Source organism: Nostoc sp. (assembly GCF_036917675.1).
In the GTDB taxonomy this organism is placed as follows: Bacteria; Cyanobacteriota; Cyanobacteriia; order Cyanobacteriales; family Nostocaceae; genus Nostoc.
On sequence record NZ_JBALCT010000016.1, the window covers coordinates 288,358 to 346,028 of the forward strand.

40 protein-coding genes, 4 pseudogenes and 1 CRISPR repeat array (1 of these 45 running past the window's edge) are annotated in these 57,671 nt (G+C 41.5%); of the genes and pseudogenes, 17 read left to right on the forward strand and 27 right to left on the reverse strand.

The genetic code is table 11. The features are described 5' to 3' along the window. The first annotated feature begins 934 nt into the window (after nucleotides 1–934). Nucleotides 935–2,288: direct repeats of the CRISPR family, unit length 37 nt; unit sequence GTTTCCATCAACAAAATCCCCTCACGGGGACTGAAAC. A 144-nt stretch (nucleotides 2,289–2,432) separates the two neighbouring features. The 5 genes from V7K31_RS06380 (at nucleotide 2,433) to rnhA (ending at nucleotide 7,601) form a co-directional block, all read left to right on the forward strand. After that, complete coding sequence (locus tag V7K31_RS06380; RefSeq protein WP_335093248.1) at nucleotides 2,433–2,717, forward strand: hypothetical protein; 285 nt, start codon at nucleotides 2,433–2,435, stop codon at nucleotides 2,715–2,717. Nucleotides 2,718–2,888: 171 nt separating this feature from the next. Further along, the gene (locus V7K31_RS06385; RefSeq protein ID WP_335093249.1) at nucleotides 2,889–5,102 is read left to right on the forward strand and encodes a CHASE2 domain-containing protein; all 2,214 of its coding nucleotides are present in this window, start codon (nucleotides 2,889–2,891) and stop codon (nucleotides 5,100–5,102) included. A gap of 71 nt (nucleotides 5,103–5,173) precedes the next feature. Then, the gene (locus V7K31_RS06390) at nucleotides 5,174–5,347 is read left to right on the forward strand and encodes a hypothetical protein (RefSeq protein ID WP_335093250.1); all 174 of its coding nucleotides are present in this window, start codon (nucleotides 5,174–5,176) and stop codon (nucleotides 5,345–5,347) included. Between the two features lie 19 nt (nucleotides 5,348–5,366). Beyond that, the gene (locus V7K31_RS06395) at nucleotides 5,367–6,578 is read left to right on the forward strand and encodes an RNA-guided endonuclease InsQ/TnpB family protein (protein ID WP_335093251.1); all 1,212 of its coding nucleotides are present in this window, start codon (nucleotides 5,367–5,369) and stop codon (nucleotides 6,576–6,578) included. Between the two features lie 114 nt (nucleotides 6,579–6,692). Beyond that, a complete protein-coding gene (gene rnhA / locus V7K31_RS06400; protein ID WP_335093252.1) occupies nucleotides 6,693–7,601 on the forward strand; it encodes a ribonuclease HI in 909 nt (302 codons plus the stop codon). A 74-nt stretch (nucleotides 7,602–7,675) separates the two neighbouring features. Here the strand turns inward: rnhA and cruG are convergent, their stop codons facing one another. Then, nucleotides 7,676–8,875 carry a 2'-O-glycosyltransferase CruG gene (cruG, locus tag V7K31_RS06405; protein ID WP_335093253.1) on the reverse strand — a complete coding sequence of 400 codons (1,200 nt, stop codon included), beginning with the start codon at nucleotides 8,873–8,875 and terminating at the stop codon, nucleotides 7,676–7,678. Nucleotides 8,876–9,103: 228 nt separating this feature from the next. Beyond that, nucleotides 9,104–10,012 (reverse strand): gamma-carotene 1'-hydroxylase CruF, encoded by a 909-nt coding sequence (gene cruF / locus V7K31_RS06410; protein WP_335093254.1) that lies wholly within the window; start codon nucleotides 10,010–10,012, stop codon nucleotides 9,104–9,106. 725 nt (nucleotides 10,013–10,737) lie between these two features. Between cruF and V7K31_RS06415 the strand changes: the two genes are divergently transcribed. From V7K31_RS06415 to V7K31_RS06425, 3 genes are all read left to right on the forward strand, one after another. Next, nucleotides 10,738–11,823: a polyamine ABC transporter substrate-binding protein gene (locus tag V7K31_RS06415; RefSeq protein WP_335093256.1), complete on the forward strand. Its 1,086-nt coding sequence runs from the start codon at nucleotides 10,738–10,740 to the stop codon at nucleotides 11,821–11,823. 75 nt (nucleotides 11,824–11,898) lie between these two features. Beyond that, nucleotides 11,899–12,792: an ABC transporter permease gene (locus V7K31_RS06420; protein WP_335093458.1), complete on the forward strand. Its 894-nt coding sequence runs from the start codon at nucleotides 11,899–11,901 to the stop codon at nucleotides 12,790–12,792. 54 nt (nucleotides 12,793–12,846) lie between these two features. Beyond that, complete coding sequence (locus V7K31_RS06425) at nucleotides 12,847–13,572, forward strand: Uma2 family endonuclease (protein ID WP_335093257.1); 726 nt, start codon at nucleotides 12,847–12,849, stop codon at nucleotides 13,570–13,572. Nucleotides 13,573–13,767: 195 nt separating this feature from the next. Here the strand turns inward: V7K31_RS06425 and V7K31_RS06430 are convergent, their stop codons facing one another. The 7 genes from V7K31_RS06430 to V7K31_RS06460 form a co-directional block, all read right to left on the reverse strand. After that, nucleotides 13,768–17,466: a hybrid sensor histidine kinase/response regulator gene (locus V7K31_RS06430; protein ID WP_335093259.1), complete on the reverse strand. Its 3,699-nt coding sequence runs from the start codon at nucleotides 17,464–17,466 to the stop codon at nucleotides 13,768–13,770. Nucleotides 17,467–17,685: 219 nt separating this feature from the next. Continuing rightward, nucleotides 17,686–21,543 carry a GAF domain-containing protein gene (locus V7K31_RS06435; RefSeq protein ID WP_335093260.1) on the reverse strand — a complete coding sequence of 1,286 codons (3,858 nt, stop codon included), beginning with the start codon at nucleotides 21,541–21,543 and terminating at the stop codon, nucleotides 17,686–17,688. Nucleotides 21,544–21,669: 126 nt separating this feature from the next. Continuing rightward, a complete protein-coding gene (locus V7K31_RS06440; RefSeq protein WP_335093262.1) occupies nucleotides 21,670–22,143 on the reverse strand; it encodes a chemotaxis protein CheW in 474 nt (157 codons plus the stop codon). Nucleotides 22,144–22,251: 108 nt separating this feature from the next. Next, a complete protein-coding gene (locus tag V7K31_RS06445; protein WP_334828926.1) occupies nucleotides 22,252–22,617 on the reverse strand; it encodes a response regulator transcription factor in 366 nt (121 codons plus the stop codon). Nucleotides 22,618–23,120: 503 nt separating this feature from the next. After that, complete coding sequence (locus V7K31_RS06450) at nucleotides 23,121–24,335, reverse strand: response regulator (RefSeq protein WP_335093263.1); 1,215 nt, start codon at nucleotides 24,333–24,335, stop codon at nucleotides 23,121–23,123. 717 nt (nucleotides 24,336–25,052) lie between these two features. Beyond that, nucleotides 25,053–25,979 carry an N-acetylmuramic acid 6-phosphate etherase gene (gene murQ / locus V7K31_RS06455; RefSeq protein WP_334946005.1) on the reverse strand — a complete coding sequence of 309 codons (927 nt, stop codon included), beginning with the start codon at nucleotides 25,977–25,979 and terminating at the stop codon, nucleotides 25,053–25,055. 190 nt (nucleotides 25,980–26,169) lie between these two features. Then, complete coding sequence (locus tag V7K31_RS06460) at nucleotides 26,170–26,598, reverse strand: DUF3110 domain-containing protein (protein WP_335093266.1); 429 nt, start codon at nucleotides 26,596–26,598, stop codon at nucleotides 26,170–26,172. A 265-nt stretch (nucleotides 26,599–26,863) separates the two neighbouring features. Between V7K31_RS06460 and V7K31_RS06465 the strand changes: the two genes are divergently transcribed. Continuing rightward, complete coding sequence (locus V7K31_RS06465) at nucleotides 26,864–32,554, forward strand: translocation/assembly module TamB domain-containing protein (protein ID WP_335093268.1); 5,691 nt, start codon at nucleotides 26,864–26,866, stop codon at nucleotides 32,552–32,554. A 34-nt stretch (nucleotides 32,555–32,588) separates the two neighbouring features. On the opposite strand, the gene V7K31_RS06470 is transcribed toward V7K31_RS06465, so the two are convergent. The 3 genes from V7K31_RS06470 to V7K31_RS06480 all read right to left on the reverse strand — a co-directional run bounded on the left by V7K31_RS06470 (nucleotide 32,589) and on the right by V7K31_RS06480 (nucleotide 34,559). Further along, nucleotides 32,589–32,987 carry a DUF2887 domain-containing protein gene (locus V7K31_RS06470; protein ID WP_442941223.1) on the reverse strand — a complete coding sequence of 133 codons (399 nt, stop codon included), beginning with the start codon at nucleotides 32,985–32,987 and terminating at the stop codon, nucleotides 32,589–32,591. A gap of 175 nt (nucleotides 32,988–33,162) precedes the next feature. Then, nucleotides 33,163–33,552, reverse strand: a complete 390-nt coding sequence (locus V7K31_RS06475; RefSeq protein ID WP_335093270.1) for an Rpn family recombination-promoting nuclease/putative transposase — start codon at nucleotides 33,550–33,552, stop codon at nucleotides 33,163–33,165. 77 nt (nucleotides 33,553–33,629) lie between these two features. Then, nucleotides 33,630–34,559: a carbohydrate ABC transporter permease gene (locus V7K31_RS06480; RefSeq protein WP_335093272.1), complete on the reverse strand. Its 930-nt coding sequence runs from the start codon at nucleotides 34,557–34,559 to the stop codon at nucleotides 33,630–33,632. A 309-nt stretch (nucleotides 34,560–34,868) separates the two neighbouring features. Between V7K31_RS06480 and V7K31_RS06485 the strand changes: the two genes are divergently transcribed. From V7K31_RS06485 to V7K31_RS31805, 4 genes and pseudogenes are all read left to right on the forward strand, one after another. Next, entirely contained in the window at nucleotides 34,869–35,531 is a 663-nt protein-coding gene (locus V7K31_RS06485) for a GIY-YIG nuclease family protein (protein WP_335093273.1), read from the forward strand. A gap of 478 nt (nucleotides 35,532–36,009) precedes the next feature. Beyond that, nucleotides 36,010–36,771: pseudogene (locus V7K31_RS06490) on the forward strand (tubulin-like doman-containing protein). Nucleotides 36,772–37,313: 542 nt separating this feature from the next. Beyond that, entirely contained in the window at nucleotides 37,314–38,894 is a 1,581-nt protein-coding gene (locus V7K31_RS06495; RefSeq protein ID WP_335093274.1) for a group II intron reverse transcriptase/maturase, read from the forward strand. Nucleotides 38,895–38,947: 53 nt separating this feature from the next. Beyond that, nucleotides 38,948–39,148 carry a tubulin-like doman-containing protein gene (locus tag V7K31_RS31805; protein WP_442941224.1) on the forward strand — a complete coding sequence of 67 codons (201 nt, stop codon included), beginning with the start codon at nucleotides 38,948–38,950 and terminating at the stop codon, nucleotides 39,146–39,148. A gap of 171 nt (nucleotides 39,149–39,319) precedes the next feature. Here V7K31_RS31805 and V7K31_RS06500 read toward each other — a convergent pair whose 3' ends face one another. Continuing rightward, a complete protein-coding gene (locus V7K31_RS06500; RefSeq protein WP_335093275.1) occupies nucleotides 39,320–40,174 on the reverse strand; it encodes a phosphate/phosphite/phosphonate ABC transporter substrate-binding protein in 855 nt (284 codons plus the stop codon). Nucleotides 40,175–40,493: 319 nt separating this feature from the next. Between V7K31_RS06500 and V7K31_RS06505 the strand changes: the two genes are divergently transcribed. Next, nucleotides 40,494–40,754, forward strand: coding sequence for a hypothetical protein (locus tag V7K31_RS06505; protein WP_335093277.1), 261 nt, complete (start codon nucleotides 40,494–40,496; stop codon nucleotides 40,752–40,754). A gap of 93 nt (nucleotides 40,755–40,847) precedes the next feature. On the opposite strand, the gene V7K31_RS06510 is transcribed toward V7K31_RS06505, so the two are convergent. The 5 genes and pseudogenes from V7K31_RS06510 to V7K31_RS06530 form a co-directional block, all read right to left on the reverse strand. After that, entirely contained in the window at nucleotides 40,848–41,171 is a 324-nt protein-coding gene (locus tag V7K31_RS06510; protein WP_335093278.1) for a DUF4278 domain-containing protein, read from the reverse strand. Nucleotides 41,172–41,883: 712 nt separating this feature from the next. Beyond that, nucleotides 41,884–42,114 (reverse strand): CRISPR-associated protein Cas4, encoded by a 231-nt coding sequence (locus tag V7K31_RS06515; RefSeq protein ID WP_335093460.1) that lies wholly within the window; start codon nucleotides 42,112–42,114, stop codon nucleotides 41,884–41,886. Between the two features lie 105 nt (nucleotides 42,115–42,219). Beyond that, nucleotides 42,220–42,312 (reverse strand): annotated as a pseudogene (locus V7K31_RS06520) (CRISPR-associated protein Cas4); the annotation flags it as partial. Between the two features lie 31 nt (nucleotides 42,313–42,343). Beyond that, nucleotides 42,344–42,904 (reverse strand): annotated as a pseudogene (gene cas6 / locus V7K31_RS06525) (CRISPR-associated endoribonuclease Cas6); the annotation flags it as partial. Between the two features lie 117 nt (nucleotides 42,905–43,021). Then, nucleotides 43,022–43,240 (reverse strand): hypothetical protein, encoded by a 219-nt coding sequence (locus V7K31_RS06530; RefSeq protein WP_335093280.1) that lies wholly within the window; start codon nucleotides 43,238–43,240, stop codon nucleotides 43,022–43,024. Between the two features lie 444 nt (nucleotides 43,241–43,684). Here V7K31_RS06530 and V7K31_RS06535 point away from each other — a divergent pair, with 444 nt between their 5' ends. Further along, nucleotides 43,685–44,458 carry an SDR family oxidoreductase gene (locus V7K31_RS06535; RefSeq protein ID WP_335093282.1) on the forward strand — a complete coding sequence of 258 codons (774 nt, stop codon included), beginning with the start codon at nucleotides 43,685–43,687 and terminating at the stop codon, nucleotides 44,456–44,458. Between the two features lie 421 nt (nucleotides 44,459–44,879). Here V7K31_RS06535 and V7K31_RS06540 read toward each other — a convergent pair whose 3' ends face one another. The 3 genes from V7K31_RS06540 to V7K31_RS06550 form a co-directional block, all read right to left on the reverse strand. Then, nucleotides 44,880–47,582 carry a peptidase domain-containing ABC transporter gene (locus V7K31_RS06540; protein WP_335093284.1) on the reverse strand — a complete coding sequence of 901 codons (2,703 nt, stop codon included), beginning with the start codon at nucleotides 47,580–47,582 and terminating at the stop codon, nucleotides 44,880–44,882. Next, complete coding sequence (locus V7K31_RS06545) at nucleotides 47,531–48,313, reverse strand: peptidylprolyl isomerase (protein ID WP_335093285.1); 783 nt, start codon at nucleotides 48,311–48,313, stop codon at nucleotides 47,531–47,533. The genes V7K31_RS06540 and V7K31_RS06545 overlap by 52 nt, the downstream gene beginning before the upstream one ends. Before the next feature lie 519 nt (nucleotides 48,314–48,832). Then, the gene (locus V7K31_RS06550) at nucleotides 48,833–49,630 is read right to left on the reverse strand and encodes a TIGR00297 family protein (RefSeq protein ID WP_335093286.1); all 798 of its coding nucleotides are present in this window, start codon (nucleotides 49,628–49,630) and stop codon (nucleotides 48,833–48,835) included. A 621-nt stretch (nucleotides 49,631–50,251) separates the two neighbouring features. Here V7K31_RS06550 and V7K31_RS06555 point away from each other — a divergent pair. Beyond that, nucleotides 50,252–50,683: a VOC family protein gene (locus tag V7K31_RS06555; protein WP_335093287.1), complete on the forward strand. Its 432-nt coding sequence runs from the start codon at nucleotides 50,252–50,254 to the stop codon at nucleotides 50,681–50,683. 70 nt (nucleotides 50,684–50,753) lie between these two features. Here V7K31_RS06555 and V7K31_RS06560 read toward each other — a convergent pair whose 3' ends face one another. Continuing rightward, on the reverse strand, nucleotides 50,754–51,392 hold the full coding sequence (locus V7K31_RS06560; RefSeq protein ID WP_335093288.1) for an esterase/lipase family protein: 639 nt from the start codon (nucleotides 51,390–51,392) through the stop codon (nucleotides 50,754–50,756). A 402-nt stretch (nucleotides 51,393–51,794) separates the two neighbouring features. On the opposite strand from V7K31_RS06560, the gene V7K31_RS06565 reads away from it, so the two are divergent. Beyond that, entirely contained in the window at nucleotides 51,795–52,343 is a 549-nt protein-coding gene (locus tag V7K31_RS06565; RefSeq protein WP_335093289.1) for a hypothetical protein, read from the forward strand. A gap of 30 nt (nucleotides 52,344–52,373) precedes the next feature. Here the strand turns inward: V7K31_RS06565 and V7K31_RS06570 are convergent, their stop codons facing one another. The 5 genes and pseudogenes from V7K31_RS06570 to V7K31_RS31810 form a co-directional block, all read right to left on the reverse strand. Then, the gene (locus V7K31_RS06570) at nucleotides 52,374–54,692 is read right to left on the reverse strand and encodes an after-VIT domain-containing protein (protein WP_335093291.1); all 2,319 of its coding nucleotides are present in this window, start codon (nucleotides 54,690–54,692) and stop codon (nucleotides 52,374–52,376) included. 111 nt (nucleotides 54,693–54,803) lie between these two features. Continuing rightward, nucleotides 54,804–55,682, reverse strand: a pseudogene (locus V7K31_RS06575) (DUF4351 domain-containing protein). Between the two features lie 18 nt (nucleotides 55,683–55,700). After that, nucleotides 55,701–56,765 carry a tetratricopeptide repeat protein gene (locus V7K31_RS06580; RefSeq protein WP_335093293.1) on the reverse strand — a complete coding sequence of 355 codons (1,065 nt, stop codon included), beginning with the start codon at nucleotides 56,763–56,765 and terminating at the stop codon, nucleotides 55,701–55,703. Nucleotides 56,766–56,829: 64 nt separating this feature from the next. Then, nucleotides 56,830–57,579: a 16S rRNA (uracil(1498)-N(3))-methyltransferase gene (locus V7K31_RS06585; RefSeq protein ID WP_335093294.1), complete on the reverse strand. Its 750-nt coding sequence runs from the start codon at nucleotides 57,577–57,579 to the stop codon at nucleotides 56,830–56,832. 13 nt (nucleotides 57,580–57,592) lie between these two features. After that, nucleotides 57,593–57,671, reverse strand: the end of a protein-coding gene (locus V7K31_RS31810; RefSeq protein ID WP_442941226.1) for a hypothetical protein. 98 nt of this gene lie beyond the right edge of the window; only the last 79 of its 177 coding nucleotides appear in the window; its start codon lies off the right edge, out of view; it ends in the stop codon at nucleotides 57,593–57,595.

A 57,671-nucleotide genomic window follows, 5' to 3' on the forward strand; every position in this document is an offset into this window, starting at 1 on the left:
GTGAAATCCGGCTCTTAGGAATAAGAATTAAATAACATATAATTTATGTCCCTGGTTTACCTCACCCTCAATCCCTCTCCGATATATTGGAGAGGGAAGCTAGACAGGATGAAGTTTTGCATTTTATTTAATCCACGTTCCTTAGTACTTGCTTGGTGTTAATTTCTCCAGCATGGGCGTAAGTGCGATCGCCCCGATAATTCTGACTCCATCTATCTAGGCTTATAGGGGCAACCGCTTCGTGAGTTTGAACAGTTCATTAAGTTAGGAATAGATGGCTATTTTACTGACTTTGCTAATTTTGGCTACGTTGCCAAGCAACAAGCGATACATGGTCCGGTGAATCTCAAAGAATTAGAATATGGGAGCTTCCAAAAATCCACTAACCCACAGTAAGGTTTAAACCTCAACTATGGCAAATGACTGAGCGATCGCTCTTGCTCAAAAAACACCTCAAATAACTACCAAGATCGAAAAACTGGTTAAGCCTGAAGAGGATTCGATAGGATTGTATCTACTTGATGGCGGGGTAAGTAGGGAGGCACAATTAAATATAAGATAAAACCTCACCCTCAATCCCTCTCCAAAGCATCCCAGAGGGAAGCCGGAGGCAGGGTGAGGTTTTATATTTAATTTGACCCACTTAGTTAATCAAGGGAACAATTATATCCAGTTCGGAAATTACTGGACAAAAGCAAACAATAGTTTTATGATTAGTGTATCAGCTTGATGTTTGGCAAGTCGAAGCGGGGGCTAAAACCCTGGGGGATCTGCCAAAATCGCCAGAACCTTGACAAATCAATAACTACAGCGTTTCATAAATGCGGGAAGTTGCAAATTACTTGCAATAAGGCAGGCTGGAATTGACCAAAATTTCCGATCTGCCAAAACCCTTCCCAGAATGCTTGCTCTGTAACGGTTTCAGTATGGAGCGGTTTCCATCAACAAAATCCCCTCACGGGGACTGAAACTAGGGGTTAACGCCATCGTTTAAACTCATCAGACGGAGTTTCCATCAACAAAATCCCCTCACGGGGACTGAAACGCAAGAAAGAGTTAGAGAATTTCTTGATCAAATGATGTTTCCATCAACAAAATCCCCTCACGGGGACTGAAACATAGAAGCGCAAATTGCACAATGAGAACAAAACAGCAGTTTCCATCAACAAAATCCCCTCACGGGGACTGAAACTCGTATTAATCAATTCTAAAAGTGCTAATTGAGCGGTTTCCATCAACAAAATCCCCTCACGGGGACTGAAACACGACATTAGCGATTGACCAGCACCGGACATCAGCGGTTTCCATCAACAAAATCCCCTCACGGGGACTGAAACTTTAGCGAACGCAGTTCTACTTGCTCCGGCGATTGGGTTTCCATCAACAAAATCCCCTCACGGGGACTGAAACTTCACTCCGAAATCTTTATCAATTTGAAAATGAGACTGTTTCCATCAACAAAATCCCCTCACGGGGACTGAAACTTGAATACTGTAAAATAAATCCTCAATTATTACTTGAGTTTCCATCAACAAAATCCCCTCACGGGGACTGAAACATTACATTAGTTGCAGCTGTTGCTTGGACGTTGGGGTTTCCATCAACAAAATCCCCTCACGGGGACTGAAACTTATATTCTGCCAGTTCCTGCTATTCCAGTTAAGGTTTCCATCAACAAAATCCCCTCACGGGGACTGAAACGAATAGGTAATCTTTGATAGTGGTTACTTTAATCATGTTTCCATCAACAAAATCCCCTCACGGGGACTGAAACAAGGCTTTAGAGAAGGCATCAAGTAAGGCATTACGTTTCCATCAACAAAATCCCCTCACGGGGACTGAAACCCGAGATGGCATCGAAGCAAGTCGAAGTCTTAAAAATGTTTCCATCAACAAAATCCCCTCACGGGGACTGAAACATTAAATTCCCAAGTAATGGGACGAACTTCATACTGTGTTTCCATCAACAAAATCCCCTCACGGGGACTGAAACAATCCAATACTGGGTAAGCAAGCGAAGTTGCTTGTCGTTTCCATCAACAAAATCCCCTCACGGGGACTGAAACTTTGTCTTCAGGCAGAAGACTGAGACTTCTAAGGAGTTTCCATCAACAAAATCCCCTCACGGGGACTGAAACCATCATAGATTTAGGACAGCAAACGATCAGTCTATCTGTTTCCATCAACAAAATCCCCTCACGGGGACTGAAACAATTGAAACTACTATAATTTTCTTCAATTGGCACAGGAGGTTTCCATCAACAAAATCCCCTCACGGGGACTGAAACAGAAAAATATCCTTCTATTTTATTTTAAACGGCACGAGTTTCCATCAACAAAATCCCCTCACGGTTGTGATTATATAATACATCAACTATCATGCAAGCTATTTAAGCTAGTAATAGAGTTGTTTCAATCCGGGGTATGAGAATATGAAGGTTTGGCTTGCCTGCTTTTTGGTGCTGTTTGCCTTGGCGGAACTGTTTGACTGGTTGCAAGAATTTAATCTCCCATTACCTATCTATATTTTGGGTGGGGCTTTTTTAGCTGTTGCTTCTAACTATGATAAAATGTTTGGCTCCTATTTTGCTGATTCAAGCATTGAAGCATCACTCGAAAAACCTCAGTTAGATTCACTAACCCCATCTACTAATCCTATTTCTTTCCCAATTGCCAGTCCTGTTGAAGATGCTCAAATATCTCTTACAGATGATTAGCCGCATGGCGCGTAAGTTTGCTTTTAGAGTAGGAATACAGCAAAGTCTCGAACCAGCGAGTAAATTGCTACATTAATAGAAGCTCAGGTTAATTAGCTTTTAACCTAGAGTCGGAAAATTAACTTTTGCGCCTGCAACATCATACCCAATTCAGGCTAACGTCGCAACGCCGTGATTAGTGGACTATTAGAAAAACTTCGTGTCCCCTTTGTCAAGCTTCAGGATTATCGTAAAACTGACAAGAGCAAAAGCTGGCTGCAAATTATTTTGGTTACTAGTGTAGGAGTCACCGCCTTTATCTGGGGAGTTCGGGAACTCAAATGGTTGCAGCCTTGGGAGTTAAGAGTTTATGATCAGATGTTGCGATCGCGTCCAGCACAAGCACCCGATCGGCGGATTTTGTTAGTAAAAATCACTGACGACGATCTCAAACGAGAGAAATGGACTCTATCAGCTCGTAGAATCAATCAGCTGTTAAACAAAATAGAGTCTTATCAACCGCGAATTGTTGGTTTATATCTTTTCCAACCAGAAGACAACAATTTGGCAGCTAATGTCCAAAATCAAGATAACATCATCAGCACCTGTTTGTTCAGCAGCTTGGGTAGAGATGAAATTCCACCGCCACCTAATTTTCCTATAGATAATGTTGGCTTTAGCGATGTGGTTACTGACAATGAAAACGACCAAATTCTCCGCCGCAGTTTGTTATTTGCTAACTCTACAGACAATAAATGTACAGCATCATTTGCATTTGGTGCCCTAATTGCAATTAATTATCTGGAAAAACAAGGCATTGAATACGAGTTCACTAAGAAAGGAGATTTTCAATTAGGTAAAACCCTGTTCCCGCGTTTACAAACTAATTCTGGTAGTTATCGACATCTGGATGCAGATGGCTATCAAATATTATTAAATTACCGTCACCCCAACAGCCTCGCCGACCAAGTAACCCTCACACAAGTCCTCAGTGGCCAAGTCAACCCGAATTTAGTCAAAGACCGTCTTGTAATTATTGGCACTACAGCAGCTAATCTCCCTCCAGGTGGCTTTTATACGCCCTACAGCGCTTTACCAGATCAACCAGCCAGAATGCCTGCTCTGTTTATTCATGCACAGATAGCAAGTCAACTGATCAGTACAGTGTTGGATGGGCGATCGCTAATTTGGTACTGGCCTGACTGGGCGGAACTTATTTGGGTGTGGGGCTGGTCGCTCTTAGGTAGTATTTTAGCATGGCGGTGGCAAAATCCGTTGCTTTTGCTAGTGGTAGTAGGGACAACTTTACTTGGCTTAGTGGGAATCTGCGTTGCTTTGTTTTTGCAAGCCGGATGGGTGCCGTTAATCCCTTCTGCTCTTGCTTTGGTGATTAGTAGTATCTGTGTAATTGCTTATACTAGCTACCAAAATCAGTGGCAAACTCAGGTGATTATTCTGCAAGTTGAAAAACAACAAGAAGCGATCGCACAATTAAATGTACTCTTAGAAGACAAAACAGCAATTCCCGACTCCTATCTTGATTTTCTTCCCCCAATTGATTTCCCAGAAATAAAATCTGGTGATTTGCTTTTGAGTGGACGCTACAAAATTTCTAAAACTCTCGGTGCAGGTGGATTTGGGCGCACTTATTTAGCACATGATACTCAACGACCGGGCAATCCCATTTGTGTAGTTAAAAAGTTAATGCCAGCCCGTCAAGATACACGATTTTTGCAAGTTGCTCGCAGGTTGTTTAATAGTGAAGCTGAAATTTTAGAATCTTTGGGTAAACATGATCAGATTCCCGAACTACTTGCTTTTTTTGAAGATGACCAAGAATTCTATTTAATTCAACAATATATTGAGGGACATACCCTAAGTGAAGAATTACCACCTGTGCAGAATGTACAAAATGAATCATTTGTGATGGAGATGCTCAAACAGGTTTTAGAAGTTCTAGAATTTATTCACCAGCATCGAGTGATTCATCGTGATATCAAACCGACTAATATTATTAGATGCGCTCAAGATAATCGGCTAGTATTAATTGACTTTGGTGCTGTCAAATTGATGCAACCGCCGAGTAGTGAGCAAACAGAATTAGCCACAGTAGCCATCGGGACGCGGGGTTATGCACCTCCAGAACAATTTGCCGGTCATCCCCGCTTATGCAGTGACATTTACGCTTTAGGAATGATTGGCATTCAAGCCATAACTGGGATACCACCGCAAGAACTCTACCCAGATCCAGAAACGGGTAATGTGATGTGGCGGCAAACAGCGCCAGTCAGCGAAGAATTAGCGGCAATTTTAGATAAAATGGTTTGCTATCATTTTAGCGATCGCTATCAATCAGCCACCGCAGTTTTACAAGATTTAAAACGTATGTGTAGCCCTGGCGATTAGAAATGGTGGCACACAAGTGTTTCCAAATATAGACTTCAATGGTAGGATAATTATATAGTAAAAACAAAGCTATGAAATTATCAAACTATGCCAATTCCATCGGTGTAAGCTATAAAACTGCTTGGAGAATGTGGAAACCTGGAGAGCTTAATGCAAATCAATTGGCTAGCGGGACGGTAATTGTAGAACTTAACAGACCTTGGGACAAAGGTGTTGTGATTTATGCCAGAGTAAGCAGTAGTTGAAGTGTCTGAAAGAGGAATAATGCAGCTAGTTGAAAGACACGTAATTAAGAAAAACCATAAAAACTATCAAGAGATAGACAATTTGTGCTTTCTTTCCAAGAATCTTTACAACGTCGCTAATTATTTAATTAGGCAGTCGCTTTTCAATACAGGAGAATTATTAAACTACAATCAGGTACAGAAAATACTTCAAACTTCAGTTGACTATAAAGCAATACCAGCTAAAGTCAGTCAGCAGATTTTAATGATTCTAGATAAAACCTGGAAAAGTTTTAAAGCAGCATTATTTGCCTATCAGCAGAATCCGTCAAAGTTTTTGGGAAGACCCAAATTACCAAAGTATAAGCACAAGAGTGATGGCAGAAACTTGCTGATGTATACGGTGCAAGCATTATCTAAGCCAGGCTTAAAGTTAGGTGTTATCAAGCCAAGCCAAACTCAAATAGAAATACCGACCAAAGCCAAAAATATTGCTCAACTTAGAATAGTGCCTAAGCTTGATCATTACGTCGTGGAGGTGGTCTACAATCAGGAGATAGATGAGAAACTCTTTGTCAGCAGTAGAATAGCCAGTGTTGATTTAGGACTGAATAATTTAGCGGCTGTAGCTTTCAATCAATCCGGGATTAACCCGTTCTTGATAAATGGCAGACCGATAAAATCTATTAATCAGTTCTTTAACAAAAGGAAAGCTGAATTACAGTCTATCCTAAAAGAACAGACTTCTAAACAACTTCAAAGACTTTGCACAAAGCGTAACCTCAAGGTTGATGATTACCTGCATAAGGCTAGTAGATTCTTGATTAATAAACTAATTGAGTTAGAGATTGGTATAATAGTCATTGGCAAGAATGATGTGTGGAAGCAAGAGATTGCTATTGGAAGTCAGAATAACCAAAACTTTGTACAAGTCCCTCATGCTAGATTTATTCACCAATTAACTTACAAAGCTGAGTTAGTTGGAATGAAAGTAATCGTTAATGAAGAAAGCTACACTTCTAAGTCGAGCTTTCTAGATTTAGACAAGATTCCTAACTACAAGGAAAGTGTCAAACATACCTTTAGTGGCAGAAGAATTAAACGAGGTCTTTATAAATCATCGCTTGGTTTATTGATTAATGCAGATATCAATGGCTCGTTAAATATTCTTAGAAAAGCAATCCCTGAAGCTTTCGCCCAAGGGATAGAGGGGATTGTAGTTTCCCCAGTGAAGGTTAAACTTCCAAACTAGTAATCTGGACATTTGTCTATATTATTAGCAACTATAATAGCCTGGATATTCTTTAAAAAAATTCGCCGCTAATCACTCTTGCCTTAGCGTCCTTTGCGGTTCGATACTTTAACCATGTCCACTCAACCCACAATCCAAAGCATATACACCGATGGTGCTTGCACCGGGAACCCTGGCCCTGGCGGTTGGGGTGTTGTCGTCTACTTCAGCGATGGCTCAATGCACGAAATGGGCGATGCGTCCCCTCACACCACTAATAATAAAATGGAAATGCAAGCGGCGATCGCAGCCTTACAATTCCTGCAAACATCTCAACAAGCTCAACCCATTACCCTTCATACCGATAGCGAATACCTGATTAACTGCGTTACCAAGTGGGTGAAAGGCTGGAAAAAGAAAGGTTGGAAAAAGTCAGATGGTAAACCCGTCCAAAACCAAGACCTTTTAGAAACTCTCGACGAACTCAATACCCAACAGGTAAAATGGCAACACGTTAGGGGACATTCTGGTAACATAGGTAACGAACGTTGTGATGCGATCGCTCGCACCTATGCCACTGGCAAAATCCCTTCCCTACAACAATTATCTCCCACAGATTTTTACAACTCTTTACCTGATTCCAGCCAACTAAATGTAGCAAAAGTAGCTGATTCTGAAAAAAGCTCTCGAATAATTAACCAAACTACACAAGAAGTCAGTACTTCTGCACCAGAAATAACTGTTATGGAACTATCAACTGGGCTAGCTGCGGCTGCAATCGATGAAAAACCCTCAGAAATGAGGGTTTTGCAACTCCGCAGCTTGGTCGAAACTCTGCGTATCGCTGACGAAATTTCTGAAAAAGGCTACTTAATCACCAGTTCTGAGTTAGCAGACTTGATGGATGTCCACGCCAGTGCTGTCACCAGTCGCGGAGATCAATGGCGCTGGCGAAACTGGATAGTGTCACGGGTACGCCGTGAAGGAAATCAAATTCTTTGGGAACTGGAACGCGGGGATCAAATAGGAGGTGAAGAGGAATAACGAGTTAGGAGTTAGGAGCTATGAGTGGGGAGTTAGGAGTTGAAAATTCATAATTCATAACTCATAACTCATAACTAAGCACTATATTTGCGTCCCCGCCACTCGCGCGGGGTGCGGAACGCAGATAAGAAGATTCGCAGCACAGCTAGGGGATCAGCCAAAGGCGAAAGCCAGAATAACCAACTGCCTTTGGTGCTTTTGCGATCGTAGGAAGGTGCGATCGCTATTAGCATAGCAAAGCGAATTACCAGGAGAAATAAATTCAGTCCCAGCAGAAGAAGTAGGGGAGTGGGCGAGTGTGTGAGTGGGGGAGAAATAAACAAAAAAGTCAGGACAATTAAAAGGGGTAGACCTTGAACAGATGTGAGTAGCCATAAATCTCCCCACAACTGCGAACGAGAAGTTGCATCTTTGAGGTCGAGACTCCGCCCCCATTCCTTCCACGTCTCCATCGCCCCTTCATACATCCGAACCTTCAACACCTTTGCGCCATCTAAAAAGCCCACCTTATACCCTTGAGCAGCAATATTTCGTGCCAAAGTGACATCATCACAAAAAGAACTACTTGCACTGCTATAGCCACCCACAGCAGCTAAAACGGAGCGACGACACAAAAAACACTGCCCATTTGCCATCACCCGTTCTGGCTGCTCTGTATTGATCCCGGCTGGGTCAAATCGGTAAAGCAGAGTCATCAGCAAAGCCGGTTGTAGCCAGCACTCCCCAGGATATTTGAGGATGAACTGGGGCGAAAGGGAAACGAGGTCATAGCCTTGTGCTTCGGCCGTCTTCACCAAACCAGCAACCAAACCAGGATGCGGTTGAATATCAGCATCAAGTCCGAGAAACCACTGACTCGCCTCTGAGCTATATAGAAAACCGTTATGTAACGCCCAAGGACGCCCCACCCAACCAGAGGGTAAGGGGTCATCTGTCATCAGGCGAAAGCGCGGATCTTTCTGCTGTATCTCTTTTACCAAGTCGGGGGTGCCATCACCAGATTTGCTGTCTACAACAATTATTTCCCGAACTTCGTAGCTTTGCTGAGTTAAACCAGCTAACAGAGGGCTAATGCGAAGCGCCTCGTTTAATGTGGGGACGACGACACTAACCTTACCCAAAAGCTCCGGTGTCGGCTGTTGCGGTTCTATTGGAGGAAGGCGTCTTGGCCCCTTTAGCAGGCGCGAAAACAGAATCGCCGTTGCTGGTACTTGGATAAGTAGCAACAAAAGGGAGATGGCGCTTTCTACTATCAAAGCGTTGTCATTAGTCATTAGTCATTGGGCATTGGGCATGGGGCAATTCAATTTTGGATTTTGGTGAAGCAGCGCGGGAACAGGGGGTTTCCCCCATGAGTGACTGCACCAACCCGTTCGCGCAGCGTCTCCCCTTGGGAGAAGGGATTGAGGATTTTGGATTAAATTTCAATTCTTTAATCTAAAATCTAAAATCTAAAATCTAAAATTCTTACTCCCCCACTCCCCACTCCCTAATTTTTAAACTTATTTCAAGGCAACTTCAACCTTTGCCACTGATACTTCCTTAGTTGCTGTTTCAACAGCAACTTGAGTGGGTGTAGTTGAACTGCTTAACCACAGCGCCACGGCGGGAGTCACACCTAGCGATAAGCCGAGCAATACAGGGATGGAGAACCCAGAGGCCAAGCTTAGTGCGGCGGCGAAGGCAAAGTTAGTTAAATAAACGATTAAGGGTAGATTGAGTTGCGATCGCTCTAATTTAATCGATGTATTTCTCCACAATAATCCTGCCACACTCATAAACAGGGCGCTAGTGCCAAACCAACCTGCATAGTTCTGGTAAGGTGTCCCAAAGAAAGCTCCTGGTTGTTCCCAATACCAGAACGGCAGAGAAGATTGACTCATAGCTGGTTCAAGGGCAAAATCCCAGCAAGTGAAGAGTAAAGCACCAACGGCTATAGCAGCAATATGGCGTCCCCAACTGGGTTTTTGAGCCACTTTTAAACCAGTTCTAGCAATTAAGTAAGACGACAGCCCAACATAGAACCAAGATAAAGGAATTGTGAAAGGAACTAGCCCACCAATCTTATAGCCCAAGCCACTCAAGTAGCTATAATCACCAAATGGAAAACCTGTGCTAGTTCCCAGTAGTTCACTTCCTAAAGAGATAAACACAGCCGGCAGCATAAATGCTAGCCAAGTTCCCAATCCCAACGTCCGGTAGGCATAAATAGAGACAGCTATTGTCCCCAAGATGATATCAACTACACCACCACCTGCCATACTTAACTGCATGGCAGTTTCTCCAACCTGCGATAAGTTGAAAATTATTTCGGCATTAGGTATGACCAGTAGCATCCCTACCAGTCCAAAGGCTTTTGACACGATATGACCAATGAGGCATACGCGTTCAGCAATAATAAGTTGTCTCATGATAATTCCTTAACAAGATGTGACACGCGCTACTGGGCTGCTAACAGTTTACAAATCTTTAACAACATATTTAACTACTTTGTACCGCAATTTTCTACAAACTTGTTTGGCTTTCTTGGGAACAGCATAACAGCCTATTGATTGAAGCTATAAGAAATATGATGATAAACCTACTAGTTTAAGCCATATAGTCAAAATCTACATAATTTCATCTACAAAAACTTCTGGTTTTTTGTCCCACTGAATCCCAATATGATGAAAAACTCCTTCAATGCAGGGATCTTGTTGAGAGGGGACAACTATCATAGATTAAGCAAGTATTAAAGTAAAATAAAGTCTTTAGTTAAGTAAGTGGGCAAGAATAAATCAAACTATGTTACGCATCTAAAATTAATTAAATTATCTTGTAGTAAGGACTTCAGCCCTTAACCTTCTCCTGACGGTGGCGCTGTGCGTAGCTTTCTTCCCCGTAGGAGTACGGGTAAGGCTCGTAACGCTCGATAGCGTCCCTTACGCGTCTCCCAGAGTTGCATTAGCGACTGTGCGTAGCGTCTGACTCGCTAACGCTGCGGCATCCTCTCACGCCATTTGCTATAACTCTTGGAACCCGCGCAACGCAGTGGCTCTCCTTCTGTACGAGACGCTACGCGAAGGCAGAAGATTATGCTAACTCACTACAAACCTTTAATTATTCACGCTCACTTACTTAATTGACTATTTACTAAATGACTAACAGACGCAAATTTTTAAAAGGGGTGGCAGCACTTTCTAGCTTATCTTTAGCTGGTTGTGGCTGGAGGCTGGCTGAAGTACGTGCTAATTCTAATCCGAATGGTCAACGTGACCAACTTTATATCTTTACCTGGACGCAATATACTGACAAGCAATTACTGAAAACTTTTAGCACCCAAACCGGTATGAAAGTGCTAGCGGATGTGTATGATTCCAATGATGTCATGCTGGCTAAGTTGCAAGCTGGAGGCGGTGGCACTTACAGCATCATCTACCCATCCGACTACATGGTGCAGAAGATGGTAAGCAAAGGATTGTTAACAGAAATAAATCACGATCGCTTAATCGGTTTAGAGAATTTATTCCCCCGGTTTCAGAATCCTAGCTATGACCCCAATAACCGATATAGTATCCCTTTTAACTGGGGGACAACAGGTTTACTTTACAATTCCGAAAAACTCAAAGATGCACCACAAGACTGGGATTACCTTTGGCAAAACCAAAAGGAACTTAGTCAGCAGATGACCTTGCTCAATGATGTTCGAGAAGTGATGGGTGCGACGTTACGGACGCTAGGTTATTCTTACAACTCAAAAAATGAACGAGAAATCCAACAAGCTTATGAAAAGTTGAAGGTGCTAAAACCGGCGATCGCCCGTTTTGACACCGACGCTTGGCAAAATCAAATTCTAGCAGGAGATTTACTATTGGCAATGTGTTATTCAGCAGATGCGGTGAAAATCTCTCAAGAAAACCCTAAACTAAAATATGTGATTCCTCGGAGCGGTTCTTCATTATGGACAGACACTATTGTTATTCCCAAAACAGCCCCCAACCAGGCTGGAGCCTATGCTTGGATTAACATGATTCTGCAACCAGAATTAGCAGCGCAAATCAGTGAACGCCTGAATGTTTCTACCCCTAATAGGGCTGGATTTGAGCAATTGCCAAAAAGAATCCAAAACAACGCTAATTTGTTTCCCTCAGAGTCGGTTTTAGCAAATTGCGAACGTGTTAGTCCTGTGGGAGAATTTGAAGAGGTTTATGATCGTTATTGGACTCAATTAACTAGTAGCTAAAATAGTTAGGGAGCGGGGAGTGGGGAGTAGAGACGCGATTAATCGCGTCTGTAAAGGAGTTTGGAGTTATAAATGATGAATTTTCAAGAAAATGATATTTCTAAAATAGAAGAATCGCATCGTCTGCGAGGAAACTGGCTCCAACCTTTGGTATTACTTGCACCATCTGGAATTTGGTTATTACTTTTGTTGGTGCTGCCAAGTTTGATAATTTTCGAGTTAAGTTTAGTTGCAGACATCCGACCGGGAGATTTGGTTAATCCCAACGGATTCAAAAACTACATCCAAATCTTTGACCCCCTTTACTTGCAAGTAATCGTGCGATCGCTATTTTTTGCGTTTGGCACTACAATAATTTGTTTAATTTTGGGCTTTCCCGTCGCCTATTGGATTGCTCAGATAGCGCCGCAACGTTGGCGGAATTTGCTCCTATTAGCCTTTATATTACCTTTGTGGACTTCCTCGTTACTTCGCTCCTATGCTTGGATTACAATTCTTCGTCCTACTGGTTTATTGAACAGTTTACTCAGCAATTTAGGCTTGCCTACTTTGGAATTACTTAACCAAAGTCAAGCTGTATTTATTGGCATGAGTTACAGCTTGTTACCCTATATGGTTTTGATTTTATATGCTTCTCTCGAAAAGCTAGACAAGCGGTTGCTAGAAGCCGCAGCTGATTTAGGTGCAAATCCGGTGGAAACTTTTTCGCAAGTAACCGTACCGCAAATTTTTCCGGGAATTGCAGCTGCTTCCATGCTTGTATTCATCACAGGCTTGGGGGATTTTGTCGATCCAGAATTACTTGGTGGTGCTTCTAGTATGACGGCGGCGCGGTTAATTTATAATCAGTTTTTGGGAGCAACGCAAAATTGGGGATTTGGTTCAGCTTTGAGTATGACGTTAATTTTGCTTGTTAGTATTGCGATCGCGCTTTTAATTAAGTTTGGCGAACCTGCACCTAAACGCTAAACTTTTTGTCACTCACTTATAATAAAGGCATCAAACGCCAGCGAGACAACGGTTATGCTCTCACCTGATCTCAAAAATGCGTTACCAACTACTGATGAACTTCCCTGTTCGGACGATACACCAGTGGATAACGAAGACCAAAACTTTTTGCCCAACATTTTACTTTTCCTACTCAACTCCATTTGGGCAAATCGCCTGGATTGGTACTTCGGAGTAGATATGGGAGTCTATCACACCACAGGGGTAAATCCTAGAGTACCTGTAGTGCCAGATGCTTTTTTAAGTTTAGGAGTAGAACGGAAAAAGGGAGGTAAATCACGCAAAAGTTACGCGGTTTGGGAAGAAAATGGGATAGTTCCAATATTCACATTAGAAATGGTATCCCACACCCCAGGAGGTGAATACGACGAGAAGCTAGATATATACAGAAAACTCGGTGTATTGTACTACGTAATTTATAACCCTGAGTTTTGGCGACGCGACCAACATCAACCCTTTGAAGTGTATAAGTTGATAGATGGAAACTACCAACTACAAATAGGTGAACCCTATTTGATGCCAGAGGTAGGGTTAGGGATTGGGCGACACCAAGCTGTAATTGCTGGGATACAACAGGAGTTTTTATGTTGGTATGATCAGCAAATAAACCGGTATTTGACAGATGCAGAACAGGCACAACAAGAGCGACAAAGGGCTGAACAAGAACGGCAGAGGGCTGAACAGTTAGCGCAGTATTTACGTTCTCTAGGTGTAGATCCAAATAATCTACCTGGTAATTAAGGCGATCGCATTTCCAAAATTATCAACAAATAATTAATAATTCGTAAGTAAGTGGGTCAAATTAAATATCAAACCTCACCCTGCCTCCGGCTTGCCTCTCCGATACTTTAGAGAGGGATTGAGGGTGAGGTTTGATCTTATATTTAATTACGCCTACCTACTTAATAACACTAGCACATTTTGTAAAGAGCATCTTTACGAATTACTTGTCACCATTAGTAAATGGTTTAAATCATCTGTATTACTGTTCATTAAACCCTTAATTGTAGAAAGCAATTCATGCTCTAAATAAGGCTTGGTTAAATAAGCCTTTGCACCCAATTCTTGAGCAAGCTGGCGATGTTTTTCAGCGCTGCGAGAAGTAAGAATTACTAAAGGTATTTTTGCTAAATTGGGGTATTGACGGAAATTGCTCAACAACTCAAAACCATTCATTCGTGGCATCTCTAAATCAGAGACGACAACTTTAATTTCAGGATGTAACTGCAACTTTTCTAGAGCTTCTATACCATTTTGAGCTTGTATTACTTGATAACCAGCTTTTTGCAGAGTCAGAGAGAGAGTTTGGCGCAGACTAATTGCGTCATCTACTACTAAAACAACTTTTGATGATTTATTATCTGGCTTTTGAGAATAAATGGGTTGGGCTTCTATAGTTGTTGTGGAAGTCGATGCAGTTTTTGGTGATTTATTATCTAGCTCTTGAGAATAACTAGGTTGGGTTTCTATAGTTGTTGTGGAAGTAGATGCAGCAAGTAATGGTGTAGATAAAAAAGTATGTCCTGATATCGGCAAGGCTTTTTTATTTGAGGAAGAAGCTATTGGTAGCGCTCTGATATCAAGTGTTGTTTGTTGGATCTCGCTAGACTTTATCAACAATAAAGCATCAATCACTAAGATGAGATTACCATTGGCTAAACTACTACAACCATAAATATATTTTGGTGGTGCGATCGCATTTCCTAAAGGTCTAATTACTAGTTCTTGTTCACCAATTATTTGGTCAACTTCTAAAGCAAACATTGCCTGATTTCGTCGTAGAAAAAGTACTGGATTTTTCGCTATGCTTGGGTCGTGAGTATTTGATGTGTTGTATGAAGTAGCACTATTAACGAATGAACCATTATAATCAATCAAGTTTGAAAGTTGACGAATACTGACCATAGTCTCATCATTCTCTGTGTTCCAATGCAAGACTTTTTTACCTTCAATTTCTTTAATCTGTTGTTCAGAGGGAATCAATATTTTTTCGATACTGTCCAAAATAAGACCATAAACAACACCTTTGGCTTGAACTAGCATTAATTTTTCTGTAGTCATAGAAAAAGGGATTTTGAGTATGAATATTGTTCCTTGGTTGGGGAAGGATTCAACTGAAATTGAGCCATTGAGTGCGTCCATCTGAGTACGCACAATATCTAAACCCATACCGCGCCCAGAAATTTCGCTCACTTGATTAGCAGTAGAAAATCCAGGCGAAAATATCAAATCTAAAAGTTCAGGATCAGCCAGATTAGAAGCAGAGCTTCTAGTTTTTTCTCCAGTTGCTATAGGATGAAATTCAATAGCTTTTCTACGAATTCTGTCTAAATTCAATCCCTGACCATCATCCCGAACTTCGATAACAGTTTGGCTACCTTGATGATAGGCGGAGATTTCGATTAAACCTTGTTCTGGTTTACCATGCTCTCGGCGAACTTGGGGAGTTTCAATACCGTGGTCAAAAGCATTACGCACTAAGTGTAATAAGGGATCGTAGAGCTTTTCTGCGATCGCTTTATCCACTAGCACCGCAGTACCAGTAAGTTTCAATTCTACAAGTTTGGCATAAACATTCCCCAACTTATTTACCATATGGGGGAAGCGATTCAGGATATTGCCCAAAGGCGACATTCGTGCTTCTACTAAGCTATCTATAATATTAAGAGTTAAATTCTCTTGTTTGTCACTAATTTGAGCAGCTTGCGTCACGAGCAAGTCAAGAGATTCTGTGGTTTCTTGTAGTTGCAGTATCTCTTCTATTGCTTCATGCAATGTCATATGGAATTCTGTATATACATCCATCTCTAAAGAGTCAAAATTCACTGCAAAATCTTGCGTTTGTTGCGAGGTAATATTTTGTATTTGTAATGGTAAATCACGTAATTCATTTAAAGTTGTTTGGTGTCTAGTGAGTTGCTGTTCTAATTGCTCAATTATTTCTTTGACTTGTTCATCTTGCAAACTACGCCGTTTTTGGTAAATCAGCAATTCTCCTGCTAGATAATTGAGGTGTTGCAGTCTCTCTGTATCTACTCGAATAAATGAAGGTTGGCGCAAATTTTTAGTTTGAACATACTGTGATTTATCTTCTATTTCTTTGTTGATTTGTGTAGCTAAATCAGGCATGACTTCAATAGCTGTTTCAGAAACTACCGGCTCACTGACAGTTAATAAATCAGGCTTTTCTGAAGAATCATCAGTTTGGCTCGTCACCACTTCAGCAGCAAAGTTTTCGCTAGCTTCTTCTCCCCATATTGCTTCTAGTAAGTTATCAGTTACTTGAGGAGATACGGATTTAGATATTTCTTTAAAAACTAACAGTGTTTGTAACTTGGGACTATCAAGCCAATTTTTATCTTTGCTAGTAATAGGAGGATGATTTTTATATTCTTCTGCTAATTTATGAATTTGCTTTTGTAATATTTTAATTGCTAAGATGTAGCTATCACATGGTTTAAGAGAATATTGAAACTTTGCAACTGCAAATAGGATAATTAAGATGATCCCACGTCGATAAATACAAAGACTTTCACTATCTCTTTCATCTTGGACAAAATCAAGAAAGTTTTTCAGCCAGTTTTCAATATAATTAAGTAGACTTATTCTTTCTAATGTGGGAACCAGTAAAGTCAAACTGAGTTCTGACTCTGGGATTTCCATCTGGTGATTAAACCAGCCAAAAATGTAACGAATTACTTTTAAATAAAACTTGGCAGTTGTTGGCTTAACAGGTTGGTTTTTATTGTTATCAGATGTAGTGAGAAACTGGTAAAATTGTTCTTCATTGATGATAAATGTGCCAGGAGATGAATTATTTTGTAATTCTCCAGATAACTCATTATTTGCCACTGTCGTGAGTTTTCGCAAACCTGGAGAAGATTCTCCACCAGAAGTGCGATCGCCTTCTAATACTAATTTTTGTGCTTGTTGCAAATCTGCAAGGGCAATTTCTGCAATTTGCTGCACCTGGGTAGGATTTGCTTGCAGCGCTGATATAATTGTTTGGGCAATTTCTCCCAATCCAGGTAAATTTAGAGATTCTGCCAAGCCGAAAAATACTTCAGCTTGAGAGTGTAAAAACTCGATAAATTCATCATTATTTGGTGGATTTTTAACAGCGTCAGCAATAGTGTTTAGACGTTGTTCTACTCCAACTTCAAAAACGGATTGCACAATATCAAATCCCAATTCTTCAGAACTAGGAATATGAGACTCAGCACCAAATGCATCACCCAGTTTTTCTTGCAACTGTGCAAACACTGAAGTTGCTCGATGGAGCAGTTCTTCATCATTAATAGTACTGCCTATTAGCTCGGTATTTAATGCTATGCTCAGACATTCATAAGCTTGTAATAAAAGTGTTTGTAATTCGCCATCAATTACCACTTTTGGATTATATAGAGCCTTAAATACATCTTCTAAAAAATGAGCTATCATTTTAATTACTTCTAGCCCAACATTAGCTGCTCCACCCTTAAGTGTATGAGTAGCCCGCATTAAGTTGTGAACTTTGGCAATGCTATAACCTTCCGATAAGCTAAATAGTTCTTGTTCAATAATTTGGAGTAATTCCGGGGCTTCAGCCAGAAAGTAGATGTATCCTTGTTCGCGAATTTCTTTATCTGTAATCATATTTTAGATTTTGGATTTTAAATTTTGGATTTGTTGGGTAAAGTTTTGATTGATACAACTGTCATTACCAGAATTTCGGTGTTTTCTGACATCAACAGGACTTACGCCAAAAGGTAGTGAAAGCTTTGATTTAGCGTAGTGACAATTCATTAATTGCCCCTAGATTTCCTACTTGATGCGTAAGTCCTAATACATCATCAAAAATTCAAAATCTAAAATTTAGTTGACTTTAAACTTCCCAGCAGTTGTTAATAAGTCTTGTGCCATTCCTGATAAATCTTGGAACACAGTAGCAATTTCTTGAGATTCAGCAAAAGTTTTATTAGCAATTCCTGCTACATCTTGCATTGATTTAGTTACTGTTACAGATTGCGCCATTTGTTTTTGAGTTGCTGCGGTAATTCGCTCGATTAGCTGACTAATTTCGGCAGTTGCAGAAACGATCGCATTTAAGTTTTGGCGAGTGTCATTGACAAGATTTGTGCCTTCTACCACCTGTTGAATACCAGTTTCCATCGCTACTGCAACTTCTCCGGTTTCTGCTTGAATCTCCTGGACTAATTTTTCTATTTCGATGCTGGCTGCTGCTGACTGGCGAGATAAAGAACGGACTTCATCAGCTACAACTGCAAAGCCTTTGCCATATTCACCGGCACGGGTGGCTTCAATGGCTGCATTCAAAGCCAATACGTTTGTCTGTGTGGCAAAATTACCAATCAAATTCACCACTTTCGAGATTTTTTGTGAAGATTCACTGAGGCGTTTAATCTTCTTGCTGGTTTGAGCAACGGTTTCACGAATTCCTTGGATTGCTTTGACAGTCAGGTTCATCGCAGTATCGCCAGACTCTACAGTTTCATTGGCTTGTTTTACTGCAAGTTGCACCAACTCAGCATTTGCCACCACAGCTTGAGTAGAGTCCACCATCTGTTGAATTTCGCCTAAAGCTGCGGTAATTTCCTCAGATTGTTGTTGCGCCAGATTGGTCAATCCCGCCAGTGAAGCGTCGCTATTGCTAGAAGTTTGGGCAACTTGTTGAGCAGCCCCCTGTACCTGAATAACGATTTGTCGCAATGCTTGCAGAGTACTATTGTAAGCATCAGCGATCGTGCCTAGCTCGTCTTCTGTAATCGGTGCGCGTACTGTTAAGTCGCCGGTGAGAGCGGGTCTAAGGGCTATTAGGAGTTGAATAGACCGTTGTTGTAGTAATTCCTTGGCTGCCTTTTCCCGTGCTGCTGCTTCTGCTAATTTTCCTGACTGCGCTTGTACTTGTTGCAAATATTCCGTCTGTTGTAATGTCAGTCCTAACTGACTGCCAATGCGTGCTAACAAACTGACTTGGGATTCGTCCCAATCACGAGTTCCCGAATTTTGATAAGCTGCCAGCAAACCCCATAATTGTTCCCCAGCAAATACAGGAACAACTACATAAGCTTTGACTTCAAACTGTTCTAATATCTCAATATGGCAGGGTAAATGACCCATCTTATAGATATCATTTACAACAAAGTTTTCACCTTGGGCATATCGGCCTCCCTGAGTTTCTTGTAAGTGGGTATCTTCCCAGACTGTTTTGACATCGGGTCCTACCAGTTTTACCCAATTCTGACCTACTGACTCAGACACAAATTCGCCACTCCAGTCAGGATTGAAGCGATAGACGGAGACGCGATCGCATCGCAATAATTGTCGCACTTCTTGAGTGGTTATCTTGAAAATATCTTCTACATCCAAAGATTGCCGGATGCGGTTGCTGATCTTTGTGACAGCTTTCTCTTGTTCGGCTAACTGAGCTAGTCTGTCAGATTTTACCTGAACTAATTCCAAATAGTCTATCTGTGATTTAGCTAGGCTAAATTGCAAGCTAGTCTGAACCAAAAAGTTAAGTTCCCAGCTTTGCCATTCACGGGAGCTGGAATTTTGATACGCTGCCAGCAAGCCCCACAATTTATCCCCGAAGAATATAGGAACAATTATGTAAGCTTTGGCTTCAAACTGCTCTAAAATCTCAATGTGGCAGGGAGCAAGCCCTGCTTTATAGATGTCATGAACGATAAAACTTTCACCTTTTACATACCTACCTCCCTGAGTTTCTTGCAAGTAGGTATCGTCTAAAAAGGTTTTAAGATCAGGGCCTACCAGTTTTGTCCAAGCATTACCCACAGACTCAGACACAAATTCGCCACCCCAGTCAGGGTTAAAGCGATAGACGGCGACGCGATCGCATCGCAGTGATTGACGCACTTCATGGGTGGTTGTTTTGAAGACACTATCTACATCTACAGATTGGCGGATGCGGTTGACTATCTTAGTAAAAGCTTTTTCTTGATCTGCTACCTGAGCTAGTTGTGCAGATCTAACTCGCACTTGTTCAAGATATTCTGCCTGTGATACAGCTACACCAAATTGAGAGCCAATTTGAATCAAAAAGCTAACTTCCCAAGGTTGCCAATCACGAGATATAAAGTTTTGATAAATTGCTAATAATCCCCACAATTTTCCCCCAGCAAATACAGGTACAATCACATAAGCTCTAATTTCCAACTGCTCTAACATGTCAACATGGCAGGGAGAGTGACCTACCTCATGGATGTCATTGGCGATAAAGCTTTCACCTTGGACATATCGACCCCCTTTATTTTCTTGTATGTAGGTATCTGCCCAGACGGTTTTAATATCAGGTCCTACCAGTTTTATCGAATTACTAACCACTGACTCAGCGACAAATTCACCACTCCAGTCGGGATTGAAGCGAAAAACTACGACGCGATCGCATTTTAGTAATTGCCGTACTTCTTGAGTGGTTATTTTGAAGACATTATCTACATCTAAGCTTTGTCGGATACGATCGACTATCTTGGTTAAAGCTTTCTCTTGTTCAAGTATCTGAGCTAGTTGATCGGATTTCCTCTGCACTTCCTCGACATATTCTCTTTGTGATATAGCCACACCAAATTGCAAGCCAATCTGAGTTAAAAAGCTTTCTTCCCAAGATTGCCAATCACGCGGACCAGAATTTTGATAAGCTGCCAGCAAGCCCCATAATTTCTCTCCACTGAATATCGGCGCAATGATGTAAGCCTTCATTTCAAACTGCTCTAAAATATCAATGTGACATTGAGCATGACCCATTTGATAAATGTCCTTGACCACAAAGGTTTCACCCTTGGCATAACGTCCCCCTTGAGTGTCTTGTAAGTAACTATCTTCCCAGACCATTTTAAAATCTGGTCCAACCATTTTTACCCAATTATTACCCACTGTCTCCGCGATAAACTCACCACTCCAGTCAGGTTTGAAGCGATAAACAGCCACGCGATCGCATTTTAGTAATTGACGTACTTCTTGAGTGGTTGTTTGGAAAATTTTATCGATACTTGATACGTGGAGAATCTTATCGATGACTTTAGCTACTGATTTCTTTGCCTGTGCTTCATTTTGTAGTTCTTTGTAAAATTCAAAGCTCTGCAATCTGTATGTGAGTTCTGTGGTAATTTGAGATAGTAGACTAATTTCTACCTCTTGCCACTGCCGCGTTGATTGGCAATTATTTACTGCCAGTAACCCCCATACTTTACCTTCCACTACAATCGGTAAACTCAAACTAGCTTTAATTTGAAATTTATCTAGCAGCTGCTTTTGATAAGGGGTAAGTTGAATCTGATTGATATCGTTAATAACTACAGGTTCTACATAGTCTTTATTGCTATATAAACCAAAAAGAATTCCGGGAATATTTTCGCCTAAAGTCGGTGTCCAACCTAGTGTTCGGGATTCTGCTAAAACATTACCTGATTCTAGGGAAGTAAACTGATAAATCAAGGCGCGATCGCAGCCAATCTTTTCTCTAATTTGCGCTACAGTGATTTTGAATAGTGTATCAAGGTCTGGAGCTTGACCCATATGAGTTGTGATGTCTTGCAACTGTCGCCGCCAACTTTTAAATTCCTCAGCGATCGCATTTAATAAAGATATTTCATGACTGGCAATATTCGCTATATCTGGATCGCCATTAATATTTTCTACTTCCGAGATTATATTATCATTTTCTTGGCTATTCTTATACAAAAACGTCATTTGATTAACCTCAAAATTTGTGATTGGTAATAATTTGATATTTGGCAGCTAACAATGATCTGCTCTTTGGTGATTAAGGATTAGTAATTGCCAAAATACTATAGCTAATCACCCATTACTAAATGTTCAATTATGAATTGCCCACATGGGAGCTTCGATAATCGTTATGGCATCCAAATTAAAAATCATCTCCTCAGAATCATTAATAAAGTATCCCTGTAAGAAAGGTGAGCTTTTAGGATAAAATAATTCGGTCGTTGCGGGTTTCATTTCCTTAGTATCCAGCCATTCAATATCGATAAGCTGTCGCACCAATAACCCCAAATACTTACCCTTATTTTCCAGAACAATCCCCATCATTATTGAAAGTAAGTTTGATCCTTGTGAAATTGGAGGATAACCTAACATTGCCTCTAAATCTACCAACCAAAGCATCTCACCACGCCAGTTATAAATACCCAAGACGCTACTGGGCATCTCAGGAACGCCACATATTTCTGGTAATGATACTTGCAAAACTTCTGTGATGTGTTGTAACGAAATTACGGCTGTATCCATTAATCCCAAATTAAAACTTAAAAACTTTTCCTTGGTTTCCAAAGTTATTGATCCTTTGTTCTTGATAATTTATCTTTAGCCACTATTTGCAGTTATTATTTAATTGATAAATAGTGACTTTTCTTGACTGTTTGTTTATTTATTGCATTTTTACTTATTAATCAATTGGTTCAAAATTACCAATAATTCCTCTCGTTCAACCGGTTTTGATAGATAACCATCAGCGCCCAACATATTACCCCAAATTTTATCTACATCAGTATTTTTGGTAGAACAAAAAACTACAGGTATTTTGCTAGTGTTGGGATTGCTTTTCAGTTCTCGGCAAATTTCAAAGCCACTTTTGCCCGGTAAAATTACGTCGAGTAATATTAGGTCTGGCTTATTTTTATCTATTTTGTCTTGAGCCTCTTCACTACTTGTGGCGCTAATCACAGAATAACCTGCCTGTTGTAAGTAACGGCTGATTATTTCCATATCGGTTAAGCCATCTTCAACAACTAAAACAGTATTCATGGCAATTACTCGTTAAACCTTTCTCAGAATGTAAACAAATTAGACATCCAAATCCTAAATGATTCCTCAACAAAGACATACAAGGGACTAGCCCTAACCCCTTTGCCCTAACCACTATTCCACAACTCAAACAGGACTGCTATAAAAATACAAATTTTTGTATTTGTCTAATTTTGATTCAATCTTTACGTATCAACCTCAGCAAAAATACGTACTAAACATAACTTAATATAGGAATCGTAAATTGTTTTTGAAAAAATCTAAATAGTCTTGTAGAGTGTGTTAGAGAAGAGTACAGCACCATTCCAGGCTTTTAGCATCGTATTCTCATCTAACACACTTTACACTTAATATTTTGTTTATAAATAAGTAAGTGGGCGTGAATAATTAAAGGCTTATAGTAAGCCTTAAAGCTCTTACTATAAGCCTTTAATTTATTTCAAATTGTATAATATAACATAGTATTATTGATTATTGCCAACTTACTTAGCCTCTAATTCCGCCTAATTATAAACCTCTAAATTAGATTTATTCTTGTCGATGGATACACTCGCTGTAGGTAAATATTTACGTACTATAGCCATCACCTTATCAGTCACTACGGGTTTAGTGAGAAAATCTGTAGAACCGACTACCTTGGCACGAACTCTATCTAAAAAACCATCATTGCCAGTTAATATAATTATGGGTGTGTTGGCAAAGGTAGATATTCGTCGCAACTGAGTGCAAATTTCATAACCACTAGCAACTGGCATAATCAAATCCAAGAAAATCAGGTCTGGTTTCTCTTGAATGAGGGTTGGTAGAGCTTGTACAGCATCTTGAATCTTGACAAACCTGAATCCATTGGAAGTGATAATATCCTCTAGCATTTTACATACCTGAGGGCTATCATCGACGCAAGCTACTAGGGGAACAGTCCGCTTCTTTAGTTTTGTGGTAGTAGAGTTTGTGGTGGTAGAGTTATTGTTGACTTCAGTAACTACTAAGGGCAAGTCAGGTACTTCCATCAATTCAATGATTCCTTTAAGGATATAGGGAACCAACGAACGGGTGAGTGGGAGTACACTCTGCTTCATTTTTACGGCTAAATCTCGCAGAGTTAATTTGCCGTTGATTAAATTGACAAAGTTTTTGTAGACAGATGGACTTACCATCTCCTGGAGTTTTTCTGGCCGCCGCAGAAATGGTGCCAAGTCAGGAGAAAAATTTGCTAAACCAGCTTCTGACCAAATTTTCCACGAGTCTTGCATATGCTTTACAGACATTTCTGCATTCGTGAAGCTCATTGGTGCTTCTAAGATAACTTCTTGGCTGCGATTGCAACTTATAGAAGCAAAATTTCCTTGCATAGCTACGTCAAATAACAGTTCTGCTATCGTGCTATCGACAATAGAGTTAATCTGTTCGCGCTGGATTTTCTGCTTTTTATACAAGACTTCTAAAAGGTGATAATCCCAGTAATCGATTGATAGGTCTTGCGAACGCACCTGCAACTTATCAATATCAATCTGGGGACAATTTTGAGCTATATGTCTACGCCAGCGTCGAAAGGGATGAGTTCCCCCCGTTGCCCAAACTATGCGTCCCAGCCGATAGTAAAAAGTCCATTGGCTGCCCTTTGAACTTTTAATATTTAATTTGCCATTATATTGCAGCTGAATACAAGTTTGAAATTCATTTACTAGATTATTTGAAATAACTTCCCGGTCGGGCATAGTTTGTTCCTTTTATTAAAAAGCCAACTATTGAAAAACCTACACCAACTATATAATACTCAGTAGATATTTTAATAAGTATAAATACTTTGGGTATATAGCAGTTTAAATCAAAATTATTGAAAGCAAGGTAGACGAGAAGACAGCAAAACTATTGTTAGTAAATAATTTATCTAGCATAGAAATTTTGCTGTCCGACTTTAGTTTTCTGTTAATATTCATGACTCAAGTAGGTTGCCATAGTCCACATCATGATGTATGTACTATTTTAATAATTTTCATACTGAATTATATCCGTATAAGTTCGGAATTTTTGTTCAAAAAATAATTAGTAGTCTCCATATATTTGTGCTTTAGTTATTGAGATTGCCAAGAAATCGTCAAAATATTGATTTAAATTTATATTTCTTAATATATGTTAGTTTTAGTGAACTTTTCTAGGGGATATTTAAGCAAATCGGTAAGAAAATTTCAATGTATGTAAACAAATATAAATTAACGTAGTTAGAAATATTCCCACTTACCTACTTATCGTGAAAAAAAGGCGTGCTACTAAGATAAGTAGCAGCCATATATAAACATTTAAACCTCATCCATTTTGAAACCTGGGGTAGTGTAGGCATTTTGCCCGCTACTACCAGCAGGGAGCAAGATGTTCCCACTACTTTTAAAAACTATGGTTCTCAAAGTAAATGTGGTTTATTTAGGAAAATTTCTTTAAGGTTGGTTGTGGTTTTGATAGCTGATAACAGCTGCTCTGAGATTACTTTGGTGTTCTGAAAGAAGCCGATCGCCCTCGTCTTTTTCTAAACCAGTCCAGTGCATCAACAGCGCTAGCTTAACCCACTTGCCACTACGTTCTAGTAAAAAACCAGCAGCTTCCCGACTTAAACCTGTGAGGTCTTGTAAAATTCCCAAGGCGCGATCGCGTAACTTTTGATTTGTTACTGCCACATCTACCATGCGATTGCCATAAACTTTGCCTAGCTTGACCATTACCCCAGTAGAAAGGACATTTAAAGCTAACTTAGTGGCTGTACCAGCTTTCAGGCGAGTTGATCCGGCGATTATTTCTGGCCCTGTCAATAGGCGAATGTCAATATCACCATCAAAGCTAACTTGTTCCGCCGGAACACAGGCGATAAAAATAGTAGTGGCACCCCGTTGACGAGCAGCATGAAGCGCACCGTGGACATAAGGTGTTGTCCCACCAGCAGTAATGCCAACTACTACATCTAGTTGGGTAATGTGTCGCCCAGCGATCGCTGCCTCACCATCTTCGATGCTGTCTTCTAAATCTTCCGAACTGCGTACCAGCGCCCCCGCACCACCAGCAATAATCCCCTGTACCAACTCTGGAGGCGTACAAAAAGTAGGTGGACACTCAGCAGCATCTAACACCCCTAGCCTGCCACTTGTACCCGCACCGATATAAAATAGGCGTCCTCCGTGGCGCAAACGCTCTGCGGTACGCTCAATTGCTTGTGCTAACTGAATTTTCGCCGCCGCAACCGCTGCAACTGCCTTTTGGTCTTCGCTATTAAACAGCTCTACCAATTCCAGAGAACTGAGCTGGTCTAAGTTAAGACTGTTAGGATTTACCATCTCAGTTAAAAGATGTCCGCGTTCCTGCAAATTTGTCATTTGTCCTCTGTCATTTGTCCTTAGGAATAAGAATTAAATAATATACAATTTATGTCCCTGGCTTACCTCACCCTCAATCCCTCTCCGATATATAGGAGAGGGATCGTGAGACAGGATGAAGTTTTGCATTTTATGTCATTAGTCAAGCGATCAATGCCTAATCACCAATGACCAATGACTAATGACTTAATTACAACAATCCTTCCAATTTGCGACGCATCTTCTCTAGTTCAGAATCAGATAATTCTGGTTCTTCTAGTGGCTGTTGATTCAAAGGGAAGGTGTCTTCAACAGTATCCTCCTTCTGGGCATTTGCTTGCCAGTCGGTTTGTTCCACGTTAAGTTCTGGGGGAGTGACAACTAAATTGGTATTTTCTGGGATGATTTCCCATTCATATCCAGCACTTTCGCAAAATTCCTTGATTTCCTCAGCATCGATGGGTTCTGGTGTCGGTGAGGGGAAATCCTGAGCTTCCAACATCAGGGCAAAGCGCGTGGCGTCGTCTTCTGACTCGAACATCAGAATTTTATTGCGATCGCCCTCCCGAATCGTGTGAATCCCCTCATTTTCCGTTCGAGCATTAAAAATTAACACAAAAAGACGCATAGGTGTAATCATCTGTCTTTTTTAAGGTCTATTAACATTAAAGTTCTAGGTTGTGACTCAGGGAAAGTCACAGGAACAATTTTCACTCTATTCAGCTCAGATTTTCCTGAAAAGGCCAATATTATTAAGCATAAGTGTTAGATCAAGCAAATTCCGTAACTCAACCAATGAGGTCTTGGATTTAGTTGGCGTATCCTGGAAATGGCATAGTGAATTAATGTGCCAGTTAATGCTTATGTGTGCCAGCCATATCGGGCAATTAATATTGTGAAAGCAAATGACTAACTCTTCCAATCAAGATCATCACTCCCTTTCCCCTATCCGCAAACGTCTGTGGTTGCTGGTGTTGAGGCGGGGTAGCATTGCCTTGGGCGGACTTTTACTGTTAGCAATTGTCATCGGTATTTGGCGGTTGTGGACTTTTGTGCAAACAGAATTAACACCCTTGGCACAACAAAGTCTCACGACTACACTCAACCGGCCGGTAAAACTGGGAAGAGTCACACAATTTTCGTTGATGGGAGTGGAGTTTGGAGCTTCAACTATCCCAGCGACACCCACAGATCTAGATCGGGCGGCAATCGAATCTGTGGAGGTGAGTTTTGACCTATTACAACTAATCTTTAACCGCCACTTAAAGCTAGATGTCACCTTAGTCAACCCAGATATTTACATTGAACAGGATAACCAAGGGCGATGGGTTTCCACTAAGATAGCGCCGTCTGGTAAAGACAGCGCAATTAAAACCGATTTGGACAACCTGCGGTTTCGCAATGCCAAGCTGGCGTTGATGCCACAGAAAAGAGCAGGGGTAGCAACATCCTCTTCATCCCCGGTAACATTTTCTCAACTGAATGGATCTGCCCAACTTTTAGCAAATAACCAGTTCATCAGGTTTGAAGTGGGGGGTCAAGCAGATAGTGGTGGCAGTATTTCCATTCAGGGAGAGACACGTTCTAGGGTGCTAGCAGGAAACTTTCAGGTGCGATCGCCAGATTTTCTGGCTGCGGATATTACTCGCCTAATCAAGTTACCAGTGAACTTACAGGCCGGTCGAGCCAATGGCGACTTGCTGATTAAGTTAACACCAGGACAGCAGACTTTATTGTATGGCAACGCGGCTGTGCAAGGGGTAACAGTTCAAATACCCAAAGTCCCGCAACTGTTGAGCAATAGCCAAGGAAACCTGCACTTCCAGGGAACGGAGTTGCAGTTAAATAATGTTACTACCAACTACGGCAAAATTCCCGTAGTGGCTATGGGAATTATCGACACTAAAGCCGGCTTTAAGTTGGCGGGGCGTGTAAATGCGGTGAGTTTGGCTAATGCCCAAGAGACTCTTAAAGTAAAATTACCTCTGCCGATCGCTGGACAAGTACAAGCTTCTTTGCAGATTACCGGATCAATTAAAGAGCCAATTCTCTCAGGTACAGTTGCCACAATCCAAACTGCCCGGATTGACAAAGTTGATTTTAATAATATCACTAGTAAATTTGAGCTTGTTACTAGTTCTTCTTTAATTACCTTAAAAGATATTCAAGGTAAAGCGAAAGTTGGTGGTGAAATCACCGGCGCTGGTACAATTCAACTCGGTAAAAACCCGCGACTGGATTTAAATTTCGCTGCCCAGAATCTTCCAGGGGATGCGATCGCCAAAGTTTACGAAATAACACCCAATTTCCAAATCGGCAATGTCTCAGCTACAGCCCAACTAACTGGCGCTCCTACCAATGCCCAAACTGCGGTACAATTCCAAGCTCCTAACGGAACTTACCCCGGAACTGGCGAAGTTGCAATCGCTAGCGATCGCAACGTCTCTTTCCGTAATGTGGCTCTGAATGTCAGTGGTGGTACAGTCCGGGCAACTGGTAGTTATGCTAATCAGCGTTGGCAAGCTGTGGCTGTTGCCTCTGGGGTAAAATTAGAACCCTTTATAAACAAAAGTCAACTGCAAAATCTCTCTTTGGCGGGGGTAGAGTACAATGGTCGCCTCATCCTCTCAGGTAGCACAGCACCATTTAAAATTGCCACGATTCGCACTGATGGCGGAGGAGTTAAAATTGGTGGCGGCATAGTTGCAGTTTCTAATATCCAACTGCAAGACCAAAGCTTCTCTGCTCAACTTGTAGCTAATGCTGTGCGGTTGGGACAAATATTGAAACAGTCTCCCCCAGCTTTAAATAATCCATTGGCGGGTACATTCCAAATCGCAGGCAACAGAGATAATTTCAGCCTGAAAACCATGCGTGGCAGTGGTGAGGGTCGCCTTGCTATTGGCGGCGGGACTATTAAAGCCTCGAATATTCAAATTGCTGATGGTCTATATCAGGCGCAAGTTCAGGCTAAGAATGTGCCTGTGCAGCAGTTGGCAACAGTACCAAAGCAGTTCCAAGGAACGTTAAATGGTCAGTTCAACGTTGCGGGTGCTGTTGATCCTTTTAAACCGCAAAATATTCAAGCCAATGGTCAGGCACTAATTAATGTTGCCGGTGGGACGATCGCAGCCTCTAATATCCAAGTAGCTAATCGTGTATATCAGGCACAAGTTCAAGCAAATAATCTACCGTTGCAGCAGTTGGTAGCAGTACCACCACAGTTACGGGGAACCTTAACTGGTCAAGCAAACGTGGCGGGTTCTGTTGACTCTTTTAAACCGCAAACTATTCAAGCCAATGGTCAGGGACGGTTAAATGTTGCAGGTGGAACGATCGCAGCCTCTAATATCCAATTGGACAATGGCCGCTATCAAGCTGTAGTTAATGCTTCAGGTGTGGAATTAAATCGGTTAAATCAGCAATTGCGGGGTGAATTTGGCGGTCAGTTGCAATTAGTTGGCACGCTAGGATCATCCAAATTAGCTGATGTGCGTGCTGCTGGACAGGTGCAATTATCGCAAGGTATCCCTGGTCTTGAGCAACCCCTGACAGCTGCGATCGCTTGGAGTGGTGAAAGGCTGACCATTGAGCGAGCAACTGCTCCCGGTTTAAATGTTACTGGTAATATATTAGCCAATGCAAGAAAGGCGGGTATACCGGAAATTACTGCCCTAAATCTCAACGTCCAAGCCCAGAATTACAACCTAAAACAGTTACCGATCAATCTTCCTAATCAGGTTGCTGTGGCGGGGAGAGTAGATTTTAATGGTCAAATCACTGGTAAGCTGCCCTTACCAAATGTGACAGGGCAAATCAACTTACGAGACTTGGTTGTTCAAAATATTGCTTTTGAGTCATTGTTAACTGGAAACATTGATTCAGCACAGGGACGCGGTTTAAATTTGAACTTGGCGGGAAAAAGCGATCGCCTGAACTTCAATTTAGATGCCAATAATCGTCCGAAATCCTTCTTAGTACAATGGCAGCAAGCATTAGCCACAGGTAATGTTGAAGGGAATGATTGGACACTCAAAGTTGCAAATTTCCCCTTACAAATATTGAATTTGACTCCGCCACCAATTACTCGTTTGGGTACTGGTAAGATCGCTGGGTTGTTAACTGGAGATTTGCTGTTTAATCAGCAGACATTGGCAGCAATGGGGAATTTAGCGATCGCCAATCCGCAAATTGGCCGAGTTAAAGGCGATCGAATAGCTGCTCAATTCCGCTACGCTAACGGTAAAGCTATACTCACTAGTAGCGAATTTGTCAAAGACAACAGTAGGTATGCCCTAGTTGGTACTTTAGCTCAAACCCCTAAAGGACCTCAACTAGAAGGTAAACTGAACGTCAATCAGGGTAAAATCCAAGATGTTCTAGCTGTAGCACAGGTATTTGATTTACAAAATTTGCCCGGTGGTTCACCAGAAATCTACGGCACAGCAGAGGATCTAAGCACGACCCCCCAAGGAGCGCCAAATCAGCCCTTGTTCAACCAAATCCAACGATTTTCGGAAATTGAAGCTTTGGTAGCAGAACAGGAAGAAAAGCGACTTAATTCCACTCCCATACCGGATTTGGCAGACTTAAAGGGGACTTTCAACGGAGAAGTGGCTGTAAATACAGCTACAGCCAATGGATTGTCAGTGGAATTTAATTTGAATGGACAAAACTTTACCTGGGGTAAAAAGGAGGAACGGAATCGTTTTTATACTGCCGACAACGTGATTGCCGAAGGCAACTTTGAGAACGGTGTTTTAAGTTTGCGACCTTTACGAATCGAGTCTAAAAACAGGCTGATTGCCTTCACGGGTAACGTTGGCGGTGATCAGCAATCCGGTCAGTTGCGGGTGAATAATTTTCCGGTACAAATACTGAATAATTTTGTCAAACTGCCAGTTGGAATCACAGGTAATCTTAACGCTACAGCAGCTTTAGCAGGCAGCATTGCTAATCCCCAAGCTAGAGGAGAATTGCAAATCACAGAAGGAATACTAAATCAGAACAAAATAGAGTCAGCGAGGGCAAGTTTCAGCTATGCCAACGGACGCTTAGATTTTGGTAGTACTGTAGCAGTTGCTGGGCCAAAACCTGTTGATATTACTGGCAGCATCCCTTATAAATTACCTTTTGCTTCCGTGGCACCAGACAGCGAGCAAATAACTCTGGATATGAAGTTGGAAAACGAGGGATTAGCACTGTTAAACGCATTCACTAATCAAGTGGTATTTGAGAAAGGTGAAGGAGAAGTAGACCTCAAGGTGCGCGGAACACTCAAAAAACCCGAAGTAAATGGAATTGCTACTATTAATAATGCTACTTTTTCAGCCCAGGCTTTGCCAGGTAAGCTCAGACGTGTCACAGGTAGAGTGCTGTTTAATTTTGACAGCATCTTAGTAGAAAATCTTCAGGGTAGATTTAGCCGTGGGAACGTAGAAGCTGCTGGAGAAATTCCCATTTTCAACAATGAGAACGTGGTTATCAACAATCCCCTGACGGTTAATCTCAATCAGCTAACATTGAATCTCAAGGGACTTTACCAGGGAGGCGCTAGCGGTAATTTACAGATTACTGGTTCTGCCCTTAACCCGATAATTGGCGGTAAAGTAAGTTTATTTGATGGTCAAGTATTGCTGGCGGAATCTACCGACGCGACTTCATCTGCAAATAGTAGTATTGGCGTATCACCTACAAATACCAATAAGCAGAGTAAACCTGAAATTAGGAATGGGACGGGAAATGCATTATCTCAAGCCTTGCCGTCAGGCATCGCTAAATTTAATAATCTAGATTTGGAACTAGGCAAAAACGTCCAAATTACCCGTCCACCTATTCTTAGTTTCCGCGCAACTGGTAATCTCATCGTTAACGGTTCAATCAATCAGCCAATACCCGATGGTACTATCCGCTTAGAGAAAGGTGGAGTCAATTTATTTACTACCCAATTTAACCTTGCTTCTGGCTATAAACACACCGCAACTTTTAGTCCCTCTCAACCCCGTGACCCCAACTTAGATATTCAGCTATTTGCCAAAGTACTGGACGTAACTCAAAATAATGATTTAAGTCGGGTAAATTCCACAGGTTTATCAGCCTTAGAGAGTGTTCGAGTCGAAGCCACTATCAAAGGTCTAGCCAGCAAACTAAATGAAAATCTAGAACTAACGAGCAGTCCGTCACGTAGTCAAACCGAAATTGTTGCTCTTTTAGGAGGTGGCTTTGTAGACACCCAAGGACGTGGTGACAGTACATTGGGTCTGATTAACATTGCCGGTTCGGCTGTGTTCAACAATTTTCAGTCAGCTTTTAACCAAATTGCGAGTAGCTTAGGCTTAAGTGAACTGCGGATATTTCCTACCGTTATTTCTGATAATCCCGAAGCGGGAAGGAGCAGTTCAACTTTGGAATTAGCAGCAGAGGCTGGGGTTGATATTTCTTCCAAAATCTCCTTTTCCAGTATCAAAATTTTGACAACAAATGACCCTTTCCAATGGGGTGTTAATTACCGGATAAACGACGAATTTCGTGTGCGTGCTTCCACTAATTTATCTGACGATAGTCGTGCAGTAGTAGAGTATCAAACGCGGTTTTAAATTATCGTCTGAAACTATTTTGAATTTTGAATTGTTAATTACTTCCTATTCCCTCTTCTCCTTGCTTCTCAATAGTTTGTCGTACCTGTTCAACATCCAATTCTAATGCTTCGGCGATTTGCTCTATACTTAAACCAAACTTAAGCAGACGGGGTATAGTATCGAGCTTTGTTTCTTCTCGAATCTCCTCTTTTATTTCCTGCTTTGTTTCTTCCTTTACTTCCTGGTAAAATTTAGTTTGTCTCCAATCGGTTAATCCAAACATCGCTTCCAACTCCTGCTGACTTTTATTTACAAATTTATAGATAAGCATTGTCTCTACTAATTCTAAGAGATTGCTACGGTTAGCTTCATCCGTTTGTTGTACTTGACTTATCAAGTTTTTCGCTTGCTGTACGGCTTTGTCTTCTGTTGCAACTACTAACTTAATCACGCCTAGCCCAATCGAAGACGATGGTACATTATCTAACTCGTCTAAATAAATTAAGTAAATCGGTGAGAATAAATCAAACTATGTTAACTAATATAAAGCTAGATAAATTTAGCTCGTAGTAAGGGCTAAAGCCCTTTTATTAGGACTAAAGTCCTTACTACAAACATTAAATTGTTTACACCGTTCTACTTATCCAAATTTGCTGTTGAGCTAATGATGTTTGATAAATAAATGGCACGCCTGGGTCGAGACTGCGTTGAGCAAAAAGTAATACTGCTTGCCAGCGACGTTGAGGTTTATATTGATTTATATACAGGAAAGCTTCTGTTATTATTCGCCAGTAAATATCATTATCGCGCTGAAACTGTACCTCAACAAAATAGATTGTGTCTTCTGGGAAGTCAGGTTTGGGTAAGAATAAACCGTCGATGCGACGTGCTAGTTCTTTGATTTCTACTGAGGTAAATTGGTAGTGCAACGCCAGGGCTGGGGATTGTTCCAAAAGTTCAAATAAGACACCTGGAAGAGTTTGGAATAAGGTGTAAAAAATCGTGTCTGTTTTCATGCACTCTCGATATTTGAATATTTGTAGATGTTCGGGGATGATTTTTCTAAATTTAATCTACTTAAATCAAGTCAATATTAGATTGTAATATTATCGTCCCCTTGCTGATTAATAATTAATCGCAAAATTGATAACCCCAAAATTATCAAAAATAACACTAACCCAATTGTGCAAGCATAGCTAATTTCCAAATTATTGAAGGCTTGCTCATATAGATAATAAACAATCGTTTTCGAGCTACTGAGTGGTCCCCCTTGGGTCATAATATATACTTCTTCAAACACTTTGGTTGCAGAAATAGCCGAAATTACTGCCACTAATGCTAAATATGGCTTCATCAAAGGTATGGTAATATCCCAATGTTTGCTGATACCATCAGAGCCATCGATCGCAGCAGCTTCGTAGACATCAGCAGGAATTGATTGCAACCCTGCCAAATAAATCACCATGTAGTAGCCTAATCCCTTCCAGACGGTGACAGCCATCACGCTGGCAAGAGAAATTGGTACAATACCAAAAATTTTGGCTGGGCTAGTTAGCCAAGGAATACCTTCTGGAAAAAAACCTAAAGCTTTCAGGAACTGATTCAGTAATCCGTTTTCTGCATACAGCCATTTCCAAGCTATTCCCGCAACCACCATTGAAATTACCACTGGGGTGTAGTAGGCTGCTCTAAACCAATTCATCCCGCGCAGTTTCTGATTTACCAAAATTGCCAGCACTAAGGGAGCAATTACTAAAATTGGTACTACACCCACAAGATATAAAAAAGTGTTTTCCAAGGTTTTCCAAAAAACTGCATCTTTCCAAAGCTTGAAGAAGTTGGCAAAACCTATCCATTGTGGCGGCTGGGCAATATCTTCATAGCGAGTAAAGCTAAGGTAAAACGCTTGCAGTGCAGGCCAAAACACAGTTAAGCCCAAAAGAACCAAAGCGGGTAGCAAAAACAAATAAGGAGTTAGTCTTTGTTTGATGAATATCCACTTTTTAGGCGTTAATTGATTCATAGGAAGTCTAATAGTTGTTTTGGCTTTGTCAGAATCTTTAAGAGCAAGAATTTGGAGATGTGAGTAAATTTAAGCTTCAATATTTTAAGGGCATATATTTGCTTCCCCGTAAGGGTATAGCGGTTATCGGTTGAGTGAGGTACAAGGAACCCCACCCCCAACCCCCTCCCCGCTCTTCGAGAGGGGGCTATGATGTACCTCATCTGATTAGGAAACGCTATACCCCTACGGGGAAGCAAGCTACGCGTAGCGTCTGGTAGAGAAGCTCGTCGTAGACATCGCTAATTAATAACTCGGAGATCAACTGCAATGGAAACTCAGCACAACTCGCCAATTGAACATCAAAATGTCCCCATAAACCACCGTGGACTACATGACTTTTTGTACAGTTCCGACGACGAACACGCCGCCATTGAGGTGAGTATAACTCCTGAACTGGCAAATAATGGTACTGAAATCATTAACCTTCAGGTTTGGAGTGCGGCTGCTCAGAACGCGAAAATTGCAGGTGTTTACGCCGTATTGGACGCAGAACGCCGCACGCAGCACATTGGCTATTCTCGGAATGTGTTGATTTCCCTAAATGGCCATGTAACCCAAAATGGTCAGCAAAAGTGTGCTTTTGTCCGCGTGCAAGCATTCAAGTTCCCGAAGCGTCAAGAAATGGAAGATTTGCGAGATGTGTGGATAGCAGAACTCGAAAATACGCCACCTGGTAATGCAACTGATGGCGCAATGTGGGCTAGCACAGTAGGCGAAGCTACGAAGGCGGTAATGTCAGAGGTCCAACGCCAAGCCTATGAGGAGAAAAAGCTAAAACTGCGGAAAGCAATGGCTGACACAACCCTCTCTAAAGAGTCAGAAACAATAGATGCGAGTGAAGCCGAACGTCAGCGTCAACTTGAAGCTGCGGTGAAAAACGATGACTGGAGTGTAATTATCGACGCACAGACACAGGAAACTAAGTCTTAGGTGTCAATTAAATTAGTTGTTTGTATTGAGAAATTAGTGTTTAGTTTAAATCAAACTTAGAGGATGTTTTAAAAGGGTCTTTTGCTCTCATAGTTAGCACAGCAAAGCATCTCAGTAAATGGCGAAACCCTGATTTAGCGTTGCACTTAAATCAGTGCATAACTGCCAAATTATACCTTTTGGCACTTTTAAAACATCCTCTTAGATGGTAGCACTATAGTAAAGTTAATCGTCAAACCTAATTTCTCTTCAATTCCTATAAAAATTGGCATCCCATAGGCAAAATACTGAATCTAGGGACTTCAAAATAAAAAAATACCAAGAACCAGAAAAATTACCTGAACCGCGCTCCGCTCCTGAATTCTGCTGTAAATTATTACTTTTTCAGCAATACCCTATTTAGGATCGCTGTTTGCCAATTTTTCGTTGCTTGAATTCAAGTTCAACATCACTAGACATCTCCAGACATTAACAACATATTGACACCGAACAGAATGCAAAGGTTTCTGAACCACAGGTTGTGTTAAAGCAAGACATTTCACTTCGCCCATCTGAACAGGTGTGGGCCAAGGTGGAAGACGCTAAAGCTATTCTAAATAAGCTTTCTGCCTACGAATATTTAGCTGAATGGTTTCCCAGTCAACTCAAAGGCACTGATTCAATCTTAGCTGGAGCCGGACAAATCCGATCGCTAGGAAAGTTTGCCTTCACTTTGAACTACCAAAATATTAAAACTAGCTTCAACAATGTTAGATCCAGGATTGTTGGTCATGAAAAGTTTATGCTGGATCGCTGGGGAGTCAAGCTGGATAAAGGTGTCAACATTTTCATCGTCTGCTCTCTTTCAGGGGGGACTGGCTCTGGTATGGTGCTTGACATTGCCTATAACTTGCGAGATTGGGTTCCTCCTTCTGATTTGCCCTAATCCTCAGCTTATTTAGTGCTTCCAGGAGCCTTTGCAGGGCTTGGTGATCGGGTAGTAGATAATGCCTATAGTGCCCTAATGGAGCTAAACCACTATTCGCGCAACGATACTCATTTTCAAACTCAGTATAGCCCGAATCCGAGCGATCGCATCAGTTCCCAAAGTAGTCAAGACCTACCTTTTAACTTCTGTTATCTAGTTGGTAACAGCAACGATAAAGTAACTTTTCCTAGCCTCAACTCTGTTTTGGAAATGGTTTCCCAAAACATTTTTTTGGACTTCAGTTCTGGGTTCAGTGTGCGATTCGTTGCTTAGTGAATCACGGTAATCAGCCCGTACATAACTAAGCCAGCCTGACAGCAGATTACTGTCACTAAAAGGCTGAACTCTCGGTTTGATGCAGGTGTAAGCCCTGCCATTCAGACTCAGAATTGACTCCTTATCTGCCCCCACCGAGTAAGCTCGATTCTTACAGAGTGAAGCGGGGAACAGGGCGCAATCAGACGACCGTTACGGGTTGACACTGGCGCTAATAGGGAGTTCCTACGATGAAACAGAGCCTAAAAAAATGACCTACCTGTAAGCAGGGCGTAACACAAAACCCCTGACTTCACTGGAGAATTAATTCCCGCCGCATTTACTGAACATAACGGCAAGAGTCTAGGGAATCCAGTGGTTAAAGTGGCTACATCTAAAGGGACTATCAATCTCTCCGAGGGAACGAATAAAAACTAACTGTGGGTCTTAAGGCAGTCGAACCTTAGGTAGCCCAGACGAGCGGAGTAATCCCCACAATTAGGGTAGGACAGACCGTAACTGGTCTGAGGTGTTCAGAAAAATACAAACCAGAGAAGAGAATGATTAGGCACAGTGTCAAAACTAGTGAATCTTGGAAAGGGCTACCGTGGAAGAAATTCCGCAAGACTCTCTTTCGCCTTCAAAAGCGCGTATTTAAAGCGGTTATTGTTGGAGACAAGCGGAAAGCTAGGTTACTCCAAAAGCTTATTCTCAAATCTACCTCGGCTCAATTTCTTGCAATAAGACAAGTATCTAAGCTTTATGCTGGTAAAAAGACGGCTGGTATTGATGGTAAGAAATCCCTCACATTTGAAGAACGCTTCAACCTTGAAGAACTACTGAAAATGAACAGTGGAAATTGGAAACATCAAGGCTTAAGGGAAATTCCAATTCCTAAGAAGGATGGAACTACTAGGATGTTGAAAATACCAACCATCGCGGACAGAGCATGGCAATGCGTTGCAAAATATGCACTTGAACCAGCGCACGAAGCCACTTTCCACGCCAGAAGCTATGGATTTAGAACTGGGCGCTCTGCCCACGATGCACAACAGTACATCTTTACGAACCTTAGCTCCGGTACCAACGGAATAAAGAAACGAGTTATTGAACTCGACATTGAAAAATGCTTCGACCGGATTAGCCACTCAGCAATAATGGACGAACTCAGTGCCCCCAAAGGCTTAAAACTCGGTATCTTCCGATGCCTCAAAGCTGGAGTCAACCCAGAATTCCCTGAACAAGGAACGCCTCAAGGGGGAGTGGTCAGTCCACTACTAGCGAATATCGCACTCAACGGGATTGAGAGTATCCATAGATACCACGGCGGTCACAAACGAGGTAAGAAAATCGCAGACAACACCCCAAAAGGGAGCATTGTCGAGCCATCAATCCGTTATGCGGATGACATGGTTATCATACTCCGTCCCGAAGATGACGCGATAGAGATACTTGAAAGAATCAGCGAGTTCCTCCGTAAACGCGGAATGAATGTAAGCCAAAAGAAGACCAAAGTTACCGCCGCGACAGATGGGTTTGATTTCCTCGGCTGGCACTTTAAAGTACAGAAAAACGGAAAATTTAGAAGCACTCCCTCAGTGGACAACTTCAAAGCGTTCCTAAGACAAGTAAAACACATCGTCAACAACTCGAATTATGGTGCTACCACAAAGGCTGAGAAATTAGCCCCGGTAGTTAGAGGTTGGAGAAACTACCATAAGTTCTGCAAGATGGACGGGTCAAGAAACTCGTTATACCACATCGAAACAAGAGCTTACGCTGTATTCAACAAGGAAACCAAGCAAAACCGCTACTCTAGCAAGAAATTACTAGACAAGGCATTCCCAGCAGTTCCCTACTCCGAAAATAAACACGTCATGGTCGCAGGAATAAAATCCCCCTATGACGGAAATACAGCCTACTGGAGCGAACGTAACAGCAAGCTCTACGACGGTGAAACCTCTAAGGCTCTCAAGAAGCAAAACCATAAATGTGCTTCCTGCGGTCTGAAATTCATTGATGAAGAAAAGGTACATTTGCACCACATCGACGGAAATCACGCCAACTGGAAAAAGAATAATCTAAAAGCAATTCATGAGAGTTGTCACGATTATATCCACATGAGCAAAAGCTCAAGCTGAGAACATCGGAAGCTGGGTGCGGTGAAAGTCGCACGCCCAGATTTAACTGAGAGGTGCGGGGAATAATATCCGCCATCGACTCAACCCAATACAAAAAACTTGTCCGTGACAATATTCGCAAACATTGGGCTAGTCCTGATTCCAAAGGTTATCCTCAGAATTTTATTAGTTTCGGGCTTTCGAGCATTCAATTTCCTGTAGAGCGGGTTCTCAATGCTTGCGCCTTACGATTAGGAGGTCAGTTAATTACTTAGTGGTCTAACCCTACTCCCACCCCAGCGGCGATGCGTGATGTGATTAAAACAGAAATTCTGCCTAATCTACGATTAGCGGAATCTGAAAATGACCATCAGTTACTCAACAGCATTAGCCTTGGCGATAATATGAAACCCTACAAGAGGTTCGTCGAACTCACGTTAATTTACTCAAAATAAACGAACAGGCTTTTTTTGCAGCTTGGAACTAATCGAGCTTACCCGATCAACCAGAGAAATCATGTATTTGTAGTCTGGTACTTGTCCATTGGGTACATACCCCACTTCTTCAGCTAAACTTGAAGGCGAATCTCTGATCACTTTGCGGATAAACTCTTGACGGTTACGTTCTATATTAGGCCCAATTAAGACCACACCTAATGGTACATAGTGAGGGTCTTTAAATAGTATGCGGAATTCGGTTGGGTCTAATTGTGAACCGTAGAGACTCAATTCAGCCTCCGAGACAGCACAGGCGATCGCTTTTCCTTGTGCGACAAATTCTAGCGCGGCTTTGGGTGTGGGTGCAAATAGTATCTGTGCCAGTGTTGTACCATAAAGATTGTAAAGAGGAAAATAATATCCTGTTGCGGAACCTAACTGGCCTAAAGCCACTATTTGACCTTCTAGCTGTTTTAAGTCGGATATTGGATTGTCTTTGCGAACAACGAAAATTGAACGCAAATTACTAATACCTATTAAAGGAAATAGGGGAACATATTGGTAGTGTGCGATCGCGATCGCCGCTAAACCCGGTGGAGCAAATACCAATGACCAAGCACGAGCCTCAAGGCGCTCAACCGCTCTATTTTCATTAAAAGCAGGCTCTAGCTGAATATATGCATTTGTCTTTTCACCCAAGTAACTATTGAATTTAGCATATTGGTTAATTATCTGTTCGCCTCCACCATAGTTGATAACACCAATAGTTAACGTGCCCTCAAACTTTTTTGTTGGTTGGCAGGCAGCAAATGTCAAACCTAGCAGATTAAACAGAAATAAACGACGGGGAAATCGCAAAAACATCACTAATTTATGGTTAAGGAAATAACTTGGCTTTCAGGACTAATCTTAAAAATAGGTGCTAAATTTAACTTCCTTTTACAGCATAATTCAAGTATTTGAACCACATCTGTCGTAAGGGCACAAAGGGCACAGCATTGCTGTGCCCCTACCGCGTGGTCTATTTACCTAAAAATAGCTGTAATATTAGTTTTCATAGTCAAGATTGTGGTAAGTCGCATTGCCTTATCCAGTTTACTTCAAGGGAGAGCGCAAAATGAAATGGCTTCCATAATTACGAATTACCAATTACGGTGTACTTCAAGGGAGAGCGCGAAATGAAATGGCTTCTCAAGCGCAGATTCTCATCCCAATGGTGAATGCACTTAAAGACTATACACAAAATCGTATAAATCCCGTATTAAAGCCTAGACTAGAAACTAACCTAACGTTCATGCCTGAAGTAGTAACAACTTTTTCCTCTAAAGAAGTTTTTGAGAATTTTCGTAAAAAGCCTGAATATAAAGACATCGCCCAAAAAGTTAGCGTTGGTGATATGAGCGTTGATTTTGAAGAAAGCTCTCATGATGAAATATTGACATAGGAAGTAGGTAGGTAATGCTAAAATTTTAAGGTTTTATGAGGATTGTACTAGAAGTTCATGACTACCTCAATTTCAGATCGGCTTGCTGCTATATTATTGTTGAAGTTTTAATAATTCCTCAGAAATCGGCAGTGCCCCAACTTTTGAAGTGCTTGCTAGTTGAGAGACTACGGTAACTTCTTCCTGTGCAGTTTTATTTACAAAGTAGGTGATTCCCCGAAAGCTCAATTTATCGGCTAGTGGTGCTAGAGGAACTTCCGCCGGTTTGGAATTCGGATCAACACTATAAGTAACGCCACAGTATATTAGATTATAAGCTAGCCCAAGTTGAGGAACTGGCTCAAAGGGCTGTTCCGTTTTATTGCTAACCTTGCTTCGGTCGTATTCGTAGTTTAGACCACGATAGTAAAGTTTCATAATTTTCGCTTTCTGAATAACTGTTGTTCAACAATGCCAATGAGTTATCAGAGCTTTATTGGAGAGTTATGCAAGAGCTGAAAAAACTTACATTTTTTAACTATAGTAAAGCAACGCTCGCATGGTTTATCCTGGCTCTGTGGTTAAGAGGATGAATGAACAAGTATTATTGCTAACATCAAAAGCTCAGAAACCTACCCCCCCTAGGGCGTGTTTTCAAACTCGTTATATCCTGAAAAATAGGCGATCGCAGACAGGGTGAGTTGATGAATCGAGGAGACTTAAGTAACGAACAGTGGGAGAGGTTAAAACTGCTACTGCCACCACAAAAACCCAAAACGGGTAAACCAAATCATGAGCAGACGCTCGTTCCTCGCTAACGCTACGCTATCGACAGGTTGTGAATAAGTCAACGCAACGAGTCCATTTTTCACATAACTGCCCTCCCATAGCGTTCGCAGTGTAGATATCCTAAAGCATAGTTTTGTCTCCCCTCCCGAAGAGCTCTTAGCAGGGTGGATTAATTGTGTACAGAGAAAATTTGGAATCCCCGTAACCTCGTCAGTCTGCTAACAGGGTAACTCGATTCATGAACGGAAGAATAAGGGTTTCAATTTTTCTAGGATGACAATTAATCCACCCTGCCTCCCGAAGATCTCTTAGGGGTTGGGCGTGGGGTTCTTTTATTATGGGTAATTTGGCGGACATGATATTAGCTAACTTCTTGATAGTGTGCTACTTTTTTTACAGCTTGCGGCAGACAATGCGAATATAAACTGCATCCATCACAACGGTTGCTTTTGATGGCTTTTGGCATTGCACCCGTTAATAGTAATGTTTGAACAGCTTCAATAGTTGCGATCGCACTCTGACGTAATTGTTCTGAAATCTCTACTAGTTGGCGTTGATGAGAGTGTGCATAAGACATCTGGTGAAAATCAATTAAGACCCCACTTCCATTCCTCTCCCCGAAGCGGAGAGGGGCTTAATTTCCGTGATATCTGTATGTAAATTTAAGATAACTAAATCTTTTCTGGAGATGTCTAATAAATTCTCCTGCAGAAAACATTCGCCAGCAGCGATGTGAATAGTAGGCATATTGATTCAACGCAGCGATAGAAATATAATCAGTTTCATTCATAACCTAATTTGTGTAAAAGAATAAATTATACTCAGCGCACCATTCCCATTCCCATCGTTGTTTTCCGCCCCAAACCTGCATACAATGCATAATCCGCTAAAGCATTAATTTGCTTAATTGCGATCGCTTCAACATCACCCAAAATCCGATAGCTAATTCCTCCAACGCAACCTATAAACTTACTTTCATAGTTGCTCACAACCTCAGTATTTATATCAAAACCGCTTGAATAAATTGATTCAAGGGGAATACTAGAAATTTCTATCCCACTGTATTTATTCCAACGACTCAAAAGGCTATTGAACACACATTCTTTGATAGGAAGGACATTATCATATCCACCTTGACGAAATGATACAGGTGTAGTAAAGGTGAAATTGAGAGTGCGATCGCTATCTGATGCTTGCTCGTACAATTGTGCGTAGGTGGAAGCATTTGCCCAAGGTTGAGTTGATTGTGGTGTGCCTTGAATACTAGTAATGCACAAGTTAGCAGAACCTAAATGCCAAGGATATTCTGGATTTAAATTTAGCCACAATGGGGTTAATTTTTGAAATAAAGTGTCATCAAGCAGGGAAATAGGCCTTACGCAACTGGCACAAGCAATGGCGCGGTGTAGCCGCGCCGCGCGCTAAACAACTAGGCGATAAACATGGGAACATCCGGGCGTTTTAGTTGCTGAACTAAATAATTTGAGAGCAATCCATGCTTAATTTCGACCTACCCAATTGCCAGTCTTGTCTGCAAATAATTCACACAACTCTATCAATGTTGCATCTGGATGTAGTTCAACTAATTCTCTTAACTCTATGTCAGCATTTGTCAGATGACTAAATTGTGGTTTTCCTCGCGGCTTTGGTTGTAAATTTCCATCAATTTTTTGTTGTTTTACAAGTTTTTGCACTAAACTCTTTGAAACTGAAAACATATTAGCTACTTTCCTGATTGAGATGTTCTTCTGAATATGTGCTGCAACTATTTTTTCTCGAAGTTCGACAGAATATGACTTCATTTAAAAGTATTTATATTTTCATCTAGTGTACCTCATAACAGACGGAAGTGCTGTAAGCTGAAACCTTTGTATGATGGCGGTTTTACTTTTTGATATTTATCGATAATTTATGAGGTAGAAAAAGTATTTGCCAAAAACCCAGGGGTTTTGCCTCATAAAGAAAACCGAGTTCTTAATTTTGGATAAAGTCGAGTTTAGATGTGTCACAGCAGTAGTGTGCGTTAGACTCCGTTAACGCACCTATTTTTATACGTTAAAAAGTAATAATTCAGGTCGGTGGTAGTTGACAGAAGTAACATGATGGGAGAGTATCAGTTGTTAGCTCAACCTAATACTATAAAATTTTAATGAGAGGAAATTATGGCAGGTAAATTTGATGGCAAAGTGTCACTTGTAACAGGTGGGACTTCAGGCATTGGTCAGGCTACTGCGATCGCCTTTGCTAACGAAGGTGCAAAGGTAGTCTTCACAGGTCGCCGAGAGGAAGAAGGACAAAAGGTCGTTGACGTTATTAAACAAACAGGGGGAGAAGCAACTTTTTTGAGAGCCGATGTCTCGCAGGAAGAGGATATTAAGGGAACTATTCAAAAGACAATTGAGACTTATGGAAGACTCGATTACGCTTTTAACAATGCAGGAATTGATTCATCGATAACTCCACTGCACGAGCAACCGCTTGATAAATTTGATCAACTGATGGCAATCAACGTTCGCGGCGTGTTTCTCTCAATGAAGTACGAAATCATTCAAATGCTTCAACAGGGAAGTGGCGTAATCGTCAATACCTCATCCATCGCCGGACTGATAGCTTTTCCGGGTCTTGCTCCGTACCATGCTAGTAAACATGCTGTCATGGGCTTAACCAAATCTGCGGCGCTGGATTATGCTAAACAGGGCATTCGGATTAATGCCGTCAATCCTGGCTTCATTACTACTGCTATGATTGAGCGTTTAGCAGCTAACTCAGGAGAAGATGCCGATGCTGCCACACAACAACTAGCAAATTCTGTTCCAATGGGACGCATGGGCAGTTCAGAAGAAATTGCGTCTACAGTATTGTTCCTGTGTTCTGACGCAGCTGCTTACATAACGGGACAGTCTTTGGTTGTGGATGGCGGTTTATTAGCGACCTGAGTCAATTACGCCTTTAACAACCTGAATCCTGACGTTAAAAATAATTATTATTCACAGTAGATCACGGCGGAAATAAAGCTACCATTCACAAGAGCCAGAAAGCGCAAAATAAAAGCCTTTTGATTTTTGCATAGCGGTACTAGTTCCTTTTCTGGTGGTGCAAGACAAAGACGACAAATACCTGATTCCAAAACATTGCGATCGCAATAAACATAGGAGTGAAAAAGAATTGTTTTGACGTAGCAGTGCTACGTCTCTACAAGGGTTCTGGTTAACGCATATTTAATTTCTGGAGATGTCTAATATTTATCATCCTGTTAGATCATAAGTTTGCAACCAAATCAAATGGCGAATGAAGCATAACTCCATTCGCCAAAGACTATCCATCAAGTAGACACAACCTAAAAGCTAGTTAAATCTACTAAATATTTGCTTGCTGCCGTTGATATAGTGACCAATACAAACCCTTTTGTTGCAACAACTCTGAATGAGTACCACGTTCGGCAATCACACCTTGCTCCAATACCAAAATCAAATCAGCACGTTTGAGGGGAGCAAAGCGGTGAGCAATCAAGAACACGGTACGATTAGCGGAAACTTTTTGCAGGTTTTGCAGTACTTGTTGTTCAGTTTCACTATCCAAAGCGCTGGTAGCTTCATCCAAAACTAAAATTGGCGCTTGAGAAAGAAATAGCCTTGCTAGGGCAATACGTTGTCTCTGTCCGCCAGATAAAGCCGTACCACGTTCACCAACATTGGTTTCGTAACCGTAGGGTAATTGACTGATGAAGTCGTGGGCTACTGCTAATCTTGCCGCCTCTACTACTTGCTCTGCGGTAATGTCGGGAGTACCGAGAGTGATATTTTCCAAAATGGAACCGTTGAATAAAAAGTCTTCTTGAAGTACTACACTAATTTGTTGCCGCAGTGAAGCTAAATCGGCACTTTTAATATCAAAACCATCAATCAGGATGCGTCCTGATTCAATTTGATAGAGGCGTTGCAATAGCTTAGACAGGGTACTTTTACCAGAACCGCTACGTCCGACAATGCCAACAAATTGCCCTGGTTCGGCATTGAAAGAGATTCCCCGCAGAATTGCTTCAAAGTTGGGACGGTAGCGGAAAAATACTTGCTCGAAGGTGACTTGTCCTTTCAGAGGTGGTAAAACTAGGCCAGTTCCCAGTTCAGCTTCTGGGGGGACGTTAAGAATATCACCAATGCGATCTACAGAAAGTAGCACTTGTTGGAGGTTTTGCCACAACTGTACTAAACGCAAAAGTGGGCCTGTGACTCTACCAGACAGCATTTGAAACGCAACTAGCTGTCCGATTGTGAGCTTTTGATCGATGACTAACTTGGCGCCAAACCAGAGAATCAGCATGGTGGACAAATTGGTAAGAAAGTCACCAATGTTGCTGCTGATATTGGAGGTAGTAGAGGCTTTAAAACCTGTGCGAATGAAGCGAGCAAATAAGCCTTCCCAGCGATCGCGGGCTACTGGTTCTGCTGCATGGGCTTTAACGGAGTGAATCCCAGTGATTGTCTCCACTAGAAACGATTGACTATCGGCACTCCGGTTAAAGGTTTCGTTGAGCCAGTTACGCAGAATTGGGGTTGCAACTATTGTCAATGTAGCAAATAGCGGCAGTACTGCTAAGGCGACAAAGGTGAGTGGGATATTATAGTAAAACATCAATGCCAGGTACACCACAGCAAAGATGCTATCTAGAATCACAGTTAATGCTGTACCTGTGAGAAACTGACGAATTTGTTCGAGTTCTTGGACTCGTGCTATTGTGTCTCCGACGCGCCGCGACTCAAAATAAGCCAAAGGCAGACGCATCAGATGACGAAATAGCTGTGCTGATAAACTCAAATCCAGACGACGGGCTGTATGGGTAAAGATGAATAGGCGCAGAATGCCGAGTATGGATTCAAATATCGCTACACACAAAAGTGCGATCGCCATCACATCGAGAGTCGGCAAACTCCCCTGCACCATCACTTTATCAATGACGACTTGGGTAATTAGCGGTGTTGTTAACCCCAAAAGCTGCAAGGTAAAAGATGCTAACAATACTTCTGTTAGCAATCCCTTATACTTCAAAACTGCTGGGGTGAACCAACTGAGGTTAAATTTTTCTTGCTGGGATATCAGTTCTACTTGCCACAATTGTCCATCCCAGGATGCATCAACTATCGACTGCGGTAAGCTTTCACAAAGGCGATCGGGATTTAGAGGGTTAGCGATAATTAGGCGATCGCCCTTAACTCCATAGGCCACCACCCAAGATGGACTCTGGGGTGAGTCAGAATTCCACAACAATAAAGCTGGAAATGACAGCTGTCGCAACTCACCCCAACTCACTTGTAACCGCCGCAACACTAACCCTAACTTTTCTGCTGCTTCCACAACCTGTTTTGGGCGTTGTCCTCTGAGTTGACGCTGCACCCATTCCAGTTGCACAGAATTTTCTAATTGTTGCGCCACCATTGTTAAACAAGCAGCAGCGCTGTTCCAACTGGCAACAAACGGATAATTTGAGACGATGAGATTGGCGGCTGGGAGTCCTCTTTGGGGTTGGAGGCTGTGGGGGCTAGAAGTCCCCACGGAAGCTGGCGGTAGTAAAGGAGTGCCAGAGAAGGAAAATGTTTCCTTTTCTCCCTCCATGCCTACTGGTAACACTTGCCAGAACTCCTGAATTTGTGGGTGAGAAAATTCTGCCCACACCGCAGTATCCCAACACACTACTATTACTTCTTTACTAGCAGCTACAGCTTTAAAATCCGCAGACACCTTTTGTAAGTCACCAAACCAATCCCCCACTTCTAGGGCGGCTATTGGTTTGCTAACCCCTTCTTCTCGTAAGCGAACTTTCCCAATCACAATTAAGAATTGGTAGCCGCCAACATCATTTGACCAGATTTTTTCTCCAAGACGATACTGACGGGTTTGGGACTCATTTTGCAACTTGGATTGTTGTTCGGGAGTCAGCCAACATAGCGGTGGCTGATTCCAAGGCAAAGAAGCTAGCACTTTTAATCGTAAAGATTCATTATCCAGAATTTTTAACTCACTTGTAATTTGACTGTCAGTTTTTGAATTTTCTCTGCTAGCCATTTCTCAAACAACTCATTTTGTAGTGCTTGCTTTAATTGAGTATCTTCTAAAGACGCGGGGAGAAATTGTTCTACTCGAAACAAACCATAAGGACCTTCTCCTTGGGGAGAGTCTTTGCCAACGATTTCTATTGGTCCTACCAATTCTCCAGGACTCGCCACATCAATAGCTGCCCGTAATATATCTGGCATACTGCCTCGGCTGATGATTCCCATCATGCCGTTCACAATTCGGTCGTCTGAAAGTGAATACTCTTTAGCTAGCTGCTCAAAACTACCTCCTTCTTCAATTTGGGTTCGGAGTTCGTCTGCCAATTCTCGATTATCAACAACAATTCGGCACAGTACTAACCGATCCAAAAAAATTTTGCGTTCCATAAAATATTCTTGAAGTTTTGCTTGGGTCACTACAGCTTTCAGCTTTTCTAACTTGTAACCAAAACTCACCGATGTGTAAAAGCTAGCGTAATCTGTGTTATTGGTCTTTAACCATTCTTGAAAAGTTTGGGGATCAGTCAGTTGATTTTTCAGCCTAAAGTCAATTATTGCCTGTTCAGTTATTGCTGTACCAATCTCAATATCTTCTCGGCTTTTGATTTCTTCCTCAATTACGTACTGGCGGAGAATATCTCCAATGAACTGTCCTAATTTTCCAGAGGCTTGCAGATACTTTACTGCTTCCTCAATAGAAATTATTTGGTCATTGATTGTCAAAAATGATAAAGATTCCATAAACTTTTTATGTGAAAATGATTAAACATCTATAGAACTTTTAAATTAAATCATATAGAAATCATCTGGTGATTGATGGATAAATACGATAAAGATTCCATGAACTAATTACATCTAAATTGTCGAAAAATTATATAAACAAGAATTCAGAAGTCAAACAGGCTTTGAAACGAATCGTTGTGTACTTCACCTTCATTGAAATCTGCTGTAACTAGGAAATAAAATAATTTGCCATGATTAGTTTTACGGTCTAGCGGCGACAAAACAGGATTGAAAATATTCAGTTGTCAGGCAAAGCAAGTTATGTAACCAAATCTTTATGGATTCAGAGAAATAATCAGGTAGGTAGATAGGCAAAAATAAACCAAAGTATATGTAAGTATTGTTTCTTGCCCGTTTTCTACGCCAGTTACTAAAAGTCGAGCTACTGCCTTGCTTTTGTTACCAAAGTTGTCGGAACTGACGTAGAAAAATCGTCCCATACACGACCTTAATCAGTAATTGTTTATGCTCACAGGTTTACTTAATAATACTTATCCATGTCCAGGCAAGTAGCACAGCCGCGATCGCACCGATTAATGTATTGAAAATATTTACGACTTCATTGGTCAGCCAACTATACTTAGATTGCAGTGTTGCCCCAATCACACTTTCTAAGTTGGTGGCAATAAATGCTGCCAGCACACACCAAGCTACTCCCAATAGATCAATTAAACCAACTCCCCAGCCAACAAATGCGATCACTACAGAAGCCACGATCCCAGCTAAAGTACCTTCCAAACTTATCGCTCCTTCTGTACCGCGAGGCACTGGTTGGAGTGTGGTAATTAGAAAGGTGCTTTTACCATAAGCTTTACCAACTTCGCTGGCAGTGGTGTCAGCCAGCTTGGTAGTGAAACTCGCTACATAGCCTAACAACAATAAGGACTGGGGATTAGTTGCTAGAAATTGAGGACTAAGTACAATAAATCCCGAATTGATCAACCCTACGCCCAAGGCACACAGCGCCCCAGTCAAAGCCGAACCCCAAACATTTTCTGGGCCTCTTGCCCCAGAACGCTTTTCGGCAATTCCTTCTGCCTCCTTCTGCGCCATACCGATGCGGGTAACGCCAGAACCAACCAGAAAATAGAACATTACTATTGCATATCCTTGCCAGCCTAGAGTTACCCAAATTAGGATGGACAGAAACCAGGCGTGGAATAATCCAGCAGGGGTAAGCAGCTTTTTCGGAGCAATCCAAGCTAAACCCAATAGAATTGTGTTTAATCCTACTGCCACCAACCAGGGATTTACAGAATTAATTAAGGATGACATCAGCTAATCATGAGTAATTTTGTCTAAACATCAACAGAATAACGAATTTGTCATGCTTAGTGCTTAATCTCTGATACCTCCCCAGCTAAAGTAATATGTTTGTATTATTAACTGAATAGCGTAGGCGTAGACTTGAAAGCTGAGTGCAAGACCACAAATAATATCTTAGATATACACTGCAATATTGACTAAAGAACGTGGATTAAACAAAATGCAAAACTTCTGTTTAGTTGGGTGGATTCTTCGAGTACCTAACGCATCCAAAGCACTCTAATAAAGTTGTAAGTTACGCGATGTGCAACTTATTCTTGGAACCCCGCTTCCATTCCTCTCCCCGAAGGGTCGAGAGGCTTTAAGTCTTGCTCCCCTTCCCTAGTAGGGAAGGGGCTGGGGGTTAGGTTTGAGATAAAGTTGCACACCGCGTTAAGTTATTAAATCTACGTTTCTAAGCGTCTGCCCATGCAAACCTAAAGATGAAGTGTTACTCAGTCCCCAATCTTAGTCATCAGAATAAAGGATATAAGTTAATGTCAATTAAAACTGTGTTCAAGTTGACCACAATCAAGACTTAACAGCATAAATTATAGATAGCATCAACCCCTAGCCTTTTCCACACAAGCTATGAGCCAAACTTTATTCCATCTTGCTTTCCCTGTGACTGACATTGCCCAAACAAAAGCATATTACGTGGATGGCTTGGGCTGCATTCCTGGTCGTGAAAACCGCTACGCCCTGATTCTCAATCTCTACGGTCATCAATTAGTGGCTCACGTTACCAAAGAACCATTGATACCGCAAAACACAATCTATCCCAGACACTTTGGGCTAATTTTTATCCAAGAACGTGATTGGCAAGACTTACTAGAAAGGGCAGAACAACAACAGCTACTTTTTCGGGAAGGAACCAAAAATCGCTTTGTTGGTTCTCCTCTTGAGCATCGCACTTTCTTTTTAGAAGATCCCTTTTATAACCTAATGGAGTTCAAGTATTATTGTCACCCAGAGGCGATTTTCGGGAGTTACGAACATACGCAAATTGGGGATAAGACTTAATAAATTCCTAATTCGTAATTCGGAATTCATAATTTAAAGATGAATAAATCAGGCGTGGCAAGCATCCTGGCTACTGACTGGATACTTTATTAAGGAAGGGTAGCTTAAGCTTAATACGCTCTAAAACTATTTTCACTACTGCTAAACTCCTGGAGTCTGTCAGCATCCAAGGGTGTAGAGGAACTGGTACTATTACTTCGCGTCCTACGGACATTTGTGAACTATTCGCTGGGACAATCATCAAATCATAAGGTGTCCAGATAGATGTAAAATCTAGCTGCCCCAATACTACAGCATCAGAATTTAAATCCTTGAGAAAAATGCTGTCGGGGCGCATTTGTACACAACCAGGACGCCAGGAACCATAAGCAACTACAGTTCCATTATGGGGCGAAGAGATGGTGATAAACCTCTGTACGCGGTTAATTCCTCCCAGTCGCTGGACATAGTAACGGCTGACAATTCCTCCCATGCTGAAGCCTACTAAATCTAGGCGTTGCTCTGATGCAAAGGTTGCTGTAACATAATCGTCTAATTGTTTTGCCAACTCATCAAGACCCACATCACCATTATTAGGAACCAGATCCAAGCTATATACAGACCAACCCTTTTGTATGAGATATACCCTCATTTTATGAAAAACTGCCTCTGTGTCGTCAAGACCGTGTACTAATAACACAGGATTGCGCTGCTGATTTTTAGTGTTCATTTACAAAATCCGGCTGAATTAAGTCTGTAAAAAATGTAACTGAGTAGCATTGCTACCTACCAACAGGCTATGACACTCCTCCCACTGGTTGAAAGTTAACTGCTTGCTTCACTTCAATTAGATATTTACCAAACAAAGAAATGTTAATTTTTGTCAAGCTTGCTTTCGGAATCTTGCTCTTAGCTACAGTAAAATTTAATAATTAATTCTCGGTGTGTACAGGTTGCAAGTGTCTGCAAGAAAACATTTGCCCTATAGTTTTACTACAATGTTGATTAAGCACAAGCCTATAAGCGTTGTCACTATCACGACGTGATGCCAAGCAAAAAATGTAACATTTTGTCGTAATTTTTAACAATTACGGTCGAGTTCTAAAAAAGGTAAAAGGCAGGAGTAATTGTAATGGATTTTATCAAAAAGTTAATTTCGGGTCTTCAGGGTTTTCTTGGCGGTATTCTGGGTTTGATTACCGGACTGTTACCAGGCAAGAAGAAAAGCAACGGCTACTTCTTAGAACTGGACGAAGCCAAAGATTCTGTCAAAGATGCTGCTAAAGAGGTAGCATCGAACGCGAAGAAAGTAGCAGAGACAGTTGCATCGAATGCTAAAAAAGTAACGGCAACAATTGCATCAGAAGCACCAGCTTCATCCAAGCCAGATTCATTGAACGGAACAAAAACCGCCGCAGCTAAGGCTAATGGAAAATCAGCTAAAAACCCTAAACCAGCCGATGTTACGCTAGTCCAAACTGCTGAGGGTCTTAAAATTGAACCGGGCAAAAATGCAAAAGCCGCAGCAGCCAAAGTACTCAAAGAGCAGCCAACTGAAACCACCTTTGCGCCAAAATATCTTGCTCCTTCGACTACTAGCTCTAATGGTCGTCGTCGTCCAGGAGCGAATATGAGTGCTTACTTAGAGATGGCACGTCAGATTAAAACCCCTAACAATTGATAGAGGACGTAAATTCACGATATCTAGAGATTAAACGTGAATATGCAAGGTTAAGATAACTTTGCCAGTTGTAGATGGAGGAACTCTCCAAAGTAGGAGCGATCGCTTAATTTTCTCCACTACAACTGCATCTTTTAAGGTCGAGGCTTTTTCATCCAAAACTACCCGTTCTACCCGACCTTTATTAACGCTGAACTCAAAGACGATTTCACCACTGAAGCCGGAAGGCAAGTTTAGTTGTTGAAGGTGTTGGGTTAGGTCAGAAATTTGTGTTTCATCTAAGCCGGTGACGCTGATTACTTCTAACTGATGGTTGATGGCTGCGTCTGATATTTCATCTAGTTCCATGTCCTGGGAATCAAAGCTATTAAAGCTCAAAGAGACATCGACTTCTTTGGCTACTGGAGATTGTGGCGATCGCTTTTGCCGGAGAAAATCTGGAACTTCTGCTGAAGCTGGTGCTGCTGCCTTTAAGGTTGATATTTTAGGTGCAAAACCACCAGCAAGAACACCACCAAGGTAACTAACTGCTTCAGGCATTTCTACTGGCACTTGCATAGACACATATTCGCTTCCTGGTTCAACCCGCACGTCATCGCTGACAGCTACAAAAGCGGTGTATTGAGAAAGCAGTTGATAAGTTAAGGCGGTTTCTGTAACTGCTTCTACACCAGCTTTAGTTTCAAAACTCACCATTTGATTCATCAAATCTTTAATGCAAGCACGTCCCCATAACTGCGCTACAGCAATATTTCCTGTTTCCTCAAATATGAGGTTAAACGTTTTTTCGTAGTGCTTACCGCCCGCAGCAATGCCGGAGATTTGAAGATTCCCGCTAGCTCTATCCTGTTTACGACCAAATAACACTAATGGTTGTTCGCTGAATAAATCAGGCGCTATGGCTGGGTAAATAACAGGCGATTCTGTGTCACCATGCCAAGAGATTTGAATATTTGTAAGTACGGGATTGTTGATTTGCCTGTAAAACTTTTCGGCAACTTCTTCTGTCGGTTCATCATGACGAATAATTTGGGATATTCCCCGGCCAATTTCGGCGATACGATTCAGTAAAAAACGGTTAACTGAACTACCAGCACCGAAACTGTAAAGGCGATTTCCTGGTTGTAAGTGCTGTTGTACTTCTGCTAAAATCTCATTTTCGTTGCCGATGTATCCATCAGTTAGGAGTACAACACTCCGTAATCTTCCGGCTGGTGTGGGGAAATTTATGGCTCTACGAATGCCACTGAGCATTTCTGTGCTGCCAGCAGCTTGTAAATTGTTAATGTAAGCGATCGCTTTGGCACGATTTTCTGGTGTATTCGGCAGAGGTGTTGGCGACAACTGTCTGACTCTATCGGAAAAATCGATAATTGTGAAAGTATCGTGGGGATTCAACCCATTGATAAATCGCCGCATCAATTCTTGACACTTCCATAAGGGATCGCCAGATTGGGAACCGGAAGTATCCACCAAAAATACGACATCTTTGGGGACAATTTGATCAGTGGAATATTCCAAAGCTGGAATCAGATAAATTGTAAAGTGTCCGCCGCGATCGTCGGCTTGAGTTAATACTGTGGATTGAGTTTCATTACCAGAAACTTGATAGCGGAGAATTAAATCTTTGTTAGGAATTGTATCTTCTCCGGCTAATTGAATCCGCACAATTTGACCTGAGTGTTCAATTTTTAATTGATGTGAAGGAGAACGCACTTCAGAAATTGCTAAACCTGCATCAATTTCTACTGTGACATTAATATTGTGACGGGTTCGGGTTCCCTCTGGGACTACAGGCGGTGTAATGCAAGAAGCGTCAGGAACTTGGTCTGTATCACCGGTATCATCTATCCGCGTTCCTGGAATATATCTTGGCCCCACCACCATCGGAAAAACAAATTCGTAGTTTCCCGCCTCAAATTTTAAACTTTCGGTGTAACGAATTGTGACATCAATTTGTTCACCAGGTTTGATGTTAGCCAGAGATTGGGTAAAGATGTTGTCTCGTTGCTGTTCTAGAAGTCCAGCAGTGCGTCCTTCTTGTTTTGCCTTTTCGTAAATGGCTACAGCCTCTTCACGTTTTTTAATATTACCTTTGATAATGCGATCGCCTATTTTGATTTCCATGTCATCCACCGCCGCCTCATCGGGTAACGGAAAGATATACACTGCTTCTAAAGGCTGCGTGAAGGGATTTTCAAAGCTTTGGATCACCTCAACTCGTGACAGATTCCCTGCAATTTTTGCTATAACTTCCGTATGCTTGAGCGGAAAAACTAGCTGCTGTCCTTCAGGGGATTGGACGTACAAACCCCCTAACTGCTGATTTTTATCACTTACTGTCTTCATAGATTTGATAGCTTCCTTTGTGTGGAATATAAACCGAGACTAACCATATTTAAATTTTTTCAAAAATCCAATCGGATTGCTATAAAATAATTAATCTACTGATGATTTATCTTATTGTTTGTTTAACCAAGTTTCTAAATCACCAATACTAGAAAAGTCTAATAATGCTTCTCCTAGATTCTCTAGTTCTTCAATCGATAATCCTTTAATTCGCTCGAGTAATGATGCATTAATTTCCCCAATACGGCGATTGAGTAGGCGTAGAACTAAACGCTGTTCTCCTGACTGTACAGCTTGTTCTCTGTCTCTTTGATAAAGTGGTTCTAGTCGCATAATTAACTCCCGATCATCTTCTTCTAATTCTTGATTTACTCTCAAGTTTTCGCGCAGATTATAAACTAATTCGAGTGTTGCCTTTTGGTATGGATAATTTAATGGTAACGCTTGCAACTCGACAATCGCTTGTGATTGCACACTTCCCCGTCCCAAAAGCCTCAACCACAAAGTCTCCTGTGTTTGCGGTAGTTGGTGTATCGCCACAATTGCTGTCCGCAAGGCATCTGGCAGAAAATGTACTCCCGATAACCAACCTTCTTTTTGGATAGTTCCAAAGCTAGACAATCTAGCTTCAGATACGGTAGGTGTAAGAACCCACAATTTGGGAATTTCTGAGTCCTGAAGTTTGCTTTTATTTGCTTTAGCTTCTCGTCGCATGAGAGCCTTTATTTCTAATAATTTTAGAATACAGTCGCATATTTCATCGGTAGAAGCTGGATTGCGAAATGGTTCTATTATCGCAGGATATTCAGCAAATCTTCCTAGCAATCCTAGCACTTGTAAATTAGAGCTTTGCTGTTTAGAAGGAGTAAACAAAACATCTATTTCTTTAATCTCTCCTGAAACTTTTTATGATGGCTTGACTTCTCCGTAATCTTTTAGTAATTCTTCCAGATAGTCCTTGGCGAATTTGTCATGTATAAAGCGCGTCATTTTATACTTGTCTATGAATTATTTAACCAACACCAGTCCACTATATAAATGAAAAGCTGAGTCCCAATTAGTCTGTTCCCTACGAAACAAATGAATGTGAGACTTGATATGACCCAGCATTTCTGTTTGATCTAATGTTGTATCTGCAAAGGACGTGAAATCTGACCAAATTTTGACTTGAGGTAGTTGCTGATCAATCCAATTCGATAAACTATTCCAATGAATTCTGATTGTATTTTGGCTACCTTGGGGAATGATTTCTAAACCTTGCTGGAATTCATAGCCGTTATCATCAAGTCGAAGAATGCAACGTCTACCAAGTAGGTGTAAATCACAAAACTGGGCATAGTCTTGTATTTGAGTTTTCCGTTCCAGTTTACCGCGTACGTCGAGGTCTACTACTTCCTCAAAAATGGGCAAGAGTCCCACTACTCTTGCTGTGATTTCTGACCAGTCAAAGGTCAGAGTTCCGAGTTGATTTGCCTCGTTGCAGCAAACAATAGTAGCTTGTGGAGTAGATTCTTGGAAATATTTGACTTGATAAACTTGAATTTGCTGAATTTGAGCTATTGTTGCCCAAAAGCAGGGAATACCAGCCTGCTGTAGCTGTTCGCCATAAAATTTTAATTCTCCCACTTTTCCAGTGCGGTACAACCTCCAGCCACGACTTGGTAGTAGCAGCCGTGCAGTGTAGGGATCTAGCTGCATAATCTGGGCAAATTTTCGAGATGCTTCTGTTTTAAGTTCGGTACTGAGTGGCTCCAAGATTAGTACGCCAAATTCGGTGTTATTTGGTTGGGCTATTGCTTGGGAAATGGCTCTTTGTCTTTCTTCTAGCTCCATTTCTTGTAGCCGTTGCAAACCTTGACGTGCAAGCGTCAATATTTTGGTATTCGTTGTATCTCGCAGTAGTTGTCGATAAATTTTTTCTGCATCTTGACGCTTTTCAGATACTTCATGTAGCCGACCGAGATAATATTGTACCCAAGGATTTTCGGGCGATTCTTTTTGCAGCTGTTTGAGTAATTTAGCAGCTCTTTGATAGTCTTTATGGTCAAAGGCGATCGCAACTTGCTCAATCATTACTTTAAATGCACACTGAAGGAGTATCTCACGCCAAAGTCATTTTGCGTGAGCTATAAATCATTTATACTTCACAATTTGCGGTAATTAAGGATAATGCTACTACTGGGGCTGTAACTGCTCTCAGGATGCGCCGACCAAGGGAAACAGGTTGAAATCCAGATGACTTCGCATTCTCAATTTCTTGTGTTGTCCATCCTCCCTCTGGGCCAGTAGCAATGATAATTGTTTCTTGTCCTTTGTCATTTGTCATTTGTCCTTTGTGCTGTAAGCAATCTTTTAAATGGGGAAACTCACCACGCGCCACACATATATATTGCTGGCTGTTTGCAAATGACAAATGACTAATAACTAATGACAAACCCGTACTAAAAGCAACAGGCTCTAAAATTGTCGGCACAAAAGAGCGCTCTGATTGCTCGGCGGCTTCTGTGGCGATGCGCCGCCAGCGTTCGAGCTTTTGAGGACTAGGATGAAGCAAAGTGCGATCGCTCAATACTGGTGCAATACAAGCTACTCCCAACTCAGTACAACACCGTACCACTTCATCAAATCCATTACCTTTAGGCAACGCCACCATCAGCGTAATCGATACAGGTAATTCTGTTTCTACTGTCAGTGGTTCTAAAACCTCTGCTTGTTCCCCTGCGAGCTGCGCTAACCACCATTTTCCTTTACCATCCATTGCAATAAAGCGATCGCCTTCATGCAAGCGCAACACCCGCCCCAAATAATGTTGCTGTTCTTTGGTGAGCAAAATTTGCCCTTGTTGGAATTGGGAGGGTGCGATCGCAATTCTTTGCAGTTGAGACATTTTTCTTAATAAATTACTGTCCTGCTGTAGATATCTGCTGTCTAACCCAGGTACGGAAAGCACGAGTTGCTGCTATTTGTCCAACTTTCTTA

What these genes read in the sequence shown, in the direction of transcription:
- V7K31_RS06430 (WP_335093259.1), bottom strand. Translation starts at nt 17,466, where the DNA reads ATGATTACAGATAAAGAAATTCGCGAACAAGGATACATCTACTTTCTG.
- V7K31_RS06395 (WP_335093251.1), top strand. Translation starts at nt 5,367, where the DNA reads ATGCAGCTAGTTGAAAGACACGTAATTAAGAAAAACCATAAAAACTAT.
- V7K31_RS06545 (WP_335093285.1), bottom strand. Translation starts at nt 48,313, where the DNA reads ATGGAATCTTTATCATTTTTGACAATCAATGACCAAATAATTTCTATT.
- V7K31_RS06435 (WP_335093260.1), bottom strand. Translation starts at nt 21,543, where the DNA reads ATGACGTTTTTGTATAAGAATAGCCAAGAAAATGATAATATAATCTCG.
- V7K31_RS06500 (WP_335093275.1), bottom strand. Translation starts at nt 40,174, where the DNA reads ATGTTTTTGCGATTTCCCCGTCGTTTATTTCTGTTTAATCTGCTAGGT.
- V7K31_RS06445 (WP_334828926.1), bottom strand. Translation starts at nt 22,617, where the DNA reads ATGAATACTGTTTTAGTTGTTGAAGATGGCTTAACCGATATGGAAATA.
- V7K31_RS06420 (WP_335093458.1), top strand. Translation starts at nt 11,899, where the DNA reads ATGAATTTTCAAGAAAATGATATTTCTAAAATAGAAGAATCGCATCGT.
- V7K31_RS06550 (WP_335093286.1), bottom strand. Translation starts at nt 49,630, where the DNA reads ATGTCATCCTTAATTAATTCTGTAAATCCCTGGTTGGTGGCAGTAGGA.
- V7K31_RS06475 (WP_335093270.1), bottom strand. Translation starts at nt 33,552, where the DNA reads ATGAAAACAGACACGATTTTTTACACCTTATTCCAAACTCTTCCAGGT.
- cruG (WP_335093253.1), bottom strand. Translation starts at nt 8,875, where the DNA reads ATGACTAATGACAACGCTTTGATAGTAGAAAGCGCCATCTCCCTTTTG.
- V7K31_RS06465 (WP_335093268.1), top strand. Translation starts at nt 26,864, where the DNA reads ATGACTAACTCTTCCAATCAAGATCATCACTCCCTTTCCCCTATCCGC.
- murQ (WP_334946005.1), bottom strand. Translation starts at nt 25,979, where the DNA reads ATGACAAATTTGCAGGAACGCGGACATCTTTTAACTGAGATGGTAAAT.
- V7K31_RS06495 (WP_335093274.1), top strand. Translation starts at nt 37,314, where the DNA reads ATGATTAGGCACAGTGTCAAAACTAGTGAATCTTGGAAAGGGCTACCG.
- V7K31_RS06560 (WP_335093288.1), bottom strand. Translation starts at nt 51,392, where the DNA reads ATGAACACTAAAAATCAGCAGCGCAATCCTGTGTTATTAGTACACGGT.
- V7K31_RS06485 (WP_335093273.1), top strand. Translation starts at nt 34,869, where the DNA reads ATGGAAACTCAGCACAACTCGCCAATTGAACATCAAAATGTCCCCATA.
- V7K31_RS06425 (WP_335093257.1), top strand. Translation starts at nt 12,847, where the DNA reads ATGCTCTCACCTGATCTCAAAAATGCGTTACCAACTACTGATGAACTT.
- V7K31_RS06580 (WP_335093293.1), bottom strand. Translation starts at nt 56,765, where the DNA reads ATGATTGAGCAAGTTGCGATCGCCTTTGACCATAAAGACTATCAAAGA.
- V7K31_RS06505 (WP_335093277.1), top strand. Translation starts at nt 40,494, where the DNA reads ATGGCTTCTCAAGCGCAGATTCTCATCCCAATGGTGAATGCACTTAAA.
- V7K31_RS06555 (WP_335093287.1), top strand. Translation starts at nt 50,252, where the DNA reads ATGAGCCAAACTTTATTCCATCTTGCTTTCCCTGTGACTGACATTGCC.
- V7K31_RS06415 (WP_335093256.1), top strand. Translation starts at nt 10,738, where the DNA reads ATGACTAACAGACGCAAATTTTTAAAAGGGGTGGCAGCACTTTCTAGC.
- V7K31_RS06380 (WP_335093248.1), top strand. Translation starts at nt 2,433, where the DNA reads ATGAAGGTTTGGCTTGCCTGCTTTTTGGTGCTGTTTGCCTTGGCGGAA.
- V7K31_RS06535 (WP_335093282.1), top strand. Translation starts at nt 43,685, where the DNA reads ATGGCAGGTAAATTTGATGGCAAAGTGTCACTTGTAACAGGTGGGACT.
- rnhA (WP_335093252.1), top strand. Translation starts at nt 6,693, where the DNA reads ATGTCCACTCAACCCACAATCCAAAGCATATACACCGATGGTGCTTGC.
- V7K31_RS06585 (WP_335093294.1), bottom strand. Translation starts at nt 57,579, where the DNA reads ATGTCTCAACTGCAAAGAATTGCGATCGCACCCTCCCAATTCCAACAA.
- V7K31_RS06450 (WP_335093263.1), bottom strand. Translation starts at nt 24,335, where the DNA reads ATGCCCGACCGGGAAGTTATTTCAAATAATCTAGTAAATGAATTTCAA.
- V7K31_RS06540 (WP_335093284.1), bottom strand. Translation starts at nt 47,582, where the DNA reads ATGGCTAGCAGAGAAAATTCAAAAACTGACAGTCAAATTACAAGTGAG.
- V7K31_RS06480 (WP_335093272.1), bottom strand. Translation starts at nt 34,559, where the DNA reads ATGAATCAATTAACGCCTAAAAAGTGGATATTCATCAAACAAAGACTA.
- cruF (WP_335093254.1), bottom strand. Translation starts at nt 10,012, where the DNA reads ATGAGACAACTTATTATTGCTGAACGCGTATGCCTCATTGGTCATATC.
- V7K31_RS06570 (WP_335093291.1), bottom strand. Translation starts at nt 54,692, where the DNA reads ATGAAGACAGTAAGTGATAAAAATCAGCAGTTAGGGGGTTTGTACGTC.
- V7K31_RS06390 (WP_335093250.1), top strand. Translation starts at nt 5,174, where the DNA reads ATGAAATTATCAAACTATGCCAATTCCATCGGTGTAAGCTATAAAACT.
- V7K31_RS06510 (WP_335093278.1), bottom strand. Translation starts at nt 41,171, where the DNA reads ATGAAACTTTACTATCGTGGTCTAAACTACGAATACGACCGAAGCAAG.
- V7K31_RS06565 (WP_335093289.1), top strand. Translation starts at nt 51,795, where the DNA reads ATGGATTTTATCAAAAAGTTAATTTCGGGTCTTCAGGGTTTTCTTGGC.
- V7K31_RS06460 (WP_335093266.1), bottom strand. Translation starts at nt 26,598, where the DNA reads ATGATTACACCTATGCGTCTTTTTGTGTTAATTTTTAATGCTCGAACG.
- V7K31_RS06530 (WP_335093280.1), bottom strand. Translation starts at nt 43,240, where the DNA reads ATGTTTTCAGTTTCAAAGAGTTTAGTGCAAAAACTTGTAAAACAACAA.